This window comes from Variovorax sp. GW531-E2 (assembly GCF_059423125.1).
In genome coordinates this window covers 1-50,185 of sequence record NZ_JBWKXQ010000047.1, presented here as the reverse complement: position 1 = coordinate 50,185, position 50,185 = coordinate 1, and the positions used below count along the sequence as shown (strand labels likewise).

The following is a 50,185-nucleotide window of genomic DNA, read 5'->3' as shown; positions in this document are numbered from 1 at the left end:
CTTGCAAGGCTTCAGCCTTGCTGCGCACGGGCGCCTTGCAGCCAGCCCCTTTGCCAGCCAACGCGACGCTAGAAATAGGGTGAACAGGCCCTAGCCTCCCCGCCGCCGGTTCTCGCGCGGCGGCTTTCACCGAAGACTGTCTGCTTCGCCGATGCGCGAGGGGCGCGCTCGCGTCCGCATCGCCCACCCCGGCTTTTATCGGACCCGTCCGATGGTTCCGCTCCCCTGTTCTTCCTAGAGTTCCTGACGCCCGGGCCGCCGGATCGAACAGCGTGAATTCGCTGCCCGATCCGAACTTTCTTTCCCTTTTCAGAGCATAGGAACTGCATGGCATCCAAAAAGGCAAACGTCTTCGTCGACAACCCGAGCATCGATCAGACAGCACGCGCACAGGTCTTTGCGCCACAGCCGCCCACCATGGACAGCGTCATCGACGACGCAGGCGACATCATGGGCACCCTCGCCTCCGGCGGCGTCACGGACGATCGCCAACCCGAGTTCCAGGGCCAGGGCACGCCGGGCGACACCATCCTCATCAGGAACCACGGCGTCGAGATCGGCCAGACCGTCGTGGACGACGACGGCCAATGGGCCTTCACGCCATCGACCGACATGAGCGAAGGCCATCACGCCATCACCATCGTGGCGCGCGACCCCGCCGGCAACGAGAGCGAACCTTCGGGCCCGTTCAATTTCGAGATCGACGTCACGCCACCCAACGCCAGCAAGCTGTCCATCACCGGCGTCCTCGACACCGCGGGCGGCATCACCGGCAACGTGGCCGCCGGCAAGACCACCGACGACACGCGCCCGCTGCTCACCGGCACGAGCACCGGCCAGCCCGGCCACACCGTCACGGTGATGGTCAGGGACAGCACCGGCACCCATGCGCTGGGCGACGCCGTCATCGGCGACAACGGCCAGTGGTCGCTGCAGGTCATGGCGCCGCTGGCCGCGGGCCTGAACACCTTCACGCTCGTGGAGAAAGACGCAGCGGGCAACGAGACAGCGCCGACGGGGCGCTACCAGGTGACCATCGACACCAGCAAGCCGACGCCCCCGGTGATCGAGCACGTCTACGACGACGTGGGCATGCCCCACATGCTGGCGCCCGGCGAGGTCACCAACGACGCCCGGCCGACCCTGCACGGCACGGCCCAGCCCGGCCATACCGTGACGTTCCACGACGGCACCACCGTCCTGGGCACCACCCAGACCGGCACCGACGGCACCTGGGCGTTCACGCCCAAGGACAACCTGAGCGAGGGTGCGCACCACATCACCGCCACGGCCACCGGCCCGGTGGGCCAGACCGGCGACGCGAGCAACGGCTGGCACTTCGAGGTCGACACCCTGGCGCCCACGCAGACCCCCACCGTCTCGGGCATCGGCAAGGACAGCGGCATGGACGCCGACGACCACGCCACCAACGACGGCAGCGCGGGGCGCCTCATGACGGGCCGCCTGAGCGCATCGCTCGCGGCCGGCGAAACCCTGCAGGTGTCCACCGACGGCGGCCAGACCTGGAAGACCGCCTTCGTGAGTGGCACCCAATGGAGCGCCCAGGACGACCACAGCCATGCAGGCGACTGGACGGTGCAGACGCGCGTGGTGGACTTGGCCGGCAACGTGGGACCGGTGAACGTGCAGGCGGTGACGCTGGACACCGCCACGCCCCACGCACCCACTGCGGTCGTGCTGGGCAATTCGCAAGTCACCGTGAGCTTCGACAAGGCCGCGGTGTCGCCGGGTGACCGGATTCACCTGCTCAACGGCAAGCAGAACGTGGACTACCTGTTGACGGCGGCAGACATTGCTGCGGGCCAGGCCACCGTGGCGGTGACCGACGTTTCGCTGGATCTGGCCGCGTCGGTGGTCAGCGCAACGGGAGTTCATTCACCCTACATGGTGATCCGGTCGAACACCGAACGGGAAGACTTCGATGCCGGTGAAACCGTCGAACTTGCACCGGGACAAACAGCCGACGCCGGCGTGCTGCTGCTGACCAGACAAGACGCGGCGGCCGACGCTTCTTCTTCGAACAACGGCATCTTCGACAGCGCCTCCCCCGACCACGGGCAGGCATGGCACATCAGCGGCACGACCAACGCATCACTGAAGGGCAACACCTACAACGCCGTCGAGTTCGACTGGCGGCACTCCCAAGCCACGCACTCGGTCACCTTCTACGACGCATCGGGCAAGGTCATCTTCGAAGGCAGCTTCGGAGCAAGCCACAGCCTTCCGGCCGATGGACACGCGAAATTCATCATGCCCGACGGGCTTTCCTTTGCCTCCTTCGACATCCGCACCGGGCTCGTCGATGGCACTGAAACCGACTGGATCGAGGTCGACAACCTGTCCCTCGCCGTGCTGTACCCGCACCCTGAACTGGTGGACATCCCCACCCTGCAGGAAATCCAGGCGGGCTCCGACGTCCACTACGGCGGGGCGGGAGACGACGTGTTCCTGCTCCCCGACGTGTCGTACTTCGAGGGCAGCCATGCGAAGGTCATCGGCAACGAGGGACTCGACACCCTCACCCTGACCGGCGCGGACCAGACACTCGACCTGAGCTCGGTCACGGGCAAGCTCAGCGCCGTCGAAGTCATCGACCTTACTGGCACGGGCGACAACACCTTGAAGCTCTCGCTGGCCGACGTGATGGAGAACGGCGCGGTCGATCAGTTCGTTGCCAACGGCCGCGTGCAGATGCTGGTCAAGGGCGACGCCGGCGACGCGGTGACGCTGTCGGACGCACTGCCCAACGGCACCGACCCCGGCGACTGGGTGAAGGGCGCCCACGTGACCATCGACGGCGTGGTCTACGAGGAGTACGCGCACTCGGGCTTCGACGCGGCACTGCTCGTGCAGCAGGGCGTGACGGTCAACCTGCAAAACACCTCCGGCACGTTCAGCGATGCCGGACCCGGGGCAACACCAACGCTCACCGACAGCGATGAAACACACATCGCCCGGTTCGGTTATGCAGACCGGTTGGAGGACGGCGCGGGTGACGACACCGCCCGCCTCCATGGCGACGGCGACTTCGCGCGCGTCCCTGGCGGCCTGGGCGTCGGCACCCTCGTGATGGACGGCAAGGCCATGCACATCGACCTGTCGGCCCTCGACCTGAAGACGGCGCAGAGCGCGCAGAACCCGGTGTCCCCCGACGGCACGGTGCAGATGCAGGCCGCCGGCCCCCACGGCGAGGTCGACCCGCTCGACGGCGGCGGGGTCCACGGCAGCGATGCCACAGTGAGCGGCACCGCCGACCACATCTACTCCAACCTCGCCGGCGCCGCGCTGCTGGTCGAGGACAAGGTCCACGTGACGATCCTGTAGGCCTCCCACTCGCCGGCGCACCCCACGCCGCGCGCAGCCGACAACGCGACAGCCGCCCCGTGCAGCTGTCGCGTTTTTTCATTTCTGCCTGGCAACACATCGCCTTGTGCCCTTCGGCACGACTTTGTTCGCGCTTTCAGCGCCGACTGACTTCTTCGCGCACCGCTTTCAGATTCGTCCGATGGCCTTGCACAGGGCTTCTTTCTAGAGTGCCCTACCCCACCAGACCCCACGATCGGATTGCGTTCGCTCGCATGCCAATGCGGTCTGGTTTCTTCATTTCAGAGCACAGGAATTCCATGGCACTCGAGCAGACGAACAGCGTCGCCCCTTTCCAGAACATCGACCTCGCATCGACCTTTGCGCCCCCGCCTCCTCATGTGGGCAGCGCCGCCGACGACGCCGGCGACATCCTGGGCAGCATCGCCCACGGCGGCGTCACCGACGACCGCCAGCCCGGCTTCCACGGCCGGGGCACGCCGGGCGACACCATCGTCATCCGCGACAACGGCACCGAGATCGGCACGACCGAAGTGGCCGACAACGGCACGTGGACCTTCACGCCCTCGACCGACCTGCTCGAGGGCCAGCACGCCATCACCATCGTCACGCGCGACGACAGCGGCAACGAGGGCACGCCTTCGCCCGCCTTCAACTTCGAGATCGACGTGACCCCGCCCAACGCCAGCCGGCTGAACGTCAGCGGCTTCACGGACAACGTGGGCGGGGTCACCGGCAACGTGATCTCGGGCGGCACCACCGATGAAACGCGCCCGCTGCTCAGCGGCATCAGCAACGGCACGCCCGGCCACACCGTCACCGTGATGGTGAAAGACGCCACCGGCACCCATGAGCTGGGCCTGGCCACCATCGGCGAAAACGGCCGGTGGACCTTCCAGGTCGACACCCCGCTGGCCGCGGGCCTGAACACCTTCATGCTCGTGGAGCGCGATGCCGCCGGCAACGAGACCATGCCCACCGGGCGCTACAAGGTCACCGTCAACACCGACAAGCCGAACGCGCCCGTCATCGACAGCGTGTTCGACGACGTGGGCGAGCCGCACATGCTGCAGCAAGGCGAGGCCACCAACGATGCGAGGCCGACCCTTGCCGGCACGGCGCAGGCGAACCACACGGTCAAGTTCTACGACGGCAGCACGCTGCTGGGACAGGTCGTGGCCGACGCCTCGGGCCAGTGGAGCTTCACGCCACCAGCCAATCTGGCCGAGGGTGCGCACGGCATCACCGCCACGTCCACCAGCCCCGTGGGCCAGACCAGCAATGCCAGCAGCGCCTGGAGCTTCGTGATCGACACGACAGCGCCAACGCAAACTGGCACTGTCACCGAGATCGGCAAGGACAGCGGCTTCAGTGGCAGCGACTTCCTGACCAACGACGGCAGCGCCGGGCGCTTGCTGCAAGGCAACCTGTCGGCCGCGCTGGCCAAGGGCGACATCCTGCAGGTCTCGACCGATGGCGGCACGACCTGGAAGGAGGCATTCGTTTCCGGCAGCAAGTGGAGTGCCCAGGACGACAGCAGCCACACCGGTGACTGGACGGTCCAGACGCGCGTGGTGAATGAAGTGGGCAACGCAGGTGTCGTGAAGTCGCAAGCGATCTCTCAGGACACCACAGCGCCGATGGCGCCCACCAAGCTCGTGGCCATCAGCGGGGGTATGGAGGTTCACTTCGACCCGACGAATGTCGCGGTAGGGCACAAGATCAGCCTGCTCGTGCGTGGCGATTACTTCGACTACACGCTGACGGCGGCGGACATTGCTGCGGGCAAGTACTTCTTCGCGGACCCCTTGCCGTCCACCATTCTGAATTTCGAGAACCTGCCCCTCAACGTCTTCTCGCATTCCGTGACCATTGGCGATTTGACAGTCACGTCTGCTTCCAAGATAGGGGTAGTCAACTTCAACAGTATGTATGGAACCATGGGATCCTGTTTGAGGGTTGAAGAGGGGGCCCCCTATGAACCCATCAAGTATCAGTTCGCAAGCGGAAGAAGCGCCGTCTCCTTCACGCTGGGTGCTCACGACGGAACCGGAACGGTCAAGTTCTATGGCGTGGACGGGAATCTGCTGAAAACCGTTGGTCTGTACCACGCGAGCAATCTCCCGGGCACATATCAAACTGTGGAATGCACTGCGCCAGTTGGCACGGCGATCGGCTATTTCGTTGTTTCCTCGGCCATTGACGGGGGTGGCCATGTTCTGGACAACATGCGCCTGTCCTCCGCACCGCTGGAGCAGTCGCTCTCGGCCGCCATCGTCGATCCTGCAGGCAACGTGTCGCAGTTCCGGGACGCCAGCACGACAAACGATCCGCTGCAGAGCCAGGTCCTGACCGATGCATCGAAGGGCACCTTGTACGGTGGTTCGGGCAACAACGAATTCGTCGTTTCGAACGTCACGCACCTGGCTGATTCGGCCATCTCCGGCAACGGCGGCACCGACACGCTCAAGCTGACCGGCGCCAACCAGACGCTGGACCTGACCGCGCTCGCAGGCAAGGTCAGCTCGGTCGAAGTCATCGACCTCACCGGCACGGGCAACAACACGCTCAAGCTATCGCTGGCCGACGTGATGAACAACGGCGCCAAGGATCAGTTCGTGGCCGACGGCCGCGTGCAGATGATGGTCAAGGGCAATGCCGGCGATGCGGTGACGCTATCCGACGTGCTGCCCAATGGCACCGATCCGGGTGACTGGGTCAAGGGCGCCAACGTGACGATCGATGGCGTGGTCTACGAGGTGTACCAGCACTCGGGCTTCGATGCCGAACTGCTCGTGCAGCAGGGCGTGACGGTCACGCTGCAGAACGCAGGCACCGGCACGTTCCACATCGAACCGGAAGTCGACGCCTACGTGCTCGACCACGCGACGCAGGTCTACACCGACAGCGACGACACGCTCATCGCCAAGCTCGGCTTTGCCGACCGCCTCGAAGGCGGCGCCGGCAACGACACCTTCACGAAGGTGGGCACGGGCGACACGGTGCATGGCGGCGCGGGCGACGACGTCATCCGCGTCAACAGTGGCGACTTCGCCCACATCGACGGCGGCCTGGGCATCGACACCCTCGTCATGGACGGCAAGGCCATGCACATCGACCTGTCGACCCTCGGGGCCAAGGTGCAGGGCATCGAGAAGTTCGACCTGGGCGCAGGCGGCAACACGCTGGCGCTGAGCGCGCACGACCTGCTGGCCGGCGGCATGCGCGACATGATCACGGCCGACGGCAAGGTGCAGATGCTGGTCAACGGCGCCAATGGCGATGTGAACCTGCTGGGCGGCAACGACGGTTGGACCCAGGGCGGCAACACCACGGTGGGCGGCGTGACTTACAGCGTCTACACCAACCTCGCAGGCACCGCCGAGCTGCTGGTCGAGGACAAGGTCCACGTGACCCTCCTGTAAGCCCACCACCCACCGGCGCAACCCGCGCCGGTGCAGCCGACAACGCGACAGCCGCCCCCAGCGACTGTCGCGTTTTTTGTTTTCTTGCTGCGTGACGATGCCCAGCGCTGAGCCACCACGCCCGGTTGCGCCTTCCCGCACGACTTTGTGCGCGCTTTGAGCTCCGACTTATTCCTTCGAGCTTAGGTTTCGGACTCGTCCGATGGTCCCGCAGGGCCGTTCTTCCTAGAGTGCTCCATTCCCCCAGACCGCTTGATTGCGCTGCGTTCATTTGCGCGCCGATGCGGTCTTTTCTTTCCTTTTCAGAACAGAGAATTCCATGCCCTCCGAGAAAACTCAGGTCGCCATCGACCACCCGAGCACCACCTTCGCAGCCTCTCCCGCCATCGTGAGCGGCGCCCTCGACGACGCCGGCGACATCCAGAGCCCCATCGCCCCCGGCGGTGTGACCGACGACCGCCAGCCCGGCTTCCACGGCCAGGGCACACCGGGCGACACCATCGTCATCCGCGACAACGGCAACGAGATCGGCACCACCGAAGTGGCCGACGACGGCACCTGGACCTTCACGCCGTCGACCGACCTGCTGCAGGGCCTTCATGCCATCACGGTCGCCGCACTCGACACCAATGGCAACGAGGGCGCGCCCTCCCCCGCCTTCAACTTCGAGATCGACGTCACCCCGCCCGACGCCAGCCGACTGAACGTCAGCGGCTTCACGGACAACGTGGGCGGGGTCACGGGCAACGTGATCTCGGGCGGCACCACCGATGAAACGCGCCCGTTGCTCAGCGGCATCAGCAACGGCACGCCCGGCCACACCGTCACCGTGATGGTGAAGGACGCCACCGGCACCCATGAGCTGGGCCTGGCCACCATCGGCGAAAACGGCCAGTGGACCTTCCAGGTCGACACCCCGCTGGCCGCAGGCCTGAACACCTTCATGCTCGTGGAGCGCGATGCCGCCGGCAACGAGACCATGCCGACCGGGCGCTACAAGGTCACGGTCAACACCGACAAGCCGAACGCGCCCGTGATCGACAGCGTGTTCGACGACGTGGGCGAGCCGCACATGCTGCAGCAAGGTGAAGCCACCAATGACGCCAGGCCGACGCTTGCGGGCACGGCCCAAGCCAACCACACCGTCAAGTTCTACGACGGCTCGACCTACCTGGGCAAGGCCGTGGCTGACGACGACGGCAAATGGCGCTTCACGCCCCAGATCGACCTGCCCGATGGCACATACAACATCACGGCCACCTCCACCAGCCCCGTGGGCCAGACCAGCGATGCCAGCAGCGCCTGGAACTTCGTGGTGGACACCACCGCCCCGACGCAAACCGCCACCCTCACCGACATCGGCAAGGACAGCGGCTTCGACGTCGACGACTACCTGACCAACGACGGCAGCGCGGGCCGCCTGATGATGGGCCAGCTGAGCGCACCCCTTGCCGCCGGCGACACCCTGCAGGTGTCGACCGACGGCGGCAAGACCTGGAAGGCCGCCTTTGTAGATGGCACCCAGTGGAGCGCGCAAGACGACAACAGCCACGCCGACAGCTGGACCGTGCAGACGCGCGTGGTGGACGAAGCGGGCAACGCGGGCGCTGTGCAATCGCAGGCGATCACATTGGATGTCATCGCACCGGCAGCCCCCGCATCGGTTCTCGTCAATGGTTCGGAACTTACCGTGGTTTTTAACAAAATCGGCACGAGCGCAGGTGATCGAATCAATATTGCCAGTGGAAATAACAGACTTGAATACACTCTGACAACGGAAGACGTGCTAGCAGGAAGTGTAAAAATAACGCCTCCATTTGATCTATATGCAGCAAACACCGTTGTTCGCACAATCGATCGAGCAGGAAATGCATCTGAAGGAGTATCTGGAGCCGCAAGTTTAAGCACCGGATTTGAAAACATCACCGGCGTTTCTCTTAACGACCTTTATGCAATAAAGCCGGGCGTATCAGCTTTTTCAGACGGATTTCATATTACTATGAAAAAAGGGTCAGGAGCGTTTCTAGACAAGAAAACTGGAGGCGGAGCCTTGGGGAATTCGCTTCACGTCTGGGCGAGCAGCATCATGGAAATAAAACTGACCGCAATCTCAAAATCGGTAAAATTGAACTGGATCGGATCCGAGCACAACAATGCTCACCTACTCAACATTTATGATGAAAATGGAATATTAATTGACGTCGTCGGCTTAAAAACTCGAGATGGAGAAATTAATTACGTCGCACCAGAAGGAAAGGGGGTATCGAAAATTGAATTTGCAATAGGAGCATTAGAAGCCGGCACCATTTCAATTGAAAATCTCTCCATTATTCCAGTGGACAAGATTCACAATCCTTTCAACGACATCGTTAAATCTCACGGCAGCTACATCGGTGGCGATGCAGATGACATATTTTCATTGGCCTCCATCTCGGACCTCGACTTTCCACAAATGAGCGTCAAAGGTGAGGGCGGCTTGGACACGTTGCGCTTCACAGGAAACAGCCAAGCACTCGATCTGACCGCACTCACGTCAAAGCTCAGTTCGATCGAAGTCATCGACCTCACAGGCTCAGGCAACAACACGCTCAAGCTGTCGCTGGCCGACGTGATGGAAAACGGCGCCAAAGATCAGTTCGTGGCCGACGGCCGCGTGCAGATGATGGTCAAGGGCAATGCCGGCGACAAGGTGACGCTGTCCGACGTGCTGCCCAACGGCACCGACCCGGGCGACTGGGTCAAGAAGGCCAACGTCACGGTGGGCGGTGTGGTCTACGAGGTGTATCAGCACTCGGGCTTCGACGCGGAACTGCTGGTGCAGCAGGGCGTGACCGTCACGCTGCAGAACGCAGGCGCCGGCACGTTCCACATCGAACCGGAACTCGAAGCCTATGTACTCGACCACGCAACGATGACCTGGACCGACAGCGACGACACGCTCATCGCCAGACTCGGCTTCGCCGACCGCCTCGAAGGCGGCGCCGGCAACGACACCTTCACGAAGGTGGGCACGGGCGACACGGTGCACGGTGGCGCGGGCGACGACACGATCCGCATCAACAGCGGCGACTTCGCGCGCCTCGACGGCGGCCTGGGCATCGACACCCTCGTCATGGACGGCAAGTCGATGCACATCGACCTGTCGGCCCTCGGGGCGAAGGTGCAGGGCTTCGAGAAGTTCGACCTGGGCGCAGGCGGCAACACGCTGGCGCTGAGCGCGCACGACGTGCTGGCCGGCGGCGCACGCGACATGGTCATGGCCGACGGCAAGGTGCAGATGCTGGTCAACGGCGCCAACGGCGATGTGAACCTGCTCGGCGGCGACGACAGCTGGACCCAGGGCGGCAACGCCACGGTGAGCGGCGTGACCTACAGCGTCTACACCAACCTCGCAGGCACCGCCGAGCTGCTGGTCGAGGACAAGGTCCACGTGACCATCCTCTAAGCCTGCAGGCAGACCACGCGGCGCCCCATCGGCGCCGCCCCCGACGCGACAGTTGCCCCGTGCGACTGTCGCGTTTTTTGTTGTTGTGCCTGCCCTTGCGTCAGCCCGCCGTCACCGCAGGCCCGAACCCATGGGTCTCCCCCGCCTGCTCGCAAGGCACCCGCTCCACCTGCACGGTCGAGTGGTGGATGTCGAACGTCTCGGCCAGCAGCGCACGTAGCCGCAGCATCAGCGGTGCCAGGTCGACCACGTCGGGCGTGCACACCACGTGCACGCTCAGGCTCGCCTTGCCGCTGGACAGCGCCCACACATGCAGGTCGTGCAGGCCGGCCACGCCCGGCTGCGCCTGCAGCGCGCGCTCGACCTCGGGCAGGTCGATCTCGTCGGGCACGCCTTCGAGCAGCACGTTGAGGCTCTCGCGCAGGAGGCGCCAGGTGCGCGGCAGCACCCACAGGCCGATGGCGACGGCGATCACCGAGTCGACCCAGGCCCAGCCGGTGAAACGGATGACGAGCGCGCCCACGATCACGCCGACGGAGCCGAGCATGTCGGCCCACACCTCCAGGTAGGCGCCCTTCACGTTGAGGCTCTCGTCCTTGCCGCTGGCCAGCAGGCGCATGCCGATGAGGTTGACCACCAGGCCGCCGATGGCCACGAGCAGCATCATGGTCGACTGGATCTCGGCCGGCTGCGAAATGCGCCGGTACGCCTCGTAGAGCACGTAGATCGCCACGAAGAACAACAGCACCGCATTGACCACGGCCGCCAGGATCTCGAAGCGGTAGTAGCCGAAGGTGCGGCGCTTGTCCGCCGGCCGCTTGCCCAGCCAGATGGCGGCCAGCGAGATGGCCAGCGCCACGGTGTCGGTGGCCATGTGGGCCGCGTCGGACAGCAGCGCCAGGCTGCCCGACACCAGCCCGCCGATCACCTCGGCGACGAGGTAGGTGGAGGTCAGCGCCAGCGCCCAGCGCAGCGCCTTCTCGTTGCCACCAGCAACGGCTGTGGCGTGTGAATGCTCATGGGCCATGGGAACCTCGCAGTGCGGGATCGAGAGGTGCGCCGTGTTGCTGCTCTGCGTTGGCTTCCTGCACCTCGTCTTCATCGCGCCGGTGCGCGATGCGGTACAGCAGCGGCAACACCAGCAGCGTCAGCGCAGTCGACGACAGGATACCGCCGATGACCACGGTGGCCAGCGGGCGCTGCACTTCGGCGCCCGTGCCGGTGGCGATGGCCATGGGCACGAAGCCCAGCGAGGCGACCAGCGCGGTCATGAGCACGGGGCGCAGCCGCGTGAGCGCGCCTTCGCGAATCGCTTCGTCCAGCGGCAAGCCGCCCTCGCGCAGGTTGCGGATGAACGAGATCATCACCAGCCCATTGAGCACGGCCACGCCCGACAGTGCAATGAAGCCCACCGCCGCCGAGATCGACAGCGGAATGCCGCGCAGCCACAGCGCGACGATGCCACCCGTGAGCGCGAACGGAATGCCGGTGAACACCAGCAGGCCGTCCTTCAGGTTGCCGAACATGGCGAACAGCAGCGTGAACACCAGCAGCAGCGACACGGGCACCACCACCTGCAGGCGCTGCGTGGCCGAGGCCAGGTTCTCGTACTGGCCGCCCCACACGGTCCAGTAGCCCGGCGGAATGCGCACGGCGCGCATGGCCTCCTCGGCCTCGGCCACGAAGGAGCCGAGGTCGCGCCCGCGCACGTTGGCGCTCACCACGATGCGGCGCTTGCCTTCTTCGCGGCTGACCTGGTTGGGGCCGGGCGCGAGGTCCAGCGTGGCCACTTCGCCCAGCGGGATGAAGCTGGTGCGCAGGCCCTCGCCGCCCGCACCCTTGGGCAGCGCGATCGGCAGGCGGCGGATGGCCTCCAGGTCGGTGCGCAACGTCTCGGGCAGGCGCACGAGGATGTCGAAGCGGCGGTCGCCGTCGAACAGCGTGCCGGCCTCGCGCCCGCCCACGGCGGTCGAAATGGCGTCCTGCACGTCGCCCACGTTGAGGCCGTAGCGCGCGGTCTTCTGGCGGTCGATGTTCACGGTGAGCATCGGCAGGCCGGTGGTCTGCTCCACCTTCACCTCGGCGGCGCCGGGCACCTTGCCCAGCACGCTCGACACCTGCGCGGCGGTCTGGTTGAGCACGTCCATGTCGTCGCCGAAGATCTTCACGGCCACGTCGCTGCGCACGCCCGAGATCAGCTCGTTGAAGCGCAGCTGGATCGGTTGCGAGAACTCGTAGTTGTTGCCCGGCAGCTTCTCGACCTCTTCCTGCACGGCGGCCAGCAGCTCGGGGCGCGTGCGCTTCGGCTTGGGCCATTCGCTCTCGGGCTTGAGCATGATGTAGCCGTCGGAGATGTTCGGTGGCATCGGGTCGGACGCGATCTCGGCCGTGCCGGTGCGCGCGAACACGCGCTCGATCTCGGGGAACTTGTCTTTCAGCGTGCGTTCGAGCTGCTTTTGCATCTCGACCGACTGCGTGAGGCTGGTGCCCGGAATGCGCAGCGCCTGGATGGCGAAGTCGCCCTCGCTCAGGCTGGGCACGAACTCGGTGCCCAGGCGCGTGGCCAGCAGGCCCGACAGCACCACCGCCACCACGGCCGTGGTGATGACCAGCGGCTTGGCGTTCATCGCGCGCGACAGCAGCGGCGCGTAGCCGCGCTTGGCCCACAGCATGAGGCGGTTTTCCTTCTCGCCGACCTTGTTGCCGATGAACAGCGCCACGGCGGCCGGGATGAAGGTGATCGACAGGATCATTGCGCCCAGCAGCGCAATCACCACGGTGAAGGCCATCGGGTGGAACAGCTTGCCCTCGACGCCCGTGAGCGCAAAGATCGGCAGGTACACGATCATGATGATCAGCTGGCCGAACAGCAGCGGCCGGCGCGCCTCCTGCGAGGCCGCGAACACTTCATGGAAGCGCTCGCTGCGCGTGAGCGCCCTGCCGTGTTTCTCCTGCGCATGCGCCAGGCGCCGCACGCAGTTCTCCACGATCACCACGGCGCCGTCGATGATGATGCCGAAGTCGAGCGCGCCCAGGCTCATGAGGTTGGCGCTGACCTTCTGGTTCACCATGCCGGTGAAGGTGAAGAGCATCGACAGCGGAATCACCGTGGCGGTGATGATGGCCGCGCGGATGTTGCCCAGAAACAGGAACAGGATCGCCACCACCAGCACCGCGCCCTCGAAGAGGTTCTTCTTCACGGTGGCGATGGCCTTGTCGACCAGCACCGTGCGGTCGTACACCGTCACGGCCTTCACGCCCGCGGGCAGCGTGCGGTTGATCTCCTGCATCTTCTTGTCGACCGCCTGCGAGACAGTGCGGCTGTTCTCGCCGATGAGCATGAACACCGTGCCCAGCACGACCTCGCGGCCGTTGTCGGTGGCGGCGCCGGTGCGCAGCTCCTGGCCGATGCCGACCTCGGCCACGTCGGACACGCGCAGCGGAATGCCGCCGGCGTTGCCCAGGATCACGTTGCCGATGTCTTCCACCGACTTCACCTGCCCCGGCGCGCGAATGAGGTACTGCTCGCCGCGCTTCTCGATGTAGCCCGCGCCCACGTTGGCGTTGTTGCGCTCCAGCGCGGTGACCAGGTCGGTCATCGTGAGGCCGTGCGCCAGCAGCTTGGCGGGGTCGGGTGCGATCTGGAACTCCTTGGCGTAGCCGCCGATGGAGTTGATCTCGGTCACGCCCGGCACGTTGCGCAATTGCGGCTTGATGATCCAGTCTTGAATTTCACGCAGGTCGGTCGGCGTGTAGGGCTTGCCGTCGGCCTTCTTCGCGCCCTCTTCGGTCTCGACGGTCCACAGGTAGATCTCGCCCAGGCCGGTCGAGATGGGCCCGATCACCGGCGACACGCCGGGCGGCATGCTCTCGCGCGCCGACTGGATGCGCTCGTTCACGAGCTGGCGCGCAAAGTAGATGTCGGTGCCGTCCTTGAAGATCACGGTGACCTGCGACAGGCCGTAGCGCGACAGCGAGCGCGTCTGCTGCAGGCCCGGCAGGCCGGCCATGACGGTCTCGATGGGGTACGTGACGCGCTGCTCGGCTTCGAGCGGCGAATAACCGGGCGCGGACGTGTTGATCTGCACCTGCACGTTGGTGATGTCGGGCACGGCGTCGATGGGCAGCTTCTGGTAGCTGAAGACGCCGAGCGCCGCCATGCCGAGCACGGCCAGCAGGATCAGCCAGCGCTGCTCGATGGAGAAGCGAATGATGCGTTCGAACATGCGGTCGTCCTCAGTGGGTGTGCGTGGCCGAGCTCTTGCCCTGCTGCGACTTCACGACGAAGCTGCCGCTGGCCGCATAGGCCGCGCCGGGCTTCAGGCCGCCCACGATCTCGATGCGCTGGCCGTCGCTGCGGCCGGTCTTCACGTGCTGCGGCACAAAGCCGCCGGGCACGCGCAGGAACACGGTGGGCTGGTCGTCCACGGTCTGCACGGCTTCGGCCGACACGGTGACGGGCGCATCAGCTTCCGACGCCACCAGCTCCACGTTCACGAACAGGCCCGGGCGCCAGGTGCGCTGCGGGTTGGTGAGCGTGACGCGCGCGGTGGCGGTGCGCGTCTGCGCGCCAATGAGCGAGCCCACGTACGACACGGTGCCGCGCGCGGCCTGCTCAAAGGAACCGGCGCGGATGGTCACGGCCTCGCCGATGCGCACCAGGTTCAGGTTGCTGGCGGGCACGCTGATCTCGGCCCACACGGTCGACAGGTCGGAAATGGTGAACACGTTGACCGCCTCGCCCACCGATTCGCCCAGCGAGATGTGCTTTTCGACGACCATGCCGTCGAAGGGTGCGCGCAGCTCGTAGCGGCCCAGCGCCGACGAGCCGGGCGTGGCGCCCAGCGCCAGCAGCTTCTGGTTGGCGTTGGCCACGGCGATCTGCGCCTCCTGCATGGCCTGCTCGGCCTGCAGGTAGTCCTGCTGCGGGGAGATCTTTTCTTCCCACAGTTTCTTCTCGCGGTCGTGCGTGGTGCGTGCCAGCGCCAGCCGCCGCTGCGCCGTCTGCAGCTCGCTGCGCTGCTCCGAGAGCGCGGGGCTGGAGATCACGGCCAGCACCTGGCCGCGCTTGACTTCCTGGCCCAGGTTGGCCGACACGCTGTCGACCACGCCCGCCACGCGCGGCACCACGTGGGCCGTGCGGTCTTCGTTGAACTTGATCTCGCCGGGCAGCTGCAGCGAGGTCTTGATGCGCGCCGGACCGACGCTGTCGATCGCGATGCCGGCGGCCTTGACCTGCTCGTCGGTGAAGGAGATCTTTTCCTCGTCTTCCTTGTGGGCGTTGGCGGCGGCCTTCTGCGGCTCTGCCGATGCGGGCGCTTCCTTGCCCGCCTCCTTGCCTGCGTCCTTGCCTTCTTCCGCGTGGTGTTCCTTGTCGCCATGGCCTTCGTCATGCGAATGGCCGTGGTCGTCTTCCTTGCCCTTGGCGTGGCTCTTGTCTTCCTCGTGGTGCTCGCCGTCGGCGTGGCCGGCGGACTCCGAATGGCCGCCCGCCTCGGGCTTGGACGGCGCGGTGCGCAGGATGAGCGCGCCGGCGACGAGGCCGGCGAGCAGGACGGCGGCAATGGCGATCCACTGCTTGCGGCCGGCGGACGTGGTGCGGTTGTGTGGTGTGGTCATGGTCGGAATCGGTTCGGTGTTCTTCTTCAGCGCACGTTCGGCGCCGCGTTCGAGGCGATGTCGTCGCCCTCCGTGCCCAGCAGGCGGTCGAGCTCGCCGGCCGCGCGGTGCGCCTCGGCCAGCGCGACGAGGTACTGGTTGCGCACCTGGAACAGCGTGCGCTGCGCGTCGAGCGCCTCGAGAAAGCTGAACTTGCCCAGCTCGAAGCCCTTGGTCGCGGCGCGGTAGGCGGTCTCGGCGCCGGGGAGTGCGTCGCGCTGCAGCGTCTCGGCGGTGGCGCGCGCCGAGCGCAGGCGCTCGCTGGCCTGGGCCACGTCGGCGCCCAGTTGCAGCTCGGCGGCGGCGAGTTCGTCGCGTGCCTTGTCTTCGCGGCTCAATGCTTCGGCGATGTTGCCGCGGTTGGTGTCGAAGATCGGCAGCGGCACCGACAGGCCCACCACCACCTGGTTGCGCCGGCTGCTGCTCACGGCCTCGCCGCCCTCGCCTTCGGACGCGGGCACGCGCTTGACGCCGAGCGACACGGTCACGTCGGGAATGCGCTTGGCCTGCTCCAGGTCGCTCAGCGCGCGGCGGCGCTCGACCTCGAGGCGGGCCTGGCGCAGCACGGGCGCATCGGGCAGGCGGCGCGCCACCTCGGGCGCGGCGGCCTGGGCCGGCAGCTGGTCGACCGCGCCGTCCACCTGCGTGAAGCGCGGCGCCGGGTTGCCCCACAGCGCGGCCAGCAGCTGGCGCGACGCGCGCAGCGTGCCCTCGGCCTGCAGCAGCTCGACGCGGATGCCGGCCTCGGCCACGCGCGCCTTGGTTTCCTCGAGCGGCGACACCTTGCCGGCCGCCACGCGGTTGGCCGCGGCGCGGGTGGCGATCTGCGCGAGCCCCACCGAGTCCTGCGCGAGGCGCAGGCGCTCCTGCGCGGTCAGCACGTCGAAGAAGGCGGTGACGGCCGCGGCGCGCAGTTCGGCGCGCCGCGCCGACAGCGCCGACGCCGCCTGGTCGCGCGCACGCTCGGCTGCCGTGACGCGCGCAGCGCGCTTGCCGCCCAGCTCCAGGGGCTGGCTCAGCTGCAGCGTGGTCGTGCGGTTGTTGCGGCGCAGGTCTTCCAGCTGCGTGTCCAGCGTGGGGTTGGGCCAGGCGCCGGCCTGCACCACCGCGCCGTCGGCGGCGGCCTGTTCATGGCGCGCGGCCGACAGGCCCGGGTTGGCCTGCAGCGCCAGCGCGACGGCGGTGCGCAGGGTCAGCGGGCCTTCGGGCTCCAGCGAGCGAGCGGGTGCAGAAAGGGACGACGAGGGACCGGCCGCCTGCGCGGTCTGCTGTGAAAAGGCCGGGGGTACCGCCAAGGCCAACACGGCCAGCGGCACGAAAAGCGTGCGCATCGAATTCTCCTGGGTTGCGAAACAACGGACGGACGAATTCGGCGAAAAGCGCTCAGCGGATCGGTGGGATCAGAAAAAGAAAAGGTGCTGTGCTCTCGCCGAATCAGGCGGCGAGCAACCAGTCGGGGCGCACCGGCACTTCGGCGATGTGCGAGGCGAAGCGTTCGGTGGAAGCGGCGCGCAGCGCCTGCGAGGCGATGGGCGATTCGGCCGGCAGCGCGGCGGCGGTGTCCGCATGCTGGGCCTGCCCGAAGTGGGCGACGATGCAATGGCCGACCGCCGCGTTGGGCTGGCGGGTGCTGTCTTTCTTGGCGCCGTCGCCCGCGTGGGTGCGGTCGGTGCCGCGCGGCTCGTCCTCGTGGTGGCCCCAGTGGCCGCTGCCCTGGTCGCCTTCGTGCAGGCAATAGGCTGCCGACACCGCCCAGCTGTACTGGAAAGGCAGGAGAAACAGCAGGAAAATCAGGAGCCAGCGGCGCATTGTTGACAAAAGTATATCGACGGGGCGTGGCGCGCCGACCATGAAAAGCCCTGCGAACCGAGGGCCCGGCCCACTGTACGACAGCGTGTCGGCGCTTTGTCCTTCAATAGGATTACTAAATCGTAACCAGCGTCTCGAAAGGCCTTGGGTACGATCCGTACCATGCGAATTCTTGTCATCGAAGACGAACCCAAACTGGGCGATTACCTGAAAAAGGGGCTGGAAGAGAACGGCTACGTGGTCGACATCGCCCGCGATGGCATCGAGGGCCGCTACCTCGCCACCGAGGGCGACTACGCGCTCGTGCTGCTGGACGTGATGCTGCCGGGCATCGACGGCTTTGCCGTGCTGCAGGCCATCCGCCGCACGAAGAACGTGCCTGTGCTGGTGCTCACCGCACGCGACAAGGTCGAAGACCGCGTGCAGGGCCTGCAGCAAGGCGCCGACGACTACCTGGTGAAGCCCTTCTCCTTTTCGGAGCTGCTGGCGCGCGTGCAGGCGCTGCTGCGGCGCGGCAAGACGCAGGAGCCCACGGTGCTGCGCCTGGCCGACCTGGAGCTGGACCTGGTGAGCCGCAAGTGCATGCGCAACCGCACGCGGCTGGACCTCACGGCCAAGGAGTTCACGCTGCTGGTGGTGCTGCTGCGCCGGCGCGGCCAGATTCTGTCGCGCTCCACGCTCGCCGAGCAGGTGTGGGACATGAACTTCGACAGCGACACCAACGTGGTCGAGGTGGCGATCCGCCGCCTGCGCAGCAAGATCGACGACCCCTTCGACGTGAAGCTGCTGCACACCGTTCGCGGCATGGGCTACGTACTCGAAGACCGCTCCTGGGCATGAGCCCGAAGCCGCATTCGATCCAGAGCCGGCTCTCGTTCTGGTTCGCCGCGCAGACGCTGTCCGGCCTGAGCATCATCTGCCTGGCCATCTACCTCGTGACCGCCTGGAGCTTCGGCGCCAAGCAGCGCGATGCGCTCGACCAGAAGACGGTGCTCGTCGAGCACCTGCTCAAGGAGGCCGAGAAAGGCGGCGACCTCGTCTTTCTGCGGCACAAGCTCGATGACTTCTTCTCGATGCAGGACGACGTGACCTTGTCGATCGCCAACGCCGGCAAGCCGCTGTTCCAGTCCACGCCGCCGCCGCAGGGCCGCTGGCTGCGGCGCGCCATCGTCGTGCCCTGGCAGAACGGCGACTTCCACACCGACCTGTCGGTGCAGGTCGGCGTGAACATCGCGCAGGACTCCCGGCTGCTCGAGCGCCTGGCCTGGACCCTGCTGGGCGCGGTGGTGCTGGGCACGGCGCTGGTGTCGCTCACCGGCATGTGGCTGGTGCGGCGCGGGCTGCGGCCGCTGAAGGCACTGGCCGAGCGCACCGCGGCCATCACGCCCGACCACGTCCACCAGTCGATCGACCCCGGCGCCTTCGCGCAGGAGCTGCGGCCCTGGATCACGCAGTTCAACGCGCTGCTGGCACGGGTGCAGCGCGCCTACGTGCAGCTGGAGTCGTTCAACGCCGACGTGGCGCACGAGCTGCGCACGCCGCTGGCCAACCTGCTGGGCTCGACCGAGGTGGCGCTCACCCGCCCGCGCAGCAACGAGGAGCTGCAGGCCGTGCTGGCCTCCAACCTCGAGGAGATGGGGCGGCTGTCGGGCATCGTGACCGACATGCTGTTTCTTTCGAAGGCCGACCGCGGCACCTCGGCGCGCTCGATGGCCCCGGTGAGCCTGGCGGAGCAGGCGCGCGACGTGATCGACTTCTACGACGCCATGCTCGACGAGGCCGGCCTGCGCGCCGAAGTGAGCGGCGAGGCCGTGGCCGAGGTGGACGCGGGGCTGATCCGGCGCGCCCTCTTCAACCTGCTGGGCAATGCGATCCGCTTTGCCGAACCGGCCTCGACGCTGCGCATCGAGATCGCGGCCGCCCCTGGCGGAGAACACCACACCATCGCCGTGATCAACCGCGGCGCGCCGATCGACCCCGAGGCGCTGCCGCGCCTGTTCGAGCGCTTCTACCGCGCGGCCCAGGCGCGCGACGGCTCCACGCGCCACCACGGGCTGGGGCTGTCGATCGTCGAGGCGATCGCGCGCATGCACGGCGGGCAGGTGTTCGCGTCGAGCCAGGGCGGCCAGACGCGCATCGGGTTCAGCGTGCGCCGCAGCGGCTGAAGGGGTTCAGGGCTCGGCGTGCGCCGCCGTCTCGGCGGGCTTCGGCTTGCGGCCGACGCACAGCGTCATCAGCGGCCCGGTCATCGCGGTGGTGGCCAGCGCCATCACCAGCAGCATCGTGAAGAGCTCGGGGCCGATCAGGCCGACGTCCAGGCCGATCTTGATGACGATGAGCTCCATCAGCCCGCGCGCGTTCATGAGCGAGCCGGTGGCCAGGCTGTCGCGCCAGCTGTAGCCGGCGATGCGCGCGCCGGCCGCGCCGCCCGCGATCTTGCCCACGGTGGCCACGCCCACGATCAGCAGCATCGCACCCAGGCTCGCGCCCGAGAACGCGTTGGCCGTGGTGCCCAGCCCCGCGAGCGCGAAGAACAGCGGCATCAGCACCACGATGGAGATCGGCTCGATGCGCTCGCTCAGCGAGCGCAGCAGGCGGTCGTCGCGTGGCAGGCAGGCGCCGAACAGGAAGGCGCCGAACACCGCGTGCAGGTGCAGCCACTCGGTCAGCAGCGCCGTGACCAGCAGGCCGATCATGAGCGCGGCCATCAGCGTGGTCGACGGCTCGCCGTCGGGCGCCTTCACGCGCAGCAGCCACGCAAAGGCCGGCTTCAGCCCGAGGAACAGCACCGTGAGCATCACCACCACGCCGACCGTGATCTTGATCAGGCCCGCGTAGCCGTCGCTGGTGCCCACCAGCGCGACCACGAAGGCCAGCAGGATCCACGCGAACACGTCGACCACCGCCGCCGCGCTCAGCGAGAGCTGGCCGAAGGGCGTGCGCGTCATGCCGCGGTCTTTCAGGATGCGCGCCATCACCGGGAAGGCCGTGATCGACAGCGCCGCCGCCATGAACAGCGCGAAGGGCCAGAAGCCCACGCCGGCCGGCGCGAGCGTGGGGTGCAGCGCCGGCGAGATCGCCAGGCCCAGCACCAGCGGCACCAGCACGCTGAGCACGCCCACCGCGCCGGCCGCCTGCAGCTGCGCGCGCATGTTGCGCGTGGCCCGCAGTTCCAGGCCCACCACGAACATGAACAGCACCAGCCCCACCGTCGCCAGCGACGACAGCCCCTGCAGCGACTCCTTGGCGAACAGCTGCGCATGCAGCGACGGGAACAGCAGGCCCATGACCGCCGGCCCGAGCATCAGCCCCGCCGCCATCTCGCCCACCACGCTCGGCTGCCCCACATGGCGCAGCACCCAGCCGCACAGGCGCGCGGTGGTGAGGATGACGACGAGTTGCAGCAGGAGGGTGGTGACGGACATGGGCGGAACGGTCGTGAGGCCTGGGGAAAAAACTCGCCCGATGTTAGTTCGGCGCGCCCGGCTCGATCCAGATGTGCAACGCGGCGCGGGGGCCGTTGGAGACGTGGGCGGCGCGCAGGTGAGCCCAGACGCCTCAAGGCCGTGCTAAAAATCCGAATGCGCATGATCCAAAACTCAGCCACTTCAGCCTCATGAACACCCCTCTGTTCGCCGATCTGGCCGCCTGGATCGATTCCGTCTTGTCTGCGCCGCTGCCTGAAGGCATCGCCGCTTTTCACTTCAACCTCTACGACAGTTCGACGACCTACGACCTCGAACTCGTGGGTGCTCCAACCTACGACCCGGAAGATTCCGACTGGGCCTGCGACGACATCTTCATGTCCTCACCGCCACGTTTCGAGATCGCGAGCGAAGCGGTGGGGCCAGACTGGGAGGCAGGCCTGCAGGCCATCTCGCAGATGATTCTTCGCTACTTGGACGCCGCGTCTGCGGGCGCTTCGCGCCTGAAGGCTGCTCGCGCGGTCTCTCTGGGATTCGTAGATGGCGACCTGCACCTCGTCTGGCGTGCCGAGTGAGGCGTTGACCGGCAGGCGCTCGCTTCAGCCCTCTTCTCCGAGGCCGCCTCCTCCGCGCTGCGCTATTCCTGCTTTTCGGTCCGCATCAACCGCAACCCGTTCGCCACCACCAGCAGGCTCGCCCCCATGTCGGCGAACACCGCCATCCACATGGTCGCGCTGCCGAACACCGCGAGCACGAAGAACACGCCCTTGATGCCGAGCGCGAGGGTGATGTTCTGCCACAGCACCGCGTGCGCGCGGCGCGACAGGCGGATGGTCTCGGGGATGCGGCGCAGGTCGTCGTTCATGATGACCACGTCGGCCGCTTCCATCGCGGTGTCGGTGCCGGCGCCGCCCATGGCGAAGCCGATGTCGGCCTTGGCCAGTGCGGGGGCGTCGTTGATGCCGTCGCCGGTCATCGCGACGGCGCCGTAGCGCTGCTGCATCGCCTGGATGGCGCCCAACTTTTCTTCGGGCAACAGGTTGCCTCGCACGTCGTCGATGCCGGCGTGCGCGCCGATGGTCTTCGCAGTGGCGGTGTTGTCGCCGGTGAGCATCACGGGCGTCACGCCCAGCGCGCGCAGCTCGGCCACGGCGGCTTGCGACGAGGGCTTGATGGTGTCGGCCACGGCAAACAGCGCCAGCACCGACTTTTCAGATGCCAGCAGCGTCACCGTGCGGCCGGCTTCTTCGTGGCGCTTCAGTTCGATTTCGAGTTCCGGGGAGCACAGGCCACGCTCTTCGATCAAGCGGTGGTTGCCCAGCACGTAGCTCTGGCCCGCATGCGTGGCCTGCACGCCGCGTCCGGGCAGCGCGGTGAAGTCGCCGACTTCTTCGACCGCCCCACCCAGGCCTTGGGCGATGGCCTTCGACACCGGGTGGTCAGAGCGACCGGCGATGTTGGCGGCTAGTGCGTAGGCCGCGCCTTCATCCCTGCCCGCCTTGTCGATCAGCACCGACTCGACCAGCTTGGGCTTGCCTTCGGTGATGGTGCCGGTCTTGTCGAGCGCCACGGCCTTGAGCTTGCGCGCCTCTTCGAGGTAGGTGCCGCCCTTGATGAGGATGCCGCGCCGCGCGGCCGAGGCCAGCGCGCTCACGACCGTCACGGGCGTGGAGATGACCAGCGCGCACGGGCAGGCGATGACCAGCAGCACCAGCGCCTTGTAGACGGCCTGCACCCAGGTCCAGCCCAGCAGCCACGGCGTGAGCACCGCGATGGCCAGCGCCAGCACGAAGACGGTGGGCGTGTAGATGGCGGCGAACCTGTCGACGAAGCGCTGCGTGGGCGCGCGCGAACCCTGCGCCTCTTCCACCGCGTGGATGATGCGCGCGAGCGTGGTGTTGGCCGCTACGGCCGTCACGCGGAACACCAGCGCGCCGGTCTGGTTGATGGTGCCTGCAAACACCGCGTCGCCCGCGGCCTTGTCGACCGGGATGCTCTCGCCCGTGACCGGCGCCTGGTCGATGGCGCTGGTGCCTTCGAGCACCACGCCGTCCAGCGGCACGCGCTCGCCGGGGCGGATGCGGGCCACGGCATCGAGCGCCACCGCGTCGGCGCGCACGGTCTGCCAGCTGCCGTCGGGCTGCCGCACCTCGGCCTGTTCGGGCGCGAGCGCGAGCAGGCTCTGGATGGCGTTGCGCGCACGGTCGACGGCGCGGGCCTCGATGAGCTCGGCGATGGCGTACAGCGCCATCACCATCGCGGCCTCGGGCCACTGGCCGATGATGAAGGCGCCCGTGACGGCGACGGCCATCAGCGCGTTGATGTTGAGGCGCCCGCGCACCAGCGCGGCGAAGCCCTTCTTGTAGGTGTCCAGGCCGGCCAGCGCGATGGCCGCGAGCGCGAGGCCCATCTCGGCGGCCATGAAGCCCACGCCGTCGAGCGCCAGGAAGGACACGGTCTCGGCGGCGATGGCCAGCACCAGCGCGGCCACGAGGCGTGCCAGGCCGGTCGACATGCCGGCGAAGCGCGCGGGCTCGGCCTTCTGCCCCGCCGACGATGCCACCGGCTCGGGCTTGAAGCCCGCCTGGCGGATGGCGTCGAGCGCGGCGGGCAGCGCGCCGTCTTCGGTCGTGAGGGCCAGCGTGCGTTCGCTCAGGCGAAAGCGCAGGGCCTTCACGCCCGCGACGGGCTCGAGGGCACGGCGGATTTCGGACTCTTCGACCGCGCAGTCCATGGTGGGAATGCGAAACAGCACGGCGCCCTTCGGCAGGTCGGCCGGCTCGGCCGACGCCGGCGTACTGCCGCACACCGCGCTGCCGCAGCAGGCCGTTGCCGGCGCGGCGGGGGCGTGATCGTGTGCATGGTCGTGCGCGTGGTCATGTCCGTGGCTGTGCCCGTGGTCATGGGCGTGGTCATGCGGCGCAGCGCGTGGCACCGGCTGATTCAGGGTGGTCTGATTCGTCATGCGTTCCATTGGAAACCCTGAAGCAGGTGTAGAGTCAACCGTTGATTGCCACTTCCTTGAGATGCCGCATCATGAAAATCGGTGAACTGGCCAAGGCCACGAACACGCCGGTCGAAACCATCCGGTACTACGAGCGCGAACAGCTGCTGCCCGCGCCCGCGCGCACCGACGGCAACTACCGCATCTACGACGACGAGCATGCCCAGCGCCTGGGCTTCATCCGCCGCTGCCGCTCGCTGGACATGACGCTCGACGAGATCCGCAGCCTGCTGAAATTCCGCGATGCGCCGCAGGACGACTGCGGCGAGGTGAACCAGTTGCTGGACGACCACATCGGCCACGTGGCCTCGCGCATCGCCGAGCTGAAGACGCTCGAAAAGCAGCTGAAGGCGCTGCGCCTGCAGTGCGGCGGCCCCGAATCGGCGAGCGCCTGCGGCATCCTGCAGGAGCTGGACACCGCCGCACTCTCGCCCGAGACCTTCGGCCAGCACGCGGGGCACGTGCACGGCACGCTGCACGCGCCGGGCAAGCGGGCCGGCTGAGGCGCCGGTCGATCGCCTCTTACTTGCCGATCAGCTGCGTCAGCTTGTCGGCCTCGAACGACTCGCCGCGCGCCGCATCGCCCGGCACGCAGTCCTTGGTGCCCGGCTGCGCCGACAGCTTCTCGATGGCCTGCCACAGGAGCGCGATCTGGTGCTCCTGGCTCGAGGCGTTGTCGATCAAGCCGCGCATGGCCTGGCTCAGCGGGTCGTCGTCCTGCGTGATGCCGTAGGCCGAGAACTTCTGCGGCGCGGCCACGTCGGCGCTCTCGCCCTCCTTCGACGGGATGATGCGCGCCGGAATGCCCACCGCGGTCGCCCCGGCCGGCACCGGCTTGATGACCACCGCGTTGGAGCCGATCTTGGCGCCGTCGCCCACGACGAAGCCGCCCAGCACTTTGGCGCCCGCGCTCACCACCACGTTCTTTCCCAGCGTCGGGTGTCGCTTGGTGCCCTTGTAGAGCGAGGTGCCGCCCAGCGTCACGCCCTGGTAGATGGTGCAGCCGTCGCCGATCTCGGCGGTTTCGCCGACCACCACGCCCATGGCGTGGTCGAAGAACACGCGTTCGCCGATCTTGGCGGCCGGGTGGATCTCGATGCCCGTGAACGCGCGCGCGCAGTGGGAGATGAAGCGGGCCGGCCACTTGAAACCGTGGGTCCAACAGGCGTGCGCCCAGCGGTGCAGCACCACGGCATGGAAGCCGGGGTAGACCGTGATCACTTCCCAGGCGCTGCGGGCGGCCGGGTCGCGTTCGAGGATGCACCGGATGTCGGCGCGCAGTCGAGAGAACATCGCTGCCTTTGTTGTCGTTATATCGATAGGGGCCGGGCAGTCTAAAGCCGGGCGTCTTCGCTTACGCGCGATGGGGTTTTGTGACGGTTCAGCTGTCGCGCGGCGGCCGGGTCGCGTCGCTCATGGCCTTGGCAATGCCGCGCAGGATGTGGATTTCCTCGGGCGTGGGCTGCGCGCGGTTGAACAGCTGCTGCAGCCGCGGCATGAGCTTCTTGGGCGCCGCCGGGTCGAGAAAACCGATGTCCACCAGCGAGCGTTCCCAGTGGTCGAGCATGCCGGCCACGGCCTGCGCGTCGGCCGCCTGCACCGGGGCGATGGCCTCGCGCACGCCGTAGCCGCCCAGCGCCAGGCGCCATTCGTAGGCCACCACCTGGATGGCCGCGCCCAGGTTCAGCGAGCCGAACTTCGGATCGGTCGGGATGCTCAGGGCCACGTTGCAGCGGTAGACGTCCTCGTTGCGCATGCCGAAGCGCTCGGAGCCGAACAGGAAGGCCACGTGCTGGTCGCCCTGCGTGGCCAGCGGCTCCAGGTGCTCGCGCGGCGTGCGCGTGGGCGGGCCGAAGTCGCGCGGGATCATGGCCGTGGCGCACAGGTGGGTCACGCCGTCGAGGGCTTCATCGAGCGTTTCGACGATGCGGGCGTTATTCAGCACGTCCAGGGCGCCGCTGGCGCGCTGGATGGTTTCCTCGCGCCGCAGCACGTTGGCCCAGCGCGGCGCGACCAGCACCAGGTCGTCGAAACCCATGGTCTTCATGGCGCGGGCGGCGGCGCCCACATTGCCGGCGTGGCTGGTTTGGATGAGGATGAAACGGGTGCGCATGACGGGTGGGGAAGACACAAACGGGCTGAGCCGGTAAAATGCCCGATTCTCGCCGCCCGCATCGCCGGACCGCAGGGTCGCCCAGATTGCATTCTTGGGGACCTCTCCCACCCGTTCTTCTCACAATCCAGAATGTCGTCCCCCAACCTGCATCCCATGCTCAATGTGGCCGTCAAGGCCGCACGCGCCGCCGGCGCCATCATCAATCGCGCCGCCCTCGACGTCGAGGCCGTGCGCATCTCCCAGAAGCAGGTCAACGACTTCGTCACCGAAGTCGATCACGCCAGCGAAAAGGTCATCATCGAGACCTTGCTGGGCGCGTACCCGGGGCACGGCATCCTGGCCGAAGAATCGGGCACCGAATACGGTGCCAAAGACTCCGAATTCGTCTGGATCATCGATCCGCTCGACGGCACCACCAACTTCATCCACGGCTTCCCGGTCTACTGCGTGTCGATCGCGCTGTCGGTGCGCGGCAAGATCGAGCAGGCGGTCGTCTTCGACCCGTCGCGCAACGACCTGTTCACGGCCACCAAGGGCCGCGGCGCCTACATGAACGAGCGCCGCATCCGCGTGTCCAAGCGCGTGAAGCTCAGCGAGTGCCTCATTTCCACCGGCTTCCCGTTCCGCACCGGCGACAACTTCAAGCAGTACCTGGCCATCATGGCGGACATGATGCCCCGCATGGCCGGCCTGCGCCGCCCCGGCGCCGCCGCGCTCGACCTGGCCTACGTGGCCGCAGGCTTCACCGACGGCTTCTTCGAAACCGGCCTGAACCCCTGGGACGTGGCCGCCGGCTCGCTGCTGGTGACCGAGGCCGGCGGCCTCATCGGCAACTTCACGGGCGAGCCCGAGTTCCTCGACCAGCGCGAATGCCTGGCCGGCGCCCCGCGCGTGTACGGCCAGCTGGTGCCGCTGCTCGCCAAGTACTCCAAGTTCGCCAACGTGGACGACAAGCTGCGCGCCAGCGACCGCGTGCGCGCCGTCTCGGCCTCGACCAGGTCGAGCCCCGCCGACGCCTCGGTCGACCTGTACGCCCGCAGCACCGTGACCGAAGCCACGGCCGCCCCGCTCGACGGCAGCGCCGAAGCCCCGGCCGCCGCAGCCCCCGCCGCGCCGGCCGCCCCGCGCAAGCTCACCCGCATCAAGCGCGAGGCGCCCGCCGAGGGCGACGCCTCCGCCAAGTGATGACGGGGCCGGGCGCCGCCGCGCGGGTTCGCGCGGCGTTGCGCATTGCGCTGAGCCACTACGTCGCGAGCGGGCTCACCGTCGCGCTCGGCCTGCTCGTGATCTCGGGCGGGGTGCACCTGTGGCTGGGCACCCTGGCCGCTTCGGCCGCCGCCACCGGCGTGATCGTCACGGCGCCGCCCGACCTGCCCGGCCCGCGCCGCGGCAAGTTCCTCCAGATGCTGCCGGCGCCGCTCATCGGCCTGCCGCTGTTCTTCGCAGTGCAGATGCTGCACGGCGCACCGATCCGCCTCGGGCTGCTGCTGGTGCCCGCCACCTTCATGGCCTTCGTGGCCATGGCCTGGGGCAAGCGCGGCATTCCCATCGCCATCGCGGTGATGTTTTCGATGGTCTTCTCCATGGCCACGCCCGCGCCCACCGGGCTGTCGGACGCCATCGCGCGCACCACCGAATTCGGCCTGGGCGCCGGCCTGTACGTGGTGTGGGCCACGCTGGCCAACCTGCTGCTCAACGGACGCTTTCGCACGCAGTCGATCGCCGACGTGCTGTTTTCGCTGGCCGCGCTCATGCGCACCGAGGCCAGCCAGTTCACGCCGCAGGACGAAACCCGCGACATCCGCGACACCCCCGCCTCGCTGCTGGGCCAACTGCTGCGCGAGCAGGCCGCGCTGGCCGACCAGCTGCAGGCCACGCGCGACATCGTGCTCGAGTCGCCGCGCACGCCGCGCCGCCAGCGACTGGCCGGCATGCTCGTCATCGTGCTCGAGATGCGCGACCAGCTGCTTGCCAGCGAGCTCGACCTGGACGCCCTGCGCGCCCATCCGTCGCACGCGCAGGCGCTGGTCGAGATGCGCCGCATCCTCGAAGAGCTGGCCGACGAAACGGCCGGCCTGGCCGATGCGCTGCTCATGCGCCGCCACCCCGCCGCCGTGGCCGACCGCCGGCCGCGCCTGGCCGCCATCCACGTGACGGCCGACGACGAAGACACGCACGGTCAGATGGGCCCCTCGGCCGCCATGCTCGCGCGCGGACTGGCCAGCCGCATCGGCCACATCAACGACGAGGTGCTGCGCCTGGCGGCCATGGCGCGCGGCGACGCCGAGCCCAACCTGGCCGTGGTGCGCGCCAACTGGCAGCTCTTCGTGAGCCCGACCGACTGGTCGCTGCGCCCCTTCCTCGCGCTGTGGCGCTGGGACGCGCCGCCGCTGCGCCACGCCATTCGCGCCGCGCTGGCCATCGCAGCCGGCTACGGCATCGCCGTGTCGATGCCCTGGGGCTCGCACGACTACTGGATCCTGCTGACCATCGTGGTCGTGCTGCGCGGCAGCCTCTCGCAGACCCTGGAGCGGCGCAACAGCCGCGTCGCCGGCACGCTGCTGGGCTGCGTGCTCGCGGTGGGCCTGCTGTCGGCGCACCCGTCGGCGCTGATGCTGCTGGTGACCGTGACCATCGCGCAGGCCATTGCCCACAGCTTCGCGGTGCGGCGCTACCTCGTCACCGCCGTGGCCGCCACCGTGCTGGGCCTGCTGCAGGCCCACATGCTGAACACCGGCACCGCGCCCATCTTTGCGCTGTTCGAGCGCATCGCCGACACGCTCATCGGCGCCGCGCTGGCCTGGGGCTTCTGCTACGTGCTGCCCTCGTGGGAGCGCACGCAGATTCCGGCGCTGGTGGCGCGCGTGCTCACCGCGCAGGCGCGCCATGCGCGGCTCGCGCTCGGGCTGGGCCAGCTGCAGGCCATCCAGAGCAGCCCCGAACTCGAATGGCGGCTCGCGCGCCGCGAGGCCTACGACAGCCTCTCGGCGCTCGTGCAGGCCACGCAGCGCTCGCTCTCCGAACCGCGCGCTGTGCAGCCGCCGCTCGAACCGCTCGAGCATCTGCAGGCCCACAGCTACCAGCTGCTCGCGCAGCTCAGCGCCGTGAAGTCGATGCTCGTGCTGCGGCGCGACCGTCTCACGCCGGGCGACATCGAAGGCCCGCTCGTGCGCACCGCGCAACGCATCGAGGCCGCCCTGGGAACCATTCCGATCGCAGGGCCCTCTCACCCCGAGAGCACGGGGGCCACCACCGTCGGCGGCCCCATTCCACTGCCTGACCCGTTCGACAACGACATCAGCCCCTGGCTGGTGCGCCGGCTCGACCTGGCCACGGCGCTCGCCACGCAGCTGCGCGACGACGCAGCGCGCATTCTTCAACCACTGAACGACAACACCCCAGAAGCAAGGACCACCCCCGCCTGATGACCCAAGAGCTCCTCGCACACCCCTGGTTCGGCACCTGGATTGCCGCCCTGATCGCCGCGCCCCTCGCCCTTCTCGCCCACCGCATCGGGGGCATGGTCCTCAGGCGGATCACCCGCCCGGCGCCCGCCGTGCATGCGATGGTGCTCAACTGCACCGCCCCCGCGCGGCTGGTGCTGCCGCTGGCGGCGCTCATGATGGTGTGGCAGGCGGCGCCGGACGACCTGCGCTTCATCGGCAGCGTGCGACATCTCACGGGGCTGCTGCTCATCGCGGCCAGCACCTGGTTCGTGCTCAAGGCCATCAGCGGCTTTGCCGACGGCGTGCTCGCGCAGCACCCTTCGGACATCTCCGACAACCTGCAGGCGCGCCGCGTGCTCACGCAGACCCGCGTGCTCGCGCGCACCGCCATGTCGGTCGTCGTCGTGGCCGGCGGCGCCATGATGCTCATGACCTTCCCGGGCGCGCGCCAGGTCGGCGCCAGCCTGCTGGCCTCGGCCGGCGTGATCGGCATCGTGGCGGGCCTGGCGGCCAAGCCCGTCTTCAGCAACCTCATCGCCGGCCTGCAGATCGCGCTGTCGCAGCCGATCCGCATCGACGACGTGCTCGTGGTCGAGGGCGAATGGGGCCGCGTCGAGGAAATCACCGGCACCTTCGTGGTCGTGCGCATCTGGGACGACCGGCGCCTCATCCTGCCGCTCACCTACTTCATCGAGAAGCCGTTCCAGAACTGGACCCGCCACTCGGCCGAACTGCTCGGCTCGGTCTTCTTCTACCTGGACTACGGCACGCCGCTGGCGCCGCTGCGCGCCGAGGTCGAGCGCCTCGTGAAGGCCGCGCCCGAGTGGGACGGCCGCTTCTTCAACCTGCGCGTGACCGACGCCACCGAACGCACCATGCAGGTCCGCGTGCTCTGCACCGCAGCGACCTCCGGCCTCGCCTTCGATCTGCGCTGCCACGTGCGCGAAGGCGTCATCGACTTCATGCAGCGCGAGTACCCGCAGTTCCTGCCGAAGATGCGCTTCGAGGGCAACGATCCGGCGATGGGGCAGCCGGCGGTGATGCAGGGCGCGACGGCGGGCTGAAGCTCCCGCCGCCGTCTTCTTTCTTCTCCCCTACCGCGCAGGCGCCGCCGCAGGCAGCACCATCGGTGCCCCCAGCCGCGAGGCGCGCTCCCAGCCCGGTTGCGACTGCGCGCGCTCCAGCTCGGCCACCACCTCCGCGCGCGTGCGGGGCTGCGTGGCCTTCACGGGGATCGGTGCGCCCCAGCGCAGCACGCCGGCCCACTCGGGGCTTTGCTGCGCGGCGCGCAGTTCGGCCACCACCTGGGCGTCGGTCTTGCCCGGGCCGGCGTTTTCAGGGTGCTCCTTGATGCCGGCTTCGGTCGCCGCGAAATGCGCCGGCCCCTCGACGTGCTGCTGGCTGGTTTGTGCGCCAGCCACCAGCGGGAGCGCTGCGGCGGCCATCGCCGCCAGCGCAAAGGCCATCTTCCTGTTCGTCATGTGTCATCTCCTTCGTTGAACACCGAAGAGGACCATCCGCTTCGGCGATGGCGGTTTTGCTTCGCCATGCCGACACGCTAGAAATTCGGACCGTCGCCGCGCGAACGGTTCAATTACAAAAACGACAGGATGAAGACCAATTCATCAATTCTCTGCAAGCGGCAAACGGAGCTTTCCAATTCGTAACCCGGCTGCACGGAAAACGTAATTGAAAAAGGCGGTTTCAGTCTTTTTCTGTCGCAATCGATCGATATGATTTGCCCAGACGCATGAACCATGCGGAAGGCAGAAGAAATCAATTGAATTTATTTCCGCATGCCGAACCGGAGCTCCAACGCGGTGCGTGGGAGCGATGAATTTCATATTCAATTCAAGGGCAACAATGAAAAGACAATTCCTCACGGCCGCCGCACTGTTCGGGGTCGGATTCGCCAATGCGCAGTCTTCCGTCACGCTATTCGGCGTGGTGGACACGGGCATCAGCAATTACTCGTCCAAATCGCAGGACATGAACGGCGCCACGCTGTTCAACCCGTTCTACGTGAACCAGGGCACGCGCACCGCGAGCCAGACCGCGCTGAGCTCGGGCGGCTATTCCACGAGCCGGCTGGGTTTTCGCGGCACCGAGGACCTGGGCGGCGGGCTTGCGGCCAGCTTCTGGCTCGAGGCGCCGATCAGCCCCGACGACGGCAAGACCGGCATCACCACCTTCCAGCGCCGTTCCACGGTCAGCCTGTCGGGCGGTTTCGGTGAATTGCGCCTGGGCCGCGACTACGTGCCGACGGCCTGGAACGACATCGTGTTCGACCCCTTCGGCATCGTCGGCGTGGGCCGCAGCCTGATCTTCACCGCCGCCAACACGAATGCCGGCGGCGGCTCGGGCGGGTTCGGCGGCGACCTCAATTACAACCGCGCCAGCAATTCGATCGGCTATTTCCTGCCGAAGAATCTCGGCGGCTTTTACGGTCAATTCATGTACGCGCTGCATGAAAACACCAAATACGACCCTGGCACGGCCACGCCGCCCGGCGTCAATACGGCGGGCGCGCTCAATTCGGGCAATTCGGCCGCATCGCGCGCAGGGCGTTACCTGGGCGGGCGTGTCGGTTATGCCAATGGCCCGTTCGACGTGGCCGTGTCGTATGGCAACAGCACGGCGGCCGACAATTTCTATGCGGGCACCACCGATAACGTCAAGACCTTCAATCTCGGCAGCTCCTACGATTTCGGCGTGGTCAAGCTGTTCGGCGAATTGTCGCGAATCAAGAAAACGCGCGATTACGCGGTCACGCCGCTGGTCGGCGGCGTGCCGGACGTCGACCTCACGGGCTACCTGATCGGCGTGACCGCGCCGGTCGGCCCGGGCCTGATCCGTGCCTCGTACTCGCAGGTCAAGTACGACCTCAACGCCGTCAACCTGCCGTTCACGCCGTCGGTCGCCGACCCCAAGGCCAACAAGCTGGCCATCGGCTACATCCACAACCTGTCCAAGCGCACCGCGCTGTACGCCACCGTCGCGCGCATCAGCAACAAGAACGGCGCGGCGCTCACGGTCGGCGGCCCTGCCTTCGTGAACACCGGGGTGTTCGTGCCCAAGACCTCGACGGGCTACGACGTCGGGCTGCGCCACTCGTTCTGATCAGGGAAGACTGTCACGCGCAAAGAAGCAAGCAAGTGAGTGAATGACCGCGGGCGGCCCTGCGCCCGCGGATGTTCCGTTTCTCCAGGAGCCCGTCAGGCGGGTCCATTCGGTCCGCCCTGGTGCGGACCTTTTTTTGTGGAGAGAGAGGCGCGCCTCAGTCGGGCACCGTGCCCGCCGGCGCCGCCACCGCGCGCGCCGCGATCGGCACCGACATCACGATCGACGTGCGCGTCTCGCCCAGGTGGTTGATGCTGCTCACGAAGGATTCGAGGTGTTCGATGTCGCGCGCGACCACCTTCAGCACGTACGAGTCCTGCCCCGTGACGTGAAAGCACTCGAGCACTTCGCGCCGGCTGCCGAGCAGCTTCAGCAGCCGGGCCTTGTCGGGTTGCGCGGTCGTGATGCCGACCAGCGCGGTGACGGTGTAGCCCGCCTTGCGCGGTGGCACCACGGCGCGATAGCCCTCGATGACGCCGGCCTCTTCGAGGCGCTTCACGCGCTCGGAGGTGGAAGGCACCGACAGCGCCACCTGCCGTGCGAGTGCCGTGAGCGAGGTGCGCGCGTCCTGCTGCAGCGCATCGAGGATCTGCCAGTTCTTGGCGTCGATTTCCATGGATTTCAGGCCCGATTGAGAGTTTCGCTTCCGATTTCAGGCAAGGCATGCCGCGCGCCTGAATTTCGCCATTCTCGCCATGCAGGCCTCGCCGAACAATCGTCGGCATGGACTTCCCTCTCTTTCTCAAGGCCCTCGTCATCGGGCTCTCGATCGCCGCACCCGTCGGCCCCATCGGCCTGCTGTGCATCCAGCGCACGCTCGCGCATGGCCGCACGATCGGCTTTCTCAGCGGCCTCGGCGCCGCATTGGCCGACGCCTGCTACGGCGCCATCGGTGCGTTCGGCGTGTCGGCCGTGGTGTCGACGATGGTGGCTGCGCGCGTGCCGCTGGCACTCGGTGGCGCGGCCTTTCTCGCGTGGATGGGCGTGCAGCTGCTGCGTGCGCCGGCGGCCACGCAGGCCCGGGCTGCGGAAGACGCGGCCACGCCGCTGAAGGCGTTGCTGTCGGTGTTCGTGCTCACGCTGGCCAACCCGATGACGATCCTGTCGTTCGTCGCGGTGTTCGCTTCGCTCGGCAGCGGCCACGTGGGCAGCGGCAGCGGTGCGGCGCTCACGATGGTGATGGGGGTGTTCCTCGGCTCGGCGCTGTGGTGGCTGGGGCTGTCGAGCATCGTGTCGATGGTGCGGCACAAGCTCGGCGCGCGCGTGCTGCAAGGCATCAACAAGCTGTCGGGCGCGCTGCTGCTGGGCTTTGCGGTGTTCCAGCTGTCGACGCTGCTGTCGCGCTGAGGAATCGACTAGATAGCCTTGGCCGCCGGCTTGCGGCGCGCGGGCTTGCGCGCACCCAGCGCACTCGCCAGCGCCTTCGTCGCCCAGTCGCGCAAGGCGTGCGGGTCTTCGAGCGCATCGACCGGCGCCTCGTAGTAGCTCGCAACCTTCACGGTCGAGGCGCTGGTCGCGTACGAGAACGGCACCGCGCCCAGGCGCTCGAAGTCCGGCCGGGTGGCGTCGTCCACGCGCAGGTACAGCGTGCCCTTCATCACGAAGGCGAACTGCACGCCGGCCTGCACGAGGCCGAAGCCGCCGAAGAAGCGCTTGACCTCGATGGGGCCCATGGCGCCGAGCGACTCGGCCAACTCGAGCGCCCGCCCGTGCGAACGCTCGGCACCGCCGGCGACGGCCGCGCTTTTCGCGCGGCTCAAACGACCGCCTTGCGCCGCGCGTCGGTCACCGGCGCGCCGCCATGCACCTCGAGCAGGCGCAGCAGCGCCTCGGAGCTGTGGGCCTTGGCCCAGTCGCGTTCGGAATCGTTGATGCCGACGAGGTGCAAAAAGTCGAAGCGGCCCGAATCGAGCTGCGCCGTCGCGGGGTAATGCTTCGGCTCCATCAGCACCACATGGCGCAGGACCACGGTGCCCTTCTCGCGGATCGCTTCGCCGACGGGAATGCGGTCGCCGTAGTCGAAGGGCTGCTTGTCTTCACCGAAGTGCGAGTGCGCGAGCAGCACGTTGTAGGCGAGCAGGCGGCGCAGCAGCTTGATGGCCCATTGGTCCTGCGGCTGCGACGGCACTTCGATGACCAGCTCGGAGCCGATCCACGAATAGTCTTCCGGGTCGTAGTCGGCCGGCTCCGTTTCCCAGGGCGTGGAGCCGCCCGAGGTCACGTACAGCCAGGTGTTGCGCACGGGCGTGGGTGCGAACTCGAACACGCCCAGGTGCAGCCAGCGCGGGTCGACGTCTTCGGCGCCCAGCGCCTTGAAGTCGTCGAAGTCCATCACGTAGATGCCGGTGCGCTCGGGGCCGAACAGGCGCGGGTAGAGCGTCTCTTCGCGGTAGGCCCACACGTCTTCCATGGAACTCATCGGCGCATCCTCCTCGTTGGAACGAGGGCATTCTCGTCGTTCAACGTGACCCTTGCATACGCCGCAAGGCGGGCCACTCGAGGTTGGTGAAGGCGCGCAGCACCCACTCCACCGGGCCGTACGCAAAGCGTGCCAGCCACCAGCGGCTGACCAGCATCTGCGCGCCGAAGATGCCGAAGGCGACCATGAGGCTCATGAACGGCCCGAGCTCGCCGATGAGCCGCAGCCCGTACGCCAGGAAGAGCCATGCGCACACCGCCGACTGCAGCAGGTAGTTCGACAGCGCCATGCGCCCCGCCGGCGCGAGCGCATCCGCCAGCCAACCGCCCCAGCGCGACTGGAACAGCAGCATCATCGCGCCCACGTACGTCGCCGTGAGCAGCGGCGAGGTGAAGACGCCGACCGCCAGGCCCAGCACGTCCCAGCGCGAGCCCGGCACAACGGACGCGGTCCACGCATACACGGCCGCGCCCGGCAGCCCCAGCACCAGCCCGGGCACCAGCAGGCGCTTGAACAGCGGGCGGTAGCGGTCGGCCCGTGCGAAGAGATTGCGGCGGCCCTCGATGACGCCCGCGAAGAACATCGCCAGCGCCATCGGCGCCTGCACCAGCCCGAGCACGATCCACACCTGCGACAGCTCGCGCAGGTGCTGACGGATGACCGTCGCCGCCGTGCCGCGGTAGGCCGCGAGTGCCGAGGCCGCGTCGGCCCTCGCGGTGCGAAGAACGTCTTCGGTCGCCGGGCCGCCCAGCATCGCGAGCATGCCGATGGCACCCCACACCAGCGCAGTCGCCAGCACCAGCCGCAGCGCCCAGCGCGCCAGCACCGCGTCGCTCTGGTGGCGCAGCGCCAGCAGCACGGCGCCGAGCACCGCGTAGGTCGTGAGGATGTCGCCATGGAACAGCAGCACCGCATGCAGCGCGCCGATGCACCACAGCGCCACCAGCCGACGCGCCAGGCGCGGCACGAAGGGCTTGCCGCTGCGCTGCGCCGACTGCATCTGCAGCGTGAAGCTGTAGCCGAACAGGAACGAGAACAGCAGGTAGAACTTGGTCTCGAACAGGAAGGCGACGGCAAAGGCCGCCACGCGGTCCAGCCCCGAACGCATCATCGGATCGGGCAGCGGCTGGCCGTAGTACGGCGAGGCAAAGGCCGCGATGTTCACGACCAGGATGCCCAGCAGCGCAAAGCCGCGCAACGCATCGACGAGCGACTGGCGCTCGACTGCAACGGGGGTGTGGTTCATGCGCCCCGCCCCGGCTTCGCGAGAAAGCGACCCACCACACGCCGCAGCATCGGCGCCTCGCGCGCCGGGTCGAAGCCCGTGTCGAGCGCCAGGCGCGAGAACACGCCGTCGATGAGCGCGGCGATCCAGTTGGCCGATTGCACGGGGTCGAGCTCGGGGTCGATCTGCCCGCGTGCCGCGGCCTTGCGCAGCAGGGCCGCGAGGCCGTCGCGCATTTCGGTGTCGCCCGCGGCCACGCTGGCGCAGACCACGGGGTTGCGCAGGGTCTCGGCCGCCACCTCCAGCGCCAGCCGCGAGTAGCTGCGGTCGGAGGCAAAGACCATCACCACGTCGAGAAAAGACAGCACCACCTCCAGCGGGTCGGCCGGGTCGTCGTCGATCGCGGCGAAGTACGCGGCCGTGTCGCGCCACTCCTCTTCGGCCAGGGCCTCGATGATCGCGTTCTTGCTGGGAAAGTAATGAAAGAGATTGCCCGGGCTCATGCCCGCGGCGGCGCAGATCTCGGCGGTGGTGGTGGCATGAAAGCCGCGCCGCGCAAAGCAGTCGCCCGCGGCCTCCAGGATCTGGCGGCGCTTGGCCTGCTGGCGTTCGGGGTCAACTTTGCGCACGGTGGTTCTCGCGGAATTCGGTCATGCCCGAATTATTAGACCGAGCGCTCGATCTATTCTGAAGGAAGCCTGAAGAAACCCTTCAGGCAACGCGCGTGGCCGCAATGCCCCGGATGGTGTCCAGCAGCAGGCGCGCGCCCTCGCCCGTCTCGCTGCCGCGCCGCACGGTCACGCCCACGGGGCCTTCGGTGCTTGCCGTGTCGATGGCCACGCGCTGGAGTTCGCCGCGCGCCACGAAGCCTTCCACCGCGCCCTGCGGCGCGAACCACACGGCGTCGGAGCGCTGCAGCAGGCCCACCGCAAAGCTGGTGTCGGTCGCCTCCACCAGCCGCGCCGGCAGCGCCAGCCCCTGCGCGATGAGGAAGGCGTCGGCCGTGTGCCGGATCAGCGTGCCCGACACCGGCAGCACCAGCGGGTAGGCGGCCAGCGCGTCGAGCGTGGGCTTGCGCCGCGACGCCAGCGGATGGCCGGGGCGCACCACCAGCAGCAGCACCTCGCTGTACAGCTGCTCGAAGGCCAGGTCGGCCATGGCCGAGGCCTGCGCCAGCCGGCCGAGCACGAGGTCGATTTCGCCCTGGCGCAGCTGCGTCATGAGCTGCGCGTTGGTACCGCTCACCACGCGCACGCGCATCGCCGGGTGCGCCGCATGCAGCCGCGCGACCGCCTCGGGCAGCAGATGCGCCGCCATGTTCGGCAAGGCACCCACCGCCACGCGCAGCTGGTCGGCCTCGGGCTGGTCCATGGCCAGGCCCAGGCCTTCGCGCAGGCCGCGCAGCGCCGACACCGCATGGCGCACCAGCACCTCGGCGGCCGGCGTGAGCTCCACGCCGCGGCGGCGGCGCAGCAGCAACTGGCGGCCCACGATCTCCTCGAGCTCGGCCACCGTCTTCGACACCGCCGGCTGCGTGAGCGACAGCGCCTCGGCCGCGCGCACCAGGTTGCGCTCCTGCGCCACCATGACGAGGCATTGCAGGTGGCGCATCTTCAGGCGCTCAAAGTTCATGGCTGACATGCGGTTCTCCTCGAAGCCAGTGGGGCGACGTGCTTTCAAATATAACCAGAGGGAATAGCTGACGGAAGAGACTTCAGTTGTGCCGCGCCGCGCAGCCTTCTAGAGTGCCGTGGATACGGAGACAGACACAGCAGCCATGACCACGATTTTTTCCTCGAAGCCTTCCTCTTCCTTTGGCGCGCGCCGCCGCCTCACGCTCGCCGCCGCCTGCGCCGCGCTGGCCCTCGGCCTCGCCGCGCCGGCCGCGCAAGCCCAGGCGAGCTACCCCGCCAAGCCCGTGAAGTTCCTCGTCAACTTCCCGGCCGGCGGCCCCATCGACATCCTCGGGCGCGCGCTGGCCGACGCGCTGCAAAAAGACCTGAAGCAGCCCTTCGTGGTCGACAACCGCCCCGGCGCGGGCGGCAACATCGGCGCCGACGCCGTGGCCAAGAGCGCGGCCGACGGCTACACCGTGCTGCTGGGCATCGACAGCACCTTCACCGTCAACCCGCACCTGTACGCGTCGATGCCCTTCGCGGCCAAGGACCTCAAGCCGCTGATGATCTTCAGCTCGTCGGGCCTGAGCTTCACCACCGCCGCCTCGGTGAAGGCCAAGACGCTGCCCGACTTCATCGCGCAGGCCAAGGCCGAGCCCGCCACCTTCAGCTCGGCCGGCAACGGCAGCCCGGGCCACATTGCCGCCGAGATCTTCGCGAGCGCGACCGGCGCGAAGATCGTGCACGTGCCCTACAAGGGCAACGCCCCGGCCGTGATGGCCATGCTCGGCAACGAGGTGCAGGCCGGCATCGTCGCCACGCCGGGCGTGCTGCCGCAGATCCAGGGCGGCAAGCTGCGCGCCCTGGCCGTCACCGGCCGCCAGCGCGCGCCGCTGCTGCCCGAGGTACCCACCGTCGGCGAGCTGGGCCTGAAAGACCTGGAGTTCGAAGTGCTCTACCTCGCCATGGTGCCGGCCGCCACGCCCGAGCCCGTGATGCAGACCCTGCGCCAGGCGCTGCACAAGGCGCTGGCCCTGCCCGAACTGAAGGCCCGCCTGGCCTCGCTCGACATGGTGCCGCTGGCCGAAACCGATGCCGCCGCCGCCACGCGCCTGGCCACGGCGCAGGCGCGCTACGGCCGCATCGTCAAGGCGACCGGGATGAAGGTGGACTGACGGCCTTGCCGCTGCGCGCCGTGCTGTTCTTCTTGCCCTGGCCTGCAGCCGCAGCAGCAGCCGCCGCCGCGTGGCGCCCCCTGTCGGCCTTGGGCAGCACCGCCTGCGCCACCATGGTTTCGGCATGCGCCTGCAGCCGGTGCAGCGCGTCGTCGAAGCGCGCGGCATCGTCCGCGTCGAGCGTGCCCATCAGCTCGGCGTTGATGCGCGTCACCAGCGGAAAGAGTTCGTCGTACAGCGCCTGCCCCGTCGCCGTGAGGCCCAGCCGCACCTGCCGCCGGTCGCCCGCCAGCGCCGTGCGCGACACCAGCCGCTTGGCCACCAGCGAGCCCACCGCCTTCGAGGTGCGCGCCCGGTCCAGCTGCGCATGCTCGGCCAGTTGCGACGAGCCCAGCTCGCCCCGGCTGGCCAGCACCGCGATCAGCCGCCACTCGCGCCGCGTGATGCCGAAGCGGCCCTCGCACAGCCGGATCACCATGCTGCCCGCCACCGCGAGCAGGCGCGACAGCCGGTACAGCAGCAGGTCGTCCAGCGGGCGGCGCGGCGGGGTGGCGGCGTCTTCGGCAGTCATGGGGCGGTGTCTCAAAAGGCCGGGTAAATCCGGGCGATGGTTGATTTGATCAATCGAATGTAGCGTCTCCAGAATCGTCCGCAGCCGCGGCCACCCGCCCCGGCCACGCACAGACCCTGCCGAACGCCGAACGAGACCCCGGAGAGATTGACGATGCCCCAGCTTCCCGACCCGACCCGCCGCCGCACCCTGACCACCCTTGGCGGGCTGGCCCTTGCCCCCCTTGCATCCTTCGCACCGCTTGCGTTCGCGCAGCAGCAACCCGCGCCCTTCACCCCCGGCCAGCCGATCAAGGTGCTCATCGGCGTGCCCGCCGGCGGCACGCAGGACGTGCTGACCCGCGCCATTGCCCACCAGGTACGCGACTCGCTCGGCCCGCTCATCATCGACAACCGCTCCGGCGCGGCCGGCCGCATTGCCGTGGACGCCGTGAAGACCGCGCCGCCCGACGGCCACACCTTGCTGCTGGGCACCGCGAGCATGATGACCATGTTCCCCAGCGCCTATCGCAACCTGTCGTACGACCCCATCAAGGACTTCGTGCCGCTCGTGAACGCCGCGCGCTTCGAGCTGGCGCTCACCGTGCACAAGGACGTGCCCGCCAACACCCTGGCCGAGTTCATCACCTGGGCCAAGGCGCAGGGCGACAAGGTGAGCTTCGGCTCGTACGGCGCCGGCACGCCCTCGCACTTTTTGGGTGAAATGCTCAACCGCGCGGCCGGCCTGAAGATGGTGCATGTGCCCTACCGCGGCTCCACGCCCGCGCGCCAGGACGTGATGGGCGGCACCGTGCCCGTGTACTTCGACACCATCGGCGGCGCGCAGCAGATGCTGCCCACCGGCCGCGTGAAGGTGCTGGCCACCAGCGGCGACAAGCGCTCGCCGCTCATGCCGCAGCTGCCCAGCTTCGTGGAGAGCGGCTACAAGGACGTGGTGGCCACCGCGTGGTTCGCCTACTACGCGCCGCTGAAGACGCCGGCGGCCACCGCCGAGAAACTGCGCACCGAAATCATCCGCGCCGTGAACAGCCGCGACGTGCGCCAGCTGCTGCTGCAGAACGGCATGTACCCCGTGGCCGACGGCCCCGAGGCGCTCGTGAAGACCATGCGCGAAGACATTGCCCGCTGGGCCGGCATCATGAAGGCCGTGAACTTCCAGGCCAACGACTGACCGACCGATCGACAACAAGGACACACCCTTCATGATCCCGCGCGCCCTCCCCGCTTTCGCTTCTTCCTTCAACCCGGCTCGCCGCCGCCTCGCCACCGTGCTGGCCATGGCCGGCCTCGTGGCGGCCATCGCCGCCCCCACGCTCGCGCGCGCACAGGCCGCCCAAGCCGCACTCGACAGCCCGCTGCGCATCGTCGTCGGCTACGCCCCCGGCGGCGCCACCGACCGCGTGGCGCGCATCGTGGGCGACAAGCTCGCGGCCCAGCTCGGCGTGCCCGTGATCGTCGACAACAAGCCCGGCGCGGGCGGCCGCCTGGCCGCGCAGCAGGCCAAGGCCACGCCCGCCAACCAGAACGTGCTGATGCTCGCCAACCCCGCCGTGATGGTGGTGGCGCCGCTCGTCTTCAAGGACAACGGCTACGACGCCGAGCGCGACTTCGTGCCCGTGTCGCACGTCAACGCCTACGACTTTGCGCTGGCCGTGTCGCCCACCCTGCCCGTGCGCGAGCTGAACCATTTGCTCGCATGGATGCGCGCCAACCCGCAGCAGGCCAACGTGGGCGTGCCCGCCACCGGCAGCCTGCCGCACTTCTTCGGCCTCATGGTGGGCGAGAAGGCCAAGGTGCAGACCCAGGTGATCGGCTACCGCGGCTCCGCCCCGCTGCTGAATGACCTGATCGGTGGCCAGGTGCCCATTGCCGTCGACACCGAAGACGTCGTGCTGCCGCAGCACACCGCCGGCAAGCTGCGCATCCTGGCGCTGTCGGGCGAAAAGCGCTCGCCCTTCGCGCCGAATATTCCCACCTTCAAGGAAGCCGGCCTCGACCTCGCCGCCACCGGCTGGAACACCTTCTTCGCGCCGGCCAGCATGCCCAAGGAGAAAGTCGAACGCCTGGCCACCACCATCCACGCCGTGATGCAAGACCCCGACACCCAACGCAAGTTCAAGGACGCCGGCATGACGCCGGTGGTGAGCACCCAGGCGCAGACCGCCGCGATGCTCAAGGCCTACAAGGCGCAGTGGGCCCCGGTGGTCCAGAAGTCCGGCTACCAGCCCTGATCGAAAAACCTTCCGACCTATGACGACACGCAGCACCCGCCCCAACATCATCTTCATCGTGGCCGACGACCTCGGCTATGCCGACCTCGGCTGCTACGGCGGCCGCGAGGCACCTTTTGGCCGCGTGTCGCCCGTGCTCGACGGCCTGGCCGCCAACGGCTTGAAGCTCACGCAGGGCTACTCGAACTCGCCCGTGTGCTCGCCCACGCGCTTCGCGATGATCACCGCGCGGTATCAGTACCGCCTGCGCGGCGCGGCCGAAGAGCCCATCAACAGCCGAAGCCGCGGCAGCACCACGCTGGGCCTGCCCACCGAGCACCCCACCCTGCCGTCGCTGCTGAAAGACAGCGGCTACAAGACCGCGCTCATCGGCAAGTGGCACCTGGGCTACCCGCCCAGCTTCGGCCCGCTGCGCTCGGGGTATGAAGAATTCTTCGGCCCCATGTCGGGCGGTGTCGACTACTTCACCCACTGCGACTCGGCCGGCCGCCACGACCTCTGGTACGGCGAAGAAGAGCACAAGGACGACGAGGGCTACCTGACCGACGTGCTGTCGAAGCGCGCCGTCGACTACGTCGAGCGCATGGCCACGCAAGAGGCGCCCTTCTTCCTGAGCCTGCACTACACCGCCCCCCACTGGCCGTGGGAAACCCGCGACGACGCCGACAAGGCGCCGCTCGTGAAGGACAACCTGTTCGACCTGTCGGGCGGCAACATCCACGTGTACCGCCGCATGATCCATCACATGGACGAAGGCATCGGCTGGATCATGGCCGCGCTCGAAAAGCACGGCATGGCCGACAACACCCTCCTCGTGTTCACCAGCGACAACGGCGGCGAGCGCTTCTCGGACAACTGGCCGCTGGTCGGCGGCAAGATGGACCTGACCGAAGGCGGCATCCGCGTGCCATGGATCGCGCACTGGCCCAAAGTGATCGCCAAGGGCGGCGAGAGCACCCAGCTGTGCATGACCATGGACTGGTCGGCCACCATGCTCGACGCCGCCGGCGTGAAAGCCGACGCGGCGTACCCACTCGATGGCGTGTCGCTGATGCCCGTGCTGAAAGACGCCACCCACACCTTCCGCCGCCCCCTGCACTGGCGCATGAACCACCGCGGCCAGGAAGCGATGCGCGACGGCGACTGGAAGTACCTGAAGGTCGACGGCAACGAGTACCTGTTCAACATTCCGGCCGATGAGCGCGAACGCGCGAACCTGGGGAAGAAGGAGCCGCAGCGGCTGGAGGCGATGCGGGCGCAGTGGCAGGCTTGGAATGCGACGATGCCGGGGATTCCGGAGGATGCGACTGTGAGTTTGGGGTATTCGGTTAAGGATATGCCGCAGAGGTGAGCTTCTTGGTAGCGACGAATTTTGATTTGTTCGCGTTGTCGTAGCCCGACTACGACTAGGCAAACAAAACGAGGTGCGTCAACGCAGTGACAAGTGTCGTTGCGGCAATTGCACCTCTACTGCCACCGCGTGCAACTCAGGTGCTGCGCCAAGCCTTGTCGCGCGGGCTTGGCGAGCCCCATACAAGCACAGCTAACGGTACCCATCCCGGTCCGTATCAAGCACCTGTGCGCCGCTCACAGATTCGCCAGCGCGAACAGCGTGACGCTCTGCACGGTGTTCTTGCTCACCCCGCGCTAGCGCGCTTTGGTAGACCGGAGCTGCTGCTTCACTACCCGCAACGGGTGCTCGACCTTGGCCCGAATGCCAGCCTTCATCTTCTCCACTCGCTCGGCCATGAACTCGGGCTCGATGAACGAGCTCAACGATCTGCACTTTTCTCAGATCACGCAAAGCTCGGACCCATTTTGCAGAACTTCCTTAGAAGCAAAACTTTTGCCCACAAGCAGATGTGAATTGCTATGCTTGCCTCCGCTTCGGAGGAGGCGAACTAGATATTTCATTCATAGAAAGACCAAATGAATCAGGCGATTGCTAAGGGAAGCGACGAGAAGTTTTGTTCAGAGTGTGGTTCGATCATCAAGCTTCGCGCTGAGATCTGCCCCAAGTGCGGAGTTCGCCAACTGCCCGCGCCTGGCGCGAACCTTCTTGGCCCTACCACCCGCGCTGGCAGGAGCAAGTTTGCCGCCGCAATGTGTGCTCTCTTTCTTGGCGGGTTCGGTATTCACAAGTTCTATTTGGGCCGGACAGGATGGGGCATCGTTTATCTCCTGTTTTTCTGGACATTCATTCCGGCCATCGTTTCATTTTTCGAGGCCATTTACTTGCTGCTAATGTCAGAAGAGACATTCGAGACGAAATTCGGCTAGCGCGATTTTTTCCTTCCCGTCACCCGCCCCTTTCAATCGAACCAAGCTAAACAGGGCAAAGTCTGTCGGCTTTGAGAGTGACAGGCGCGAGAAGGAGCAGGTACACCGTGGGGCAAGTCATTGGCTCCATCAGGCAGACCAAGTTCGCCCTGCCGATCTAGCGGGAGGTCGACGGCAACAAGTACCTGTTCAACATTCCGGCCGATGAGCGCGAACCTAGAGAAATAGGAGCCGCAGCGACTGGAGGCGATGCGGGTGCAGTGGCAGGCGCGGAATGCGACGATGGCGGGGATTCCGGAGGATGCGACTGTGAGCCTTGGCTATTCGGTTAAGGATATGCCGCGAAGGTGAAACGCGAGTGCCGGAAACTCATCGCTGGAAAGCGGTGATTTCCGAGCGGCCCTTGGATGCGGCGACGTGGTTGGTCGTCGACGAAGACGTTTGAGTTGCCGAGCGATCTCTGTGTGGCCCAGCGGCGTGGATCAGGTACTCCGCTCCGCCAAGCAGTCACCGACGAGTGCGAAGGTCCAACGCGTCGATGCGTTCCAGCCGGGACACTACGAGTTCCACTTCAACCCGGTCGAACTCGTCCCGGTCCTCCTCCTCGTGCGTTCCGCCGTTCAGGTATTTCCACGTCAGGTTTGAGGCGCTAAGGATTTCCTCCAAGGCCTCGCGTAAGGGCGCTTTGCTGGGATGGTCGAACGTAGCGCTGTCGCGAAGCTTGATGCGGATCGCGTCGCACAGGTCGCGAACGTTGAGCGGCGACGTCGGACCATGCATCGTTAGCCTGAGCTCACCCAATTCGTGCGAGCTCAGCCACTTCCAAGCCTTGTTCGACAGCATCTCTAAGGCGCGTCTGGAATTCGCCAGTGCATCGCGCAACTGAAACCTGCCGAGGTCGTTGCGGGCCTTGTCGATATAGGCGCTGCTGGGAACGTCTCGGTGCACACGGGGGTGATGGTCGCCTTCGTGGTGCGTGAGGGCGTATTCCTGGCAATCGCCGCGCCGCTCTCGTGGGATGGCGTTCTTGACGTCCTTGATGAACTCGGGGCTGTGGCACGTGACCAAGATCTGCGTTTCGAGGAAGCGTTCACTGGCGAAGACCGTCTCCTTTATTCCGTTGCGATGGTCGTGGTCGATCGCGTTCACGGCATCGTCGAAGATCAATAGCGGAGAACCAATACTCGTGGCCTTGGCCAGAAGGATGGCAAGTCCGAGGCATCGAATATGACCCTCGCTTAGTACCTGTAACGCGTCAACACGCCGCCCGGGGGCGCCACGAAAAGCGAGTTGGATACGCTGCTCTCCGGTGAGGGGCAAGTAGAGGTGGGCGAGCTTGTCCTCGTCGCGATCGCCGCGGTTGAAGTCGTTATAGAGATCGCGCGCCATATCGCCCAGGCCTGCAATCAGCAGGCCAGGCAGTTCATTTCTGAAACGGCGCAGGTAGGGAAGGAACGCGTCGTACGCGGCGCGGATCGGCGCATCGCGCAGGATGTCGATCCGCTCCTGCTCGACTTCGGCGATGAGGCGCGTATTTGCCGCGTCGAAGGCAGCGATGGTTTCACGCGCGGCAGCCGCGTCGTCGACGATCCTCTGGCGAGCCTGCTTCCTTTGATCGATGTGGCGTTGGCGCACAAGGAGACTTTCGCGTTCAGCGGCGAGTTCGGCTCGGCGTTCGAGTTGCGCCTGAGTATTCTGGTCTGCGGCGGAGACGCGGTCAGCCACTTCGAGAAGCTGTGCGAGAGATCCCAGCCCATCTGCCTGCCCGACCTCCGACAGATAGATGCCTGTCCACCACTTTTCGCCCTCTGGCTGCGCTGAAAGCAATTCAAGGTGTCGACCAATGGCCGTGGCTTCCTCGCCTTGCCTCACGATAAAGCTGGAGAGCTTCTTCAGCCTTGCGCGCAGTTCCGTCGAAGCCGTCATCAACTCGCCTTGCTGCCGAGTTTGGCGTTCTTCCAGTTCGGCGAGTTCACGGAGTTCAGCCACTCCCTCGCGCGCCTTCACGAACGGGTTGCGAGCCACGCGGTCCAACTGGGTTTCGCAGGCGGGACACCGATCGACGCTTTCGGCCTCTAACGCCACCACCGCCCCATACAGTGCTCGGAAAGAGACTTGGCTTGCGCGGCGCTGCAACTCGCGTGTGGTTGGGGACAGCGCATCCGCGGCGATGTTGGCACGTTCAAAAGCGGCCTCGACGTTGGCTCGGTCCACGCCAATCACCGCCCCTGGCGCGGCGTTGAGCAATCCGTCCAGTTCGGCGATCCGGCCAGGCGCTTCCGTCGATCCGATGATCTCCTGTAGGCGGGCGAAGGTGGTCTCGAATCTGAACGCTGCGGCGTAGGCCTCATTTTCTGCGTCGTGCTGGGAGAGTTTCTCGGCTTCGCTATTCACCGTCGCGTGGTCCCGCGCGAGAGCCTCCTGTTTGAGCCGCAACTCTCTTTGCTTCCGAGCTTCGATGACCAAGACGGGATCAATCTGATCGTTGAAACGGCTGCAGAAATCGTTGAACTTCTCCATGCCGAACAGCGTGGCGATCAACTCCGCCCGTTGCCCAGTTGGGCGCTGTGCGATCCGGGAGAAGGCATCAATCCGATTCTTTTCAATGAAGCAAAAGCGGTAGAGGTCCGCGTTTGCACGAACAGGCGCTTCCCGGCGATCAAAGCCAGTCGCCACGAGCCTTGGTTCCACGAAGCTGCCAGCATGGATGTTGCGAAGGTACGCTGTCTCGTCGAGGCGCTTCAATCCGGCCTCTTCAACCGACCCCAACATGGCACGCTCGATCGCCTCGCAAATGCTGGATTTACCCGCACCGTTGGGCCCATAAAAGAGGACAACCCGGCGCTGCAGGTCGAAGACCTCCTCGCGCACGAAACCGCGAAATGGACCGACCGTCAAGCTACGAAGCCGCGCCCATGGCCACTCCGCCGTTTGGTCTTCGTCCTGGCCCTCCGGCATACCCGCTGCAGTCGCCGCCAAACTTCGGCGAGCGAGGACGGCCAGATGGGTGGCTCGCGCATTACGTTGGGATGCCGTTTCAGCGACGGCCTCGAAGTCGCCGAACACCATGTTCGCGAATTGCTTGACATGGTCTGGGGCAGCCGGTTGCAGCGAATGTAGCCACCGCAAAAAGCGAACGTAGTCCTGCTCGGCTGTAGCCATGCGCGTCTCCTCAGTGCCTCATTCACCAATTCTAGGGGCCGCGTCACCAAGCCGGGCTGCGATGCTGCCACGCTTTGATCGTCGCACTACGCAATGCACTCTTTCTATCGCTCAGAGAGACTGGCAAATAGCTCGTCAATTGACAGGTTGATCGCTGCTCTCTTCATCTGAAAAACGGAGACTTCGCCGACCTGCGCTGGTTGCCGCTCTTCCTGCTCCTTAAGGTCAAGCTCGTGCTGCTCAAGTTTCATCATCTCCGTGGGATATTCCGATCCCAGCATGATTTCGATCAGCTCCAAGCTGCGGCGCTCGGACTCGACATCATCAGCGCTGGCCGATCCTTGGACCACGTAATCGACGATGTCCGCGAGCACTTTGTCCATCGATGTGCGTTCAGCTGCAGAGGGCCAGTCCTCTGCGAGATTCCAGAACCCGTCGATCAGTTCCCAGACTGCGTTGATTTCGAGGAATTCCGCGGCTTCGTCCGCGATCAGTTGATGGAAGGCGCCTCGCATCGCCTCCATGCAGCGCCAAACCTCCTCCTCCGGCCATTCCGAATCATCGCGAATCCATCGGGCCACATGTTTGAGGGTATTGGCGGTGTAATGCGAGATGCATACGTGCCGCATTAAGTTGGCCCAATAGGATTGGCGCGCCAGTGCTTCGCGCACTACTTTGCCTTTCGCATCATCAGTCCCAACCGCCTTATCCAGCTTCAGAAGCGCCCACACGCGATTGGCGGGACCAGAGTGGTCGGCGATCGACCAGCGATTCCTACCGCGGGACGCTGGTGGAGGGCTCAGAAAGTGGTCGGATTGGGGGTTGATCACTTCATACGCGCATTCTCGAAGCGAGGCGTAGACCGCTGACAAGTACGCTCGCGGCATAGAGGAAGCATGAGATTCGAGATACTCCAGCAGGTTGTTAATTTGCCCAAGAGAGAGAACAGCGCCCACCGAGACCCGTAGCATTCCAAGATCATTCTCTAAGCGCTGCTCAATAAACTCCTCCACAGACGGGTTCTGGAACGAAACATCAAGTCCCGCCTCGAACTCCCACGCTTCAATCCGATCAATAAGCAAGAAATTTCCGTCCAGTTGCTTCAACGCTTTTTCGAACTCGAGCTGACGCTCTTCCTCTGCAGTTCCAGACTGAAGACGCGCGCAGGCCGATTGAAACTCCCGGATCGTTGCCCGCCCACCAAAGGTCCATAGGACGGTCAAGAGTAGCCGCGCGAGAGGACTAATCTCATTCTCAAAGGGGTGGCGCCAGAGATCCTTCGGATTGTCGAACTCATTCGTCACATATTTCAAGAACTCTTCATCGGTGAGCGACTGGCTGTTTGCGGCCTTGCTGATCGACTCCACCACGCGCGGGCTGAAGTGGCGATGCGAAACGATAGTCCGATAGGCACGCGAAGCGACAAACGCCTCCAAGCGGCTGTCGGGAAGGTCGGAGAAATAAAGGTGATTGAAGACCATTCGTGCGCGGTGTTCGTCGCTGTACCGCTTTAGCAGCAGCGTGTACGTATTCATCTCCCGGCTCTTCTCACCCAACAAGCCAGAAGCTCGTTTGGCATCCTCGAGGATGTACTCACGAGTAGTTAGAACGACACGCAGATGGGAGGAACGCGCAGCGGTATCCAGCAGCGCGAAAAGTGATCGATCTTCATCCTGCTGCAACTTGGACTCGTTGAACCGGACGCGCCCGAGGAAATCATCCAGCACCAGGAAAAGCTTTCTCCCGTCATCTCTCGGCTCGCCGAGCACCCGCCAGGCATCGCGCACCGTCGTCGTCCAGACAGCCTCGTAGCCTTCTGCCACGTACCTCGACATCATCATGCGCGCTAAGGTTGACTTACCTATACCGGGGTTGCCCAAGATGAGTAGGTGTCGGCGCTGCTGCAGCACTTCAAGCGCATCCTTCACACCATCGTGAACCACAAGGCGAGAAATCAGATCGCGGGCGGCGTCCAAGTTCGCGTTGGACAGAGCGAAAACGTCGGCGTGCAGGACCTGGCGTAGCACCTGCGTGCCCGAGATCCACAGTTTGAAGTGTGCCGTGACAACCTCGGGATGCTGCCGCAGGAGCCCGTTCAGTTCGGCGCATCCGTAGATGTCATGTGGCCCCTTGCACCACGGCGAGACCGCATCCACGAGTTTGTCCTTCTGGTGCGAAGAGAGTGGGACCGACGTAACCACGACGTACCGCTCCGGCTGGAGTCGACCGAGCTTTGGCAGTTCCTTCTTCAAACTGCGCTCGAGCGCAGCATACCGATCGGCGGCATACCGCTTGCATTGCACGATGACACTCGGTTGGCCCGGAAGGGTGCGCGAGTGACGAAGATCAATCCCGCCGTCCTTACCTGCCTTGAAGATTTCCAGCGGCCCGCCACCCCATTCCTTTGAGAGCAGGTCAGCACTAAGCGCCTCAAAGTCCTCTGGCGCGAGCGTCATGAAGTCGTAGCTCACCACTCACTCTCTTCCTGTTGTTTAAGACCAGTTGCACCGCCATGAAGGCTGAGGGTTTTGTGGAGCATAGCGTCGCGGCCACGCATTTCCCGATTGCCTTAGGGACAACAACGCAAAGGGCGCCATGTCGAGCGAGAAGCCGACGACTCTCGCCCCTTGCTGCACTGAAGAAGATGGGATAGTGAGCCGCCACCGGTCACAAAGATCCAGCGGCTGACCAGCAATCCCTACCCCCTCCCACTC

36 protein-coding genes and 2 pseudogenes are annotated in these 50,185 nt (G+C 66.7%); 18 read left to right on the top strand and 20 right to left on the bottom strand.

Annotated features, from left to right (window positions below; translation table 11 throughout):
- The first annotated feature begins 417 nt into the window (after positions 1–417).
- The 3 genes from AC07XP_RS23270 to AC07XP_RS23260 all read left to right on the top strand — a co-directional run bounded on the left by AC07XP_RS23270 (position 418) and on the right by AC07XP_RS23260 (position 10,215).
- Positions 418–3,345 carry an Ig-like domain-containing protein gene (locus AC07XP_RS23270; protein ID WP_495265995.1) on the top strand — a complete coding sequence of 976 codons (2,928 nt, stop codon included), beginning with the start codon at positions 418–420 and terminating at the stop codon, positions 3,343–3,345.
- A gap of 299 nt (positions 3,346–3,644) precedes the next feature.
- Complete coding sequence (locus AC07XP_RS23265) at positions 3,645–6,770, top strand: Ig-like domain-containing protein (protein WP_495265994.1); 3,126 nt, start codon at positions 3,645–3,647, stop codon at positions 6,768–6,770.
- Positions 6,771–7,089: 319 nt separating this feature from the next.
- On the top strand, positions 7,090–10,215 hold the full coding sequence (locus AC07XP_RS23260) for an Ig-like domain-containing protein (RefSeq protein WP_495265993.1): 3,126 nt from the start codon (positions 7,090–7,092) through the stop codon (positions 10,213–10,215).
- 100 nt (positions 10,216–10,315) lie between these two features.
- Here AC07XP_RS23260 and AC07XP_RS23255 read toward each other — a convergent pair whose 3' ends face one another.
- The 5 genes from AC07XP_RS23255 to AC07XP_RS23235 form a co-directional block, all read right to left on the bottom strand.
- Positions 10,316–11,242, bottom strand: coding sequence for a cation diffusion facilitator family transporter (locus AC07XP_RS23255; protein WP_495265992.1), 927 nt, complete (start codon positions 11,240–11,242; stop codon positions 10,316–10,318).
- Positions 11,232–14,441 (bottom strand): CusA/CzcA family heavy metal efflux RND transporter, encoded by a 3,210-nt coding sequence (locus AC07XP_RS23250; RefSeq protein WP_495265991.1) that lies wholly within the window; start codon positions 14,439–14,441, stop codon positions 11,232–11,234. Before AC07XP_RS23250 ends, AC07XP_RS23255 begins: the two co-directional genes overlap by 11 nt.
- Positions 14,442–14,451: 10 nt before the next feature.
- Positions 14,452–15,834, bottom strand: a complete 1,383-nt coding sequence (locus tag AC07XP_RS23245; protein WP_495265990.1) for an efflux RND transporter periplasmic adaptor subunit — start codon at positions 15,832–15,834, stop codon at positions 14,452–14,454.
- 26 nt (positions 15,835–15,860) lie between these two features.
- Positions 15,861–17,204 carry a TolC family protein gene (locus AC07XP_RS23240; RefSeq protein ID WP_495265989.1) on the bottom strand — a complete coding sequence of 448 codons (1,344 nt, stop codon included), beginning with the start codon at positions 17,202–17,204 and terminating at the stop codon, positions 15,861–15,863.
- 103 nt (positions 17,205–17,307) lie between these two features.
- Positions 17,308–17,682: a hypothetical protein gene (locus tag AC07XP_RS23235; RefSeq protein WP_495265988.1), complete on the bottom strand. Its 375-nt coding sequence runs from the start codon at positions 17,680–17,682 to the stop codon at positions 17,308–17,310.
- A gap of 162 nt (positions 17,683–17,844) precedes the next feature.
- Between AC07XP_RS23235 and AC07XP_RS23230 the strand changes: the two genes are divergently transcribed.
- Complete coding sequence (locus AC07XP_RS23230; RefSeq protein ID WP_062481258.1) at positions 17,845–18,522, top strand: heavy metal response regulator transcription factor; 678 nt, start codon at positions 17,845–17,847, stop codon at positions 18,520–18,522.
- On the top strand, positions 18,519–19,847 hold the full coding sequence (locus AC07XP_RS23225) for a heavy metal sensor histidine kinase (RefSeq protein ID WP_495265987.1): 1,329 nt from the start codon (positions 18,519–18,521) through the stop codon (positions 19,845–19,847). Before AC07XP_RS23230 ends, AC07XP_RS23225 begins: the two co-directional genes overlap by 4 nt.
- 6 nt (positions 19,848–19,853) lie before the next feature.
- Here AC07XP_RS23225 and AC07XP_RS23220 read toward each other — a convergent pair whose 3' ends face one another.
- Positions 19,854–21,107, bottom strand: coding sequence for a cation:proton antiporter (locus AC07XP_RS23220; RefSeq protein WP_070063158.1), 1,254 nt, complete (start codon positions 21,105–21,107; stop codon positions 19,854–19,856).
- A gap of 191 nt (positions 21,108–21,298) precedes the next feature.
- Between AC07XP_RS23220 and AC07XP_RS23215 the strand changes: the two genes are divergently transcribed.
- Positions 21,299–21,682 (top strand): hypothetical protein, encoded by a 384-nt coding sequence (locus AC07XP_RS23215; protein WP_495265986.1) that lies wholly within the window; start codon positions 21,299–21,301, stop codon positions 21,680–21,682.
- 62 nt (positions 21,683–21,744) lie between these two features.
- Here AC07XP_RS23215 and AC07XP_RS23210 read toward each other — a convergent pair whose 3' ends face one another.
- Positions 21,745–24,072, bottom strand: a complete 2,328-nt coding sequence (locus AC07XP_RS23210; protein ID WP_495265985.1) for a heavy metal translocating P-type ATPase — start codon at positions 24,070–24,072, stop codon at positions 21,745–21,747.
- Between the two features lie 71 nt (positions 24,073–24,143).
- On the opposite strand from AC07XP_RS23210, the gene cadR reads away from it, so the two are divergent.
- A complete protein-coding gene (gene cadR / locus AC07XP_RS23205; protein ID WP_492684338.1) occupies positions 24,144–24,614 on the top strand; it encodes a Cd(II)/Pb(II)-responsive transcriptional regulator in 471 nt (156 codons plus the stop codon).
- Between the two features lie 19 nt (positions 24,615–24,633).
- Here cadR and cysE read toward each other — a convergent pair whose 3' ends face one another.
- Together cysE and AC07XP_RS23195 are read right to left on the bottom strand one after the other, a co-directional pair.
- Positions 24,634–25,425 carry a serine O-acetyltransferase gene (gene cysE, locus AC07XP_RS23200; protein WP_301179181.1) on the bottom strand — a complete coding sequence of 264 codons (792 nt, stop codon included), beginning with the start codon at positions 25,423–25,425 and terminating at the stop codon, positions 24,634–24,636.
- Positions 25,426–25,492: 67 nt separating this feature from the next.
- Entirely contained in the window at positions 25,493–26,224 is a 732-nt protein-coding gene (locus AC07XP_RS23195; protein WP_492684339.1) for an RNA methyltransferase, read from the bottom strand.
- 132 nt (positions 26,225–26,356) lie between these two features.
- Here AC07XP_RS23195 and AC07XP_RS23190 point away from each other — a divergent pair, with 132 nt between their 5' ends.
- Genes AC07XP_RS23190 through AC07XP_RS23180 form a run of 3 tightly spaced genes read left to right on the top strand, consistent with a single transcriptional unit; the run spans position 26,357 to position 30,737 of the window.
- Positions 26,357–27,412, top strand: coding sequence for an inositol monophosphatase family protein (locus AC07XP_RS23190; RefSeq protein ID WP_095746114.1), 1,056 nt, complete (start codon positions 26,357–26,359; stop codon positions 27,410–27,412).
- Positions 27,412–29,652, top strand: a complete 2,241-nt coding sequence (locus AC07XP_RS23185; protein ID WP_495265984.1) for an FUSC family protein — start codon at positions 27,412–27,414, stop codon at positions 29,650–29,652. Before AC07XP_RS23190 ends, AC07XP_RS23185 begins: the two co-directional genes overlap by 1 nt.
- Positions 29,652–30,737, top strand: a complete 1,086-nt coding sequence (locus AC07XP_RS23180) for a mechanosensitive ion channel family protein (RefSeq protein WP_095746116.1) — start codon at positions 29,652–29,654, stop codon at positions 30,735–30,737. Before AC07XP_RS23185 ends, AC07XP_RS23180 begins: the two co-directional genes overlap by 1 nt.
- Before the next feature lie 30 nt (positions 30,738–30,767).
- Here the strand turns inward: AC07XP_RS23180 and AC07XP_RS23175 are convergent, their stop codons facing one another.
- Positions 30,768–31,154: a hypothetical protein gene (locus tag AC07XP_RS23175; RefSeq protein WP_070063166.1), complete on the bottom strand. Its 387-nt coding sequence runs from the start codon at positions 31,152–31,154 to the stop codon at positions 30,768–30,770.
- 382 nt (positions 31,155–31,536) lie between these two features.
- On the opposite strand from AC07XP_RS23175, the gene AC07XP_RS23170 reads away from it, so the two are divergent.
- On the top strand, positions 31,537–32,793 hold the full coding sequence (locus AC07XP_RS23170) for a porin (RefSeq protein ID WP_495265983.1): 1,257 nt from the start codon (positions 31,537–31,539) through the stop codon (positions 32,791–32,793).
- Positions 32,794–32,950: 157 nt separating this feature from the next.
- Here the strand turns inward: AC07XP_RS23170 and AC07XP_RS23165 are convergent, their stop codons facing one another.
- Positions 32,951–33,409 (bottom strand): Lrp/AsnC family transcriptional regulator, encoded by a 459-nt coding sequence (locus tag AC07XP_RS23165; RefSeq protein ID WP_492736419.1) that lies wholly within the window; start codon positions 33,407–33,409, stop codon positions 32,951–32,953.
- Between the two features lie 107 nt (positions 33,410–33,516).
- Here AC07XP_RS23165 and AC07XP_RS23160 point away from each other — a divergent pair, with 107 nt between their 5' ends.
- Positions 33,517–34,140, top strand: a complete 624-nt coding sequence (locus AC07XP_RS23160) for a LysE/ArgO family amino acid transporter (protein WP_495265982.1) — start codon at positions 33,517–33,519, stop codon at positions 34,138–34,140.
- An 8-nt stretch (positions 34,141–34,148) separates the two neighbouring features.
- On the opposite strand, the gene AC07XP_RS23155 is transcribed toward AC07XP_RS23160, so the two are convergent.
- From AC07XP_RS23155 to pcaQ, 5 genes are all read right to left on the bottom strand, one after another.
- Positions 34,149–34,466: a TfoX/Sxy family protein gene (locus AC07XP_RS23155; RefSeq protein WP_492684865.1), complete on the bottom strand. Its 318-nt coding sequence runs from the start codon at positions 34,464–34,466 to the stop codon at positions 34,149–34,151.
- Positions 34,467–34,549: 83 nt separating this feature from the next.
- Positions 34,550–35,212 (bottom strand): suppressor of fused domain protein, encoded by a 663-nt coding sequence (locus AC07XP_RS23150; RefSeq protein ID WP_495265981.1) that lies wholly within the window; start codon positions 35,210–35,212, stop codon positions 34,550–34,552.
- Positions 35,213–35,252: 40 nt separating this feature from the next.
- Positions 35,253–36,458, bottom strand: coding sequence for a DUF418 domain-containing protein (locus tag AC07XP_RS23145; protein ID WP_495265980.1), 1,206 nt, complete (start codon positions 36,456–36,458; stop codon positions 35,253–35,255).
- Positions 36,455–37,066 (bottom strand): TetR/AcrR family transcriptional regulator, encoded by a 612-nt coding sequence (locus AC07XP_RS23140; RefSeq protein ID WP_307638635.1) that lies wholly within the window; start codon positions 37,064–37,066, stop codon positions 36,455–36,457. The genes AC07XP_RS23145 and AC07XP_RS23140 overlap by 4 nt, the downstream gene beginning before the upstream one ends.
- A gap of 82 nt (positions 37,067–37,148) precedes the next feature.
- Positions 37,149–38,078 (bottom strand): pca operon transcription factor PcaQ, encoded by a 930-nt coding sequence (gene pcaQ / locus AC07XP_RS23135; RefSeq protein WP_495265979.1) that lies wholly within the window; start codon positions 38,076–38,078, stop codon positions 37,149–37,151.
- A gap of 136 nt (positions 38,079–38,214) precedes the next feature.
- On the opposite strand from pcaQ, the gene AC07XP_RS23130 reads away from it, so the two are divergent.
- Positions 38,215–39,228, top strand: coding sequence for a tripartite tricarboxylate transporter substrate binding protein (locus AC07XP_RS23130; RefSeq protein ID WP_095746123.1), 1,014 nt, complete (start codon positions 38,215–38,217; stop codon positions 39,226–39,228).
- On the opposite strand, the gene AC07XP_RS23125 is transcribed toward AC07XP_RS23130, so the two are convergent.
- Entirely contained in the window at positions 39,200–39,799 is a 600-nt protein-coding gene (locus tag AC07XP_RS23125) for a MarR family winged helix-turn-helix transcriptional regulator (protein WP_143599084.1), read from the bottom strand. The genes AC07XP_RS23130 and AC07XP_RS23125 overlap by 29 nt on opposite strands.
- A 153-nt stretch (positions 39,800–39,952) precedes the next feature.
- Here AC07XP_RS23125 and AC07XP_RS23120 point away from each other — a divergent pair, with 153 nt between their 5' ends.
- The 3 genes from AC07XP_RS23120 to AC07XP_RS23110 all read left to right on the top strand — a co-directional run bounded on the left by AC07XP_RS23120 (position 39,953) and on the right by AC07XP_RS23110 (position 43,380).
- The gene (locus AC07XP_RS23120; protein WP_495265978.1) at positions 39,953–40,969 is read left to right on the top strand and encodes a Bug family tripartite tricarboxylate transporter substrate binding protein; all 1,017 of its coding nucleotides are present in this window, start codon (positions 39,953–39,955) and stop codon (positions 40,967–40,969) included.
- Between the two features lie 106 nt (positions 40,970–41,075).
- A complete protein-coding gene (locus AC07XP_RS23115) occupies positions 41,076–42,029 on the top strand; it encodes a Bug family tripartite tricarboxylate transporter substrate binding protein (RefSeq protein ID WP_307589085.1) in 954 nt (317 codons plus the stop codon).
- Between the two features lie 19 nt (positions 42,030–42,048).
- Positions 42,049–43,380, top strand: a complete 1,332-nt coding sequence (locus AC07XP_RS23110; RefSeq protein WP_495265977.1) for a sulfatase family protein — start codon at positions 42,049–42,051, stop codon at positions 43,378–43,380.
- Between the two features lie 299 nt (positions 43,381–43,679).
- On the opposite strand, the pseudogene AC07XP_RS23105 reads toward AC07XP_RS23110, so the two are convergent.
- Positions 43,680–43,775 (bottom strand): annotated as a pseudogene (locus AC07XP_RS23105) (IS5/IS1182 family transposase); the annotation flags it as partial.
- Between the two features lie 183 nt (positions 43,776–43,958).
- On the opposite strand from AC07XP_RS23105, the gene AC07XP_RS23100 reads away from it, so the two are divergent.
- The gene (locus AC07XP_RS23100; RefSeq protein WP_495265976.1) at positions 43,959–44,309 is read left to right on the top strand and encodes a TM2 domain-containing protein; all 351 of its coding nucleotides are present in this window, start codon (positions 43,959–43,961) and stop codon (positions 44,307–44,309) included.
- Between the two features lie 164 nt (positions 44,310–44,473).
- Positions 44,474–44,660 (top strand): annotated as a pseudogene (locus tag AC07XP_RS23095) (twin-arginine translocation pathway signal protein); the annotation flags it as partial.
- A 156-nt stretch (positions 44,661–44,816) separates the two neighbouring features.
- Here AC07XP_RS23095 and AC07XP_RS23090 read toward each other — a convergent pair.
- Both AC07XP_RS23090 and AC07XP_RS23085 read right to left on the bottom strand, forming a co-directional pair.
- Positions 44,817–47,471, bottom strand: a complete 2,655-nt coding sequence (locus tag AC07XP_RS23090) for an AAA family ATPase (protein ID WP_495265975.1) — start codon at positions 47,469–47,471, stop codon at positions 44,817–44,819.
- Between the two features lie 104 nt (positions 47,472–47,575).
- The gene (locus tag AC07XP_RS23085) at positions 47,576–49,942 is read right to left on the bottom strand and encodes an nSTAND3 domain-containing NTPase (protein ID WP_495265974.1); all 2,367 of its coding nucleotides are present in this window, start codon (positions 49,940–49,942) and stop codon (positions 47,576–47,578) included.
- Positions 49,943–50,185: the final 243 nt, after the last annotated feature.

Coding starts and splice junctions, on each gene's coding strand:
- AC07XP_RS23150 (WP_495265981.1), bottom strand. CDS start 35,212: ATGAGTTCCATGGAAGACGTGTGGGCCTACCGCGAAGAGACGCTCTAC.
- AC07XP_RS23165 (WP_492736419.1), bottom strand. CDS start 33,409: ATGGAAATCGACGCCAAGAACTGGCAGATCCTCGATGCGCTGCAGCAG.
- AC07XP_RS23245 (WP_495265990.1), bottom strand. CDS start 15,834: ATGACCACACCACACAACCGCACCACGTCCGCCGGCCGCAAGCAGTGG.
- AC07XP_RS23155 (WP_492684865.1), bottom strand. CDS start 34,466: ATGGGCCCCATCGAGGTCAAGCGCTTCTTCGGCGGCTTCGGCCTCGTG.
- AC07XP_RS23190 (WP_095746114.1), top strand. CDS start 26,357: ATGTCGTCCCCCAACCTGCATCCCATGCTCAATGTGGCCGTCAAGGCC.
- AC07XP_RS23225 (WP_495265987.1), top strand. CDS start 18,519: ATGAGCCCGAAGCCGCATTCGATCCAGAGCCGGCTCTCGTTCTGGTTC.
- AC07XP_RS23240 (WP_495265989.1), bottom strand. CDS start 17,204: ATGCGCACGCTTTTCGTGCCGCTGGCCGTGTTGGCCTTGGCGGTACCC.
- AC07XP_RS23125 (WP_143599084.1), bottom strand. CDS start 39,799: ATGACTGCCGAAGACGCCGCCACCCCGCCGCGCCGCCCGCTGGACGAC.
- AC07XP_RS23160 (WP_495265982.1), top strand. CDS start 33,517: ATGGACTTCCCTCTCTTTCTCAAGGCCCTCGTCATCGGGCTCTCGATC.
- pcaQ (WP_495265979.1), bottom strand. CDS start 38,078: ATGTCAGCCATGAACTTTGAGCGCCTGAAGATGCGCCACCTGCAATGC.
- AC07XP_RS23215 (WP_495265986.1), top strand. CDS start 21,299: ATGAACACCCCTCTGTTCGCCGATCTGGCCGCCTGGATCGATTCCGTC.
- AC07XP_RS23110 (WP_495265977.1), top strand. CDS start 42,049: ATGACGACACGCAGCACCCGCCCCAACATCATCTTCATCGTGGCCGAC.
- AC07XP_RS23230 (WP_062481258.1), top strand. CDS start 17,845: ATGCGAATTCTTGTCATCGAAGACGAACCCAAACTGGGCGATTACCTG.
- AC07XP_RS23250 (WP_495265991.1), bottom strand. CDS start 14,441: ATGTTCGAACGCATCATTCGCTTCTCCATCGAGCAGCGCTGGCTGATC.
- AC07XP_RS23260 (WP_495265993.1), top strand. CDS start 7,090: ATGCCCTCCGAGAAAACTCAGGTCGCCATCGACCACCCGAGCACCACC.
- AC07XP_RS23185 (WP_495265984.1), top strand. CDS start 27,412: ATGACGGGGCCGGGCGCCGCCGCGCGGGTTCGCGCGGCGTTGCGCATT.
- AC07XP_RS23170 (WP_495265983.1), top strand. CDS start 31,537: ATGAAAAGACAATTCCTCACGGCCGCCGCACTGTTCGGGGTCGGATTC.
- AC07XP_RS23255 (WP_495265992.1), bottom strand. CDS start 11,242: ATGGCCCATGAGCATTCACACGCCACAGCCGTTGCTGGTGGCAACGAG.
- AC07XP_RS23210 (WP_495265985.1), bottom strand. CDS start 24,072: ATGACGAATCAGACCACCCTGAATCAGCCGGTGCCACGCGCTGCGCCG.
- AC07XP_RS23120 (WP_495265978.1), top strand. CDS start 39,953: ATGCCCCAGCTTCCCGACCCGACCCGCCGCCGCACCCTGACCACCCTT.
- AC07XP_RS23265 (WP_495265994.1), top strand. CDS start 3,645: ATGGCACTCGAGCAGACGAACAGCGTCGCCCCTTTCCAGAACATCGAC.
- AC07XP_RS23090 (WP_495265975.1), bottom strand. CDS start 47,471: ATGGCTACAGCCGAGCAGGACTACGTTCGCTTTTTGCGGTGGCTACAT.
- AC07XP_RS23130 (WP_095746123.1), top strand. CDS start 38,215: ATGACCACGATTTTTTCCTCGAAGCCTTCCTCTTCCTTTGGCGCGCGC.
- AC07XP_RS23270 (WP_495265995.1), top strand. CDS start 418: ATGGACAGCGTCATCGACGACGCAGGCGACATCATGGGCACCCTCGCC.
- AC07XP_RS23180 (WP_095746116.1), top strand. CDS start 29,652: ATGACCCAAGAGCTCCTCGCACACCCCTGGTTCGGCACCTGGATTGCC.
- AC07XP_RS23145 (WP_495265980.1), bottom strand. CDS start 36,458: ATGAACCACACCCCCGTTGCAGTCGAGCGCCAGTCGCTCGTCGATGCG.
- AC07XP_RS23220 (WP_070063158.1), bottom strand. CDS start 21,107: ATGTCCGTCACCACCCTCCTGCTGCAACTCGTCGTCATCCTCACCACC.
- AC07XP_RS23115 (WP_307589085.1), top strand. CDS start 41,076: ATGGCCGGCCTCGTGGCGGCCATCGCCGCCCCCACGCTCGCGCGCGCA.
- AC07XP_RS23195 (WP_492684339.1), bottom strand. CDS start 26,224: ATGCGCACCCGTTTCATCCTCATCCAAACCAGCCACGCCGGCAATGTG.
- AC07XP_RS23100 (WP_495265976.1), top strand. CDS start 43,959: ATGAATCAGGCGATTGCTAAGGGAAGCGACGAGAAGTTTTGTTCAGAG.
- cadR (WP_492684338.1), top strand. CDS start 24,144: ATGAAAATCGGTGAACTGGCCAAGGCCACGAACACGCCGGTCGAAACC.
- AC07XP_RS23175 (WP_070063166.1), bottom strand. CDS start 31,154: ATGACGAACAGGAAGATGGCCTTTGCGCTGGCGGCGATGGCCGCCGCA.
- AC07XP_RS23235 (WP_495265988.1), bottom strand. CDS start 17,682: ATGCGCCGCTGGCTCCTGATTTTCCTGCTGTTTCTCCTGCCTTTCCAG.